This is a genomic window from Streptomyces sp. NPDC056161 (genome assembly GCF_042268025.1).
GTDB lineage: Bacteria > Actinomycetota > Actinomycetes > Streptomycetales > Streptomycetaceae > Streptomyces.
In genome coordinates this window covers 173,015-226,676 of the sequence record NZ_JBHJUV010000008.1, presented here as the reverse complement: position 1 = coordinate 226,676, position 53,662 = coordinate 173,015, and the positions used below count along the sequence as shown (strand labels likewise).

The window sequence follows — 53,662 nt, the reverse complement described above, 5'->3', positions numbered from 1 at the left end:
CGGCAGGCCGCGCAGAAGGCGCGGGACGCCGCGAAGGGCGCCAAGAAGGCGGCGGACGCCGCCGACCAGGCGGGTGTCGCGGCCGACAACGCGGCGAAGGCGGCCGGGGCCGCGGCCAGCGCCGGGGTGAACGCGGCGGCGGCAGCCGCCGCCGCGGCGGACGCCGACCGGTGGGCCGTGGAGGCCGGCGCGCAGGGCACGAAGGCCGCCGCGGCGGCGGCGCGCGCCAAGCGCCTGGCGGACCAGGCGTCCCGGGCCGCGGCCAGCGCCCAGGCCAACGCCAACCAGGCAGCGGTCGCCGCCCGGCAGTCCCGGGACGCGGCCAACGACGCGGCGGCACACGCCGAGGCCGCCGCGACGGCCGCCGACAAGGCCGCCGACGAGGCGGGCCACGCGGTCGACGCCGCGGCGGCGGCCACCGCGGCGGCCAACGCGGCGACGGAGTCGGCGAACAACGCGACGAAGGCGGCCGAGCAGGCGGCGGGCGTGATCGACCTGGCCCGCAAGGCCGACGCGGAGCGGCTGGCCCAGCAGCAGGAGGAGGCCGTCCTCGCCGCCGAAGAGGCCAACGCGATGTACGAGGCGAAGCAGGCCGAGCAGAAGTACGAGATCGGCAAGCTGGCGGAGCTGGACGCGCAGACCAGGACGCTGGTGACGGAGGCGGCGGCGTCCTCGGACCCGGCGGTCACCGCGGCCAAGGGCCGGCAGGCGGCCCTGAACCTGATGGGCGGCGGCACCTGGGTGAGCGACGCCGCGGAGACCGCCCTGTCCGGCGACGACGCCGAGGTCGGCGAGTTCGTACGGACCCGGCTCGCGGTGGCCATGGAGCAGGACGACCGGGCGGGCGTCGCCCACATCGCGGCCACCACCACGATTCCCGCGCAGCAGCAGGCCGCACTCGACGTGCTGGACCAGCCCGTCGAGCAGGTACGGGAGTTCCTGCGCACCCGCGCCTACCCGGGCAAGGAGGACGACGACCGGGTCGCGGCGGCGAAGATCGCCTCCGAGGGCGGTCCCGGGGTGAAGGCTGCCGCGAGCAAGGCTCTCGACGGAACGCCCGCGGACGTCGTCGAGTTCCTGGAGCGGGGGCAGTACGCGGCGCGCGAGGACGACGACCGGGTCTCCGTCGCGCAGGCGCTGGCCACCGGTGGCCCCGAGGTGCAGGCAGCCGCGCAGGCGGCGCTGTCCGGCCCGCCGGACGGTCTGCGCACGTTCCTGGAGATCGGCCTGTACAAGGCGCGGCAGCGGGACGCCAACGCGGCGGCCCACATCGCCGAGGTCAACACGCTCCTCCAGGCGGCGTACAAGTCGGCGTCGCTGGCGCAGAAGGACGCGGCGCTGGCGCAGAAGCTGGCCGCCGAGGCCCGCAAGAACGCCGCGGAGGCCGTCTCCTGGGCGAACAAGGCCCAGCAGTCCGCCGACCAGGCGGCGGGCTACGCGAAGCAGGCCGACGCCTCGGCCGACCAGGCCGCCAAGTCCGCGGCCGACGCGGCCGAGTCGGCCCGCACCGCCCAGGACGCGGCGGCCTCGGCGCAGAACGCCGCGCGGTCCGCGGCGCACTCCGCCGAACGGGCCGAGCACTCCGCCGCCGTCGCCGGTGACTACGCCTACGAGGCGGGCATCTCCGCCTACCAGGCCGGGATCTCCGCGGAGGCCGCGGGCAAGGACGCCACGGCCGCCGCGGCGGCGGCCACGGACGCCATGAAGATCGCGGCGGACAAGCTGGTGGCGGAGCTGAAGGCGCAGATCGAGGAGGAGGCCCAGCAGACCAGCAAGCCGCTGTCGGACGACGAGTTGCGCAGGTCGCTGGAGAAGCGGCTCGTGGAGTACCGCAGCCAGTACGTCATCGGCAACGAGGACTGGAAGTCCGGTGACGTCCTGCTCGTCTGCGGCGGTGACGGCGCCGGCGGCATGGGCTGCATCAGCAGCACCTACCTCGACCGGCTCATCGCCTGGTACGTGGGCGCCGACGAGATCGAGAAGTGCCTCACCGGCAAGTCCCTGACCTGCCTGGACGATCTGGCCCTCAGCGCCCTGAAGTTCAAGTTCCTCAAGCGCTCGCCCTGCGGCAAGAGCAGTTTCGTCCCGGGCACCCGGGTGCTGCTCGCCGGTGGCGGCACCAAGGCCATCGAGGACGTCCAGGTGGGCGACCGGGTGGTGGCCACCGACCCGGGGACCGGGCGTACGCGGGCCGAACCGGTCGTGGACACCATCACCAGCCGCGGGGCGAAGAACCTGGTGACGGTGACGGTTCCCGCGGCCGGCGCGGGCAGGGGCGGGAGCGTCACCGCCACGGACAAGCACCAGTTCTGGGCGGCGGACTCCGGCTCCTGGACCGAGGCGGCGGACCTCACCGCGGGCACCCGGCTGCGGACGCCGCAGGGCGCGCGGGTGCCGGTCGGCGCGGTGAGCGAGCGGGCGGCCCCGGACCAGCGGGTCCACAACCTGACGGTCGCCGAACTCCACTCGTACTACGTGCTGGCGGGCGGCACGCCGGTCCTGGTGCACAACGACAGGTGCCCCAACGGCCGGCTGTCCGACAAGCTGCCGAAGGGCATGAGCAACGAGATCGCCGCGGCCTACGACCTCTACAAGGAGGGCAAGCTCGTCTCGCACGACGTCTACAACGGCAACGAGTGGCCGAAGTGGGAGGGCGCCCTGGAGTACGCGGTTCCCGGCGCCGGGAACAATGAACGGATCCTGGTGAAGACCCTGCCGAACGGGATCGAGATGATCGGCTGGACGTCGACCCACTACCAGAAGATCCAGCGGTTCACGGCCCCGCACTTCCCTGACTGGGGCTGGAAGAAATAGCAGGCAGCAACACGGCTCGGGCGGCGGCGAGTTGAATGCGTGTGGAGTATCGTCTGTGGTTCGGCGATACCGGTACCGGATTCGGCTCGCCCCGCCCGGGGCATCAGCCCGTGGTCGGGTGGCCCGCACATGGATCGGAAACGACGTGGAAGCCAAAGGTTCCGACAAGCCGGGAATCCTTCCCTTCCGGCTGGTCGACAAGCAGTCGAAAACCGTGCTGCTGGCCGCCGAGGACATTCTCGACTACTTCATCGCCCCCGATCAGACCCCTCCTGACCTGGTCACCTTCATCGGGGTGCAGCACCTCGGCGCGGGCCGTAGAACTACGAAGGAAGCCGAATTGCAGGTGGTCGACCGACGTGGTGACTGCATCGGGAAGTACTACCTCGGCCGGGTCAGAGCCACCCTCACCCGAACGCCGGACATGAGCGACGAGCGATATCCGGAAGTGCCGTACGACTTCTTCGGATTCACCGAGGAGTTTCCCGAGGCAGGTCGGATCTGGCAGAGATGGGCGGCGGGCGGGGGCCCGGTGGAGTCCGGCGAATGGGCACGCGTTCCCGCCGCCTGGCAGGAGAGCTGGCTGCACGTCGTACAGACCTCGTGGTTCACCACCGGCCGGCGGGCGACCCGCTACCTGGGCGGCGGGACGGTGGTGCTGGACGGCTCGCTGATCACCGGCAGGGACGCCTTCTACTGCGCCCTGGGCGAGGCGGTCAACGGCCCCCGGGGGTACTTCGGTTCCAACCTGGACGCCCTCTTCGACTGCCTGCGCACGGCGCGGGCCGACGGGACCGCGCCGTTCGACCTGGTGTGGCGGGAGCAGGCGGCGTCCCGTGCCGCGCTGGGGGCCGACTTCACCGGCGCGGTGCTCGCGCTGCTCGCGAAGTGCGGTGTGACGGTGCGCACCGGCTGAACGCCCGAAAACCGCACCCGGGGCCCAGGTCGAAGACCTGGACCCCGTCGTCCGCGAAGGCCGGTCGCCGCATACCCGGATCCGCCCGCCGTGCCGACGGCCGTGGAACGGGACCCGTCCGGGGTACGGGGGTCAGCGGGGCGGGCAGCCGAACCAGTTCACCGTGCCCTTCTCGGACGTGTAGCCCATGCAGCTGAGGGTCTTCTTGCGCAGGGTCTCGGTCCGGCTGACCCCGCCGTTGAAGTAGTCCGACTTGTAGTCGGGCTGTGCGAGGTTGTCGATCTCGACGACGTACCAGCGGCGCTTGTCCTTCGGCAGGTCGCAGCCGTGGGCGGTCAGGTTGCGGCTGGGCCCCTCGCTCCACAGGGGCCGCTCGGCGCGGTCGCAGTGCACGCGGACGCGGCCGGCGGCGTCGGCGGTGCCGACGCCGGTGCCGAGCAGGGCCGTGGCGCCCGTGGCCACCGCCGCGGCAGCGCCGAGCAGGCGCTTCAGGGTGTGGTTCATCGATTGGTCCTCCTGCCAGCTGTGGTGACGGCCCGGAGTCGCCGAATCACCGAGTGCGTTTATCACACTTATCCGGAAAATCCGGTAGCCGACAGCGCAGTCACCCGGCCCGGTGACGCGGGTGCTGCCAATGCAGCAGGCGCACCCGCCCGCACGGCAGGGCGGACCGGGCCCGAGAACCGGCCCGGGGCGGCGCTCAAAGAGTGCCGCTCATGGAGTACCGCTCAGCGAGTACCGCTCAGGGAATGCTGCTCAGGGAATGCTGCTCAGGGAGTGCTGCTCACGGAGTGCTGCTGGGGATCACGCAGTTCTCGGGCTGTGCCCGGCCGGTGGGCCAGCCGAGGCCGACGAACTTCAGCGTGCCGCGGCCCTTCTGACTCGGATCCAGCTCGACCACCGCGACCGGTTTGTCGTACGGGTTCCCGCCGCTGGTCAGGCAGATCAGGCCGCTCGTGCCCTGCACCCGGTGCCGGGACTGGAGCTGCGACCACTCCCGGCCGACGTCCGCCAGGGTGGGCACCGTCCTGGCGGCACCGCTCTGCACCTGGTGCAGTGCCGTGCCGATGGTGACCAGGCCGTCGTACACGAGCATCGTCCGGGAGTCCGTCAGGTCCGGGGCGGACCCGAGGTCCGTGCCCGCGCGGCGGGTGGTCTCGATCAGCTTCTCCAGCCGGTCCAGGGCCGCCTTGGGCTCGGTGAGGTACTGGGGCAGCTCGTCCGCGGTGGGCTCGCGGTGGTGGGCCGCCTCCCACCGGGTCTTCCAGGCGGTCAGTTCGGTGGTCCAGGCGTCCGGGTGCGCGGGGGCGGCGTACTGCACCGTCACCTTCGCCTCACCGTCCGCGCCGCGCAGCTGTGCCCAGTCCTTGTCCGTCATGGCCTGCTGGAGCGAGGCGGCGTCCGAGCCGCTGATGATGGTGTAGTGCCGGTCGTCGCACCCCACCTCGGCGAGCTTGAGCGCGAAGATCCGCAGGTGCAGCGTGCGCCCCGCGAAGTAGACGGTGTCGGCCTGCGAGTCGCAGATGTTGTTGGCTATCTGGGTGAACTGGTTGCCGGTCGAACCCGCCTCGTCGATCGCCGGGGACTCGAACGGCATCGCGGCGGGACCGGGCGGGCCCTTCTCCTCGATCCCGCTGAACGCCTTCGCCAGCGATTCGACGTAGCTGTCCTGACGCGTGTCGTGGACCAGCACCGTCCTGCGGTTCTCCCGGCCCCGTTCCCCGTTGAAGTTGGCCAGCGCCTGGGACGCGTCGTAGTTGGTGGGGATGATCCGGGCCAGGCCGGGGAACCGCGACTTCGCCATGCCGTCCGGCCCGTCCTCGTTCGCTATCCGGTCCCCGCTGATCCGGGAGGCGAGCACCGGAATCCGGTGTTCGGTCAGCCGCCTGACGGCCTGCTCCGTCGAGTCGAGGCTGAGGTTGAAGCCGGTGACGGCACGCAGCCGGTCCTCGGACGAGTCGGCCATGCGCAGCAAGGTGTCCACGACCGCGGACTGGTGGGCGTAGTCCCGTCCCGGGTTGGCCAGCACCAGCCGGATCTTCGGCGGCTCCCCCTCGCCCTCGTTGGCCTCCACCTGGCCGAGGTAGGCGCCCTGGAGGTCGCTGCGCATCTGCCGCCGCAGCGCGACCTGGTCCGACTGGAGCGGCAGCATCACGGCCACCGTCACATGGGGCTGGCCCTCGATCTTCTCGTTCTGCCGGGCGATGGCGCGGGCCACGGCGGAGATCTCCGGGGTGCCGAAGTCGTAGCCCGCGCCGTCGACGCCTATGCACTCACCGTCGATCCGCTCGACCCCCTTGTGGCAGGTGTCCGGCCGTTGCAGGAAGGACCAGCCGAACCAGCCCACGGCCACGGCCACCGCCGCGACCAGCAGCGTGTAGAGGAACTTCTTCCACCTGGGCATCCCCGTCATCTCCTTCGGCCGAGCTGATCGGTGCAGGCGCAGCGCAACAACGGCTGCTCGTTCTCCGCCAGGCCGCTCCAGTCGGTGGCCGTCCTGCCGAGTTGTCCGGCGCCGTCGAACTCCATGATCGAGAGGAGGTCCAGCAGCTTGGCCAGGGTGCGGGCCGTCTCCCGCCCGGTCGGCCTGGTCCGCTCCTCGCACAGCCACACCGCGTGCAGCAGTTGGTCGACCGTGCGGCGCAGCGCCGGTCCCGCCACCGTCACCAGGCCCCGGGCCCGCTCCCGGCGGGTGTCCGCGCCGCCGGGATACGGCGCCTGGGCGATCTCCAGCAGCTCCGCGCACCACTCCTCGGGCCGGCCGGGCAGCGTGGCGGCCAGGTAGCGGACCACGTCGTCCGCCCCGCCGGACACCAGGTGGTGGTTCATCCGGTGGGCGACGACCGAGCGGAACGCCCGGCCGTCCGGCGCTTCCGCGTCCGCCGCGGATCCGGTGTGCGTCGCGGATCCGGCGCCGGCCGTCCGTAACCCGTCCCCCGTCCGTCCCCCGTCTCCCGTACGTCCGCCGTCCGTCGTACGCCCCCCGTCTGCCGTGGGTGGGCCGTCCCCCGTACGGCCCGCGGCCGCCACCCGTGCCGTGTAGTGGTCCCGCAGCAGGTGGTGGTCGGCGTACCAGGCGGCGCCGTCGGGGCGCAGCCCGTACAGCCGGTGCACCAGCAGTTGGCGCAGCCCGAAGTCCCCGATGAAGTGGCGTTCGCAGCTGGGCCATCCGGTGTCGGTGAGCAGCCGCGCGACATGGTGTGCGGTCAGCCGGTGCACGTGGCCGGACTGATGGTGGCGGAGCAGGACGTCCGCGCACTCCTTGTCGTGCGCCACCGACAGGTGGGTGAGCAGGTCCAGCCACTGGTCGTGGTGCTCGGTCGGCAGCCGCACCGGCAGCTGCTCCAGCACCAGCTCCTGGAGCAGGACGTCCGCGACGGGCCGCTCGGGGACGCCGTCACCCGAGAGCCGCAGCGGGGCGTCCAGGATGTCCCGGTCGTTGGCGTCCGCCGGCATCCGGAAGGCGGCGGACGCGGCGGCCAGCCGGATCACCGTGTGCGGCCGTCCGCCGCTCAGCCGGGCCACGGCGGCGTCGATACGGCGGCGGTTCGCGCCGCGCTCCGGCTCCGCGAGCCGCTGGACGCGCTCGGTCTCCCGGCGGAGCTGGTCGCCGGTGAGGAAAGGCATCCGCAGCAGGAGCACCCCGCCGGCCAGCGGCGTCCGGTCCGCCTCCGCGTCGGCGCGCCGCGACCACTCGGGCGGTCCGCCGTCGGCGGGCCGGAACTCGGCCGGGGGCGGCACCTCACCCCGGGGCAGCCCCCCGTACAGGAACGCGCCGCCGTCCGCCCGGCGCGCCGTGCCCACGATGACCACCCGGTCGCGCTGCCCGCCCCTGCGGTCGGTGAGCACCGCGCGCAGCAACTGCTCCCCCAGCGGTGTCTCGGCGTGGTCGAGGAGCAGCGCCGGACGGCCGACCCGGCGCAGCCAGCCGGTCGCCGACGCGTACGCCGCCTCGATGTCCTGGCGCAGCGCCCGGAACAGGAAGCTCTCCGCCAGCTCCCGTTCCTCCCCGCCGGCCTGGAAGTCGGCGGCGAGACCGCGCAGTCCGTGCTCCGGCTGGCCCGCGGCGCCGGGATACGCGCCGTAGATCCGGGCCAGTTCCGCCCTGCCCCGGGGGGCCAGGCCGGCGAAGAGGGCGTCCAGGAGCGCGGTGCTCACCGAGGCCGCGTACGGGTCGAGGGTCTGCCCGGACAGGGTCGTCAGCAGGTTCCGGATCGCTCCGCGCAGCACGCCCCGCCAGAAGTCACCGGCGCCCAGGCCGCGGAAACGCTGCTTCTGCGGCAGTTCCTCGTACCGTTCGACCTCCGCGGCGACCGCGTCCGGGGTGCCCCCCGCGACACCGGTCGCGATCATCGCGAGGCCCGTGAAGAACCGCGGGAAGGCGAACGAACCGCCCGTCCCCTGCCACGTGGACAACCGCCGGGCGACCTCGACCAGTGCCTCCGTGGCGGCCGAACGGGCGCCCGGCTCCGGCTCCGCGTGGTGCGCGTACACCGGCGAGGCGCAGTCCAGGTGGATCACCGGCACCTTGGTGGCGAAGGAGTCCCGGACCGCGCGCAGCAGCCGTCCCTTGCCCATGCCCGGCCCGCCGGTGAGGAGCACCACGGGAAGGTCGGGGCCGTACAACGGCTCCCGGCCGCCGCCCGACGGCGACCTTCCGAGCAGACGCGCGAAGAAGCCTTCCTCACTCAGGAGTCTTTCGAACCCCAGGTCTTCACACACGGATCCCTCGCGAATGCTCTCCCGCCCGGGAGCGGGGTGACCGATGTGGTGGAAGGAGATTAGTGGACCATAAAGCCTTCTGTTCGGAAAACGACGCTTTCAGGAAGGGAAGTTGGCGAGAGTGGCCGAGCTGTTGCGCCACGGGCGATGAGTACGGCCTGGCGTCACTCGGGGTCGGAGCGGGTGCGGGTGCGGGTGCGGGTGCGGGTACGGAGCACGGGCCGGCGGCGTTCGTGGTGCGCGCGGGCCGGACACCGCCTCGGAGGGCAGCTCTCACCCACGGGTTCTCAGCGGGGATGGGCCGTGAACACGTCGTGCAGGACGTCCATGTAGGCGCCGTGGCCGCTGGCGCCGGCCCAGTCCGTGGCCGACTCGGCGGCCGTGCCCTCGCCCCATTCGTTGTAGGTGACGAGGAGTTGGAAGGGGGCGCCGGAGGTGGCGACCGTGGTGGCGTCGCGGCGGAAGCGGTCCAGGTCGCGGGGGACCACCGGTGCGGCGGCGTCGTACTTGTAGAAGCCGGGCGAGACCACGGCCGAGTGGCCCTGCTGCACGTCCAGGCTGGAGGCGTACTGGTGCCAGCCGTCCGGCTGGCGGGCGCAGTCGCGGTAGCCGCCGAACACCTTCAGGACGACGTAGTACCCCGCGGAGCGGCCCGCCTCGGTCCAGCGGTCGACCATGTCGCAGCCGTCGCCGCTCGCCGCGTACACGAAGATCACCGGCTTGCCGTCGAGGTGCAGCCAGGTCTGCCGGCCGGAGTACTTGCGCAGATAGACCAGGTCGTCCTCGATCCGCGTCACGGACGGGTTCCCGTACGCCTCGTCCTCGTAGTACGCCGTCCAGGAGAAGCCCAGTGCGGCGCCCTCGGACATCAGCAGCGGCATCCGCTTGTCCTCGCGGGTGCCGGGACCCCACCAGGAGGCGATACCGGCCTGGAGACCGCCGTACTGCATGTCCTTGATCTGTCGGTCGACGGTGGCGGGGTCGTCCTGGTCGTAGTCCGGCGCCGAGGCGGTGTACTTGCTGCCGCCGTCGGTGTGGGGGTTCTTGTCGTACCAGGGGTAGTAGAAGGCGGCCCGTACCGGCAGTTCGGTGTCGCCGCCCGTCGGTCCGGCCGCGGTGGGCGCGGGTGCCGCGGCGTGCTCCGGCTTCGCGGCGGGCGTGCGGGACGGCGCGGGGGACGACTCGGCGGGCGTGGGGGACGCGGCGGTGGGCGACGCGGGGCGAGTGGCCGACGGCGCGGTCACGGCGGCCGCGGGGGCCGGGTCGTCCGGGCCGACGAGGGCGAAGGCGGCGAAGGTGACACCGGCGACGGCCGCGGCGGCCAGCGAGGCGAGCCCGGCGAGCTTGCCGAGGGAGGCGGCTCCCTTGACCGCGTGAGCGGCGTGCACGGCCTGCGCGGTGCGCACGGCGGTCGTTGTGTGGGTGACGGTCGTGGTGTGGGGGGCGGAGGTCGTGGGCGCGGTGGGCGCGGTGTTCGTGGCGTGCGCGGTGGGCGTGGTGTGCGCGATGGGCGCGGTGGGCGCGGTGGGCGCGTTGGGCGCGGTGTTCGTGGCCGTGCCCTCGTGCGAGCCCGACGGGCCGTACGAGCCCGACGGGCCGTACGAGGCCGACGAGCCGTGCGAGGCCGACGAGCCGTGCGAGCCTGACGATCCGGCCGGGCCGGACGCCAGGGTCGACTGGCCGGCGCCCCCCGCACCGGCGCCGCCGCCGGCCCGGAGCGTGGCCGCCGTCAGGGCGATCAGGGCGGGCGGGACCGGGACCAGGGCCAGGTCCGCGAGCAGTCGCTCGGCCGGCACGACTTCCTCGAACACCCCGCAGCACACCGGGCATTCACGCACGTGCCGGGCCGCCCGCTTGCGCCACAGTCCCGTCGGCCGGCCGTCCCAGCCGTGCAGCACTCGGTCGAGTGCCGGGCAGCGGGGCACCGCGGCGAGCGCACGGACCACCGCGCGCGCGACCTCCAGACGCGCCTTCATCCGCTGCACGCGGACCCCCGCCTGGGCGGGCGGGATCTCCAGTGCGGCGGCCAGTTCGGCCCGGCTCAGCTGCCCGGCGACCTCCATCCACCACACGGCGAGCAGTTCACGGTCGTCCGCGTCCAGCCAGCGCGTCGCCTCGGCGGTCTCGCGCCGCTGGTCCGACAGGTGCAGCACGGCTATGGAGAGGTCGGCGAAATCCGCCCCGGGGTCGGCCAACTGGGCCGTCTCCGCCTCCCATTCGCCGCCGCCGGACGGCGGCGCCGCCCGCCTGATCCGCCAGTACCGGCGCACCTGCCGCATCGCGATGGCCACCAGCCAGGAGCGGAACGCGGCCGGATCGCGCAGTTGCCCCACGTCGCGGACCATCTGGAGCATGACGTCCTGGACGACGTCGTCGGTGTCGGAGGGGGCGTTCAGGGAGCGCCCCACGACGTTGTAGACGAGGGGCAGTTGGTCCGCCACGAGCGTGTCGAGCGCCCGCTGGTCGCCGGCCTGCGCGGCCCGCACGACAGCGGCTTCGGCGTCGTGTCCGCTGGGTGAGAAGTCGCTCATGCAAGGGGAGGGGCGGTCAGTGCCGTCGGCATAACAGAAAACGGCCGGGGAATTGGCGGTCGGGACCGTCGGCCCATCTTCGCATCCGGCGGGCGCCGGTGGGCTGGGCGGGGTGGCCGGACTGGGGTGGCCGAACGGGGGCGCGCCGGGGCGCGGAGGTGGTCCGGGGCGCGGCCCCGCCCGGTCGGGTGCCGAGGCGGGCGGGGCCGGGCCGCTCGGCTACGGGGCGGGCCGGTAGGTGACAGTGGCGCCCGGACAGGCTTCCGCCTGCTGGGCGAGCACGTCGGCCTCGACGGCGTCGACGGTCAGGCCCCAGCGGAGCTTGGTCGCGACCCACTCCGAGGTGTAGCGGCACCTGGCGTCGACGGACGGCGGCAGCCACTCGGACGGGTCCTGGTCGGCCTTGCTGCGGTTCGAGGCCGCCGAGACGGCGACGAGGGAGGTCGGCACGCCGAGGTCGTTGGCGTACGCCTCGCGCCGCTGCGCCGTCCACTGCGAGGCCCCGGAGTCCCATGCCTCGGCGAGCGGCACCATGTGGTCGATGTCGAGTGCGGAGGCCGAGGTGATCCACCTGGCGTCGTAGTACGACCACCACCGTCCGCCCGAGAGCTTGCAGCCGGGGAGCACCTCGGGTGGCTCGACCGCCTCGGCGATGAGCACCTCCGCCCGGGTGTTGCAGCCGTCGGAGGGGTTCGCGCCCGCGTTCCAGTGCTTGAAGCTGGTGCGCTGGTAGCCGTCGCGCGCCTCCGCGGCCAGCGGGAGGATCTGCACTGCGGCCGTCATCGGGAGGGTCTGCGGCTCGGCGGATCGTTCGTGCGCCTGGGCCGTGGCGGGTACCACGAGGGGCAGGAGAAGGAGTGCGGCCAGGAGGGCGGCACGCCTGAGAAGAGTGATCACGCATCGCAGAATTGACCGCACTTAACTCGTTCGAGCGTATCGACTCGAACGAGTGAGCCAGATGGATGCCTGAGTTCACCGTACGGGTGTGCCGGTTGCCGCCTTCCGGGGCCATGACTGCCTTCGGGGGCCATGGCTGCCGTCCGAGGCCATGACCGCCGTCCGAGGCCATGACCGCCGTCCGAGGCCATGACCGCCGTCCGAGGCCATGGCTGGTGTCCGAGGCCATGACCGCCGTCCGAGGCCATGACCGCCGTCCGAGGCCGTGGCTGGCGTCCGAGGCCATGACCGCCGTCCGAGGCCGTGGCTGGCGTCCGAGGTCATGACGGCCGTCCGCGGCCGGGGTCCGGCCGACGGCGGGTCAGCGGAGGCGGGTCAGCGGAGGCGGGTCAGCGGAGGGCGACGACGACGCAGCTGTCGCCGTACTGCCACACGGCGCCCGCCCGCCGGAAGCCCGCGCGGCGCAGCAGGCGGACGTGGTCGGACAGGGAGAGGCGGGCCGCGCTGTCGGTGCCGCCGGCCGGCTGCCGGCCGTGGCGTTCGGCGAGCAGGCCGGCGAGTTCGGGCTCCTCGGCGGCGGCCGTCCACCAGGCGCCCCAGTCCTCGTGGGCGAAGGCCCGCTGCCGCTCGGCCCGGCGCCGCCCCACGGAGGCCGCCAGCTCGGCGAGCAGGGAGTCGTCCTGCGGGAGGTGGTCGCCGTTGACGAGGACGCCGCCGGGCCGCAGCAGCGCGGCGAGGTCCCGGTAGACGCGGTGCAGGGCGGCCGGGCCCAGATAGTGCAGGGCGGTCGTGGAGACGGCCGCGTCCAGCGGGCCGTCGAGGGCCAGCGCCCGCGTCCAGCCGTCCTCGCCGATCACCGTGTCGACGTAGCGGGCCGCGTCGGGGTGGTGGGTGCGGGCCAGTTCGAGCAGCAGGGGGTCGCGGTCCACGGCCACGATCTGCGCGTACGGCAGCCGGTCCGCCAGCCGGGCCGCCAGCGAGCCGGGGCCGCACCCGAGGTCGACGACCACGGGCCGGTCCGTGCGGCCCACGGTGACGTGCTCGACGACGTCGGCGATCACCGTGAAGCGGTCCTCACGGTCGACGGCGTACCGCCGCTGCTGGAGTTCCCAGCGTTCCACCCATTTCCCGGCCGTCGCCAGGCTCAGTCCCATCGGGTCGTGCCACCTTGCCGTCTCGCGCCCGCAGCCCTGTCCTTCTCCAGCACCCTACAGGTGGAAACGGTTTCCATTACATCCGGCCGTCCGCGTCGCTGACGTCCTGTCACCCGAGAGCGGCAAGGACCGACAGCAGCCGGTCGATCTCCTCGACGGTGTTGTGGACGTGCAGACTCACCCGCACCGACTCGCTCCGCTCCCCCGCGCCGCCCTGGCAGTGCTGGTCGCAGCGGACCATGAAGCCGTGGCTGAAGAGGATGAACCCCAGGTCGCCGGAGCCGATCCCGCGGTGCCGGAAGGTGACGATGCCCCGGCGCCGCTGGACCGGTGAGTCGGCGGCCAGGCTGGTCCGGCAGCCGACGACCTCGTAGGCGTCGAGACGGCTCAGCCCGTCCGTGAGCCGGGCCGCCAGGGCGACCGTCCACCGTTCGATCCGGTCCGCGCCCGCGGCCCGCAGCCAGTCCAGCGCGGCGGCCAGCGAGACGATGCCGACGGTGTTGGGCGTCCCGGACCAGCCGCCCGGGGTGAACGCCGGGCCGCGCGCCTGCCGGGCCCAGACCGCTCCCGTACCGGGCAGGGCCAGCGCCTTGTGCCCGGAGAAGGCGACGAAGTCGACGTCCAGGTCCGCCACGGACACCGGCACGTGCCCGACGCTCTGGGCGGCGTCCAGACAGATCACCGCGTCCGGGCCGACCGCCTCCCGGACGCGGTGCACGTTCATGTCGCCGCCGTAGACGTGATGGACGTGGGTGACGGCGACGAACCGGGTCCGCGGCCCGGCGAGCCGGGCGAGGGCGGTGTGGTCGTAGTCGCCGGACGCCTGCTGGTAGGGCATCTCGACCACCCGGACGCGCACGCCCTGCCGGGCCAGCAGCCGCTGGGTCTCCGTCCAGGGGTCGATGTTGGCCCGGTGGTCGGCGACCGGTACGACGATCTCGTCGCCGTCCGCCAGGAAGTCGGGCAGCCAGTCGCGGGCGATGGTCCGCAGCCCCTCGGTGGTGCCGCTGGTGAAGTGCACGGCCGATCGTCCGGGCGCCGGATCGGCCAGGAACTCCCGGACGCGGTCCCGGGTCTGCTCGACCAGGGCCGTGGTGCGGTTGGCCCACGGATAGGTGCCGCGGCCCGCGTTGGCGTTGGTGGTGGTGAGGTAGGTCTGCACGGCGTCGAGGACCGGCTGGGGCTTCTGGGCGGTGGCCGCGCTGTCCAGGTACGCCAGGTCCGGGTGGGCGGCGACGATCGGGAACTGGGCGCGCAGCGAGCGCTGCCATTCCGCCAACTCCCCGACCGCTGACGTGACTTCATGGTTGGTGGTCATCGTTCGGTCAGTCCCTCACCAGGGGCGCGCCCGCGTCCCGCCAGGCGATGATGCCGCCGGCCAGGCTGCGCACGTCCGGGTGGCCCATCCGGGTCAGCAGCGCGGCGTAGCGGGCTGACTGTTCGCCGACCGGGCAGGCCAGCAGCACCGGACGGCTGCGGCTGAAGGGCAGGCCGCCGCGCACGAGTTCCGCGAAGACCTCGTCGACGATGTTGACCGAGCCGTCGATGTGCAGGGCGGCGAAGGCGTAGGGGCTGCGCAGGTCGACCACGAGGGGGGCGCCGCCGGCGATCCACGCCTGGGCGTCGGCGACGCCGACGGCGGGCGCCGCCTGGATCTCGGCCTCGGTGAGATCGGCCGCGGAGTTGGCCCGGCGGGGCCGCCCGAACAGGTCGGGGCGCCGTTGCCGTACGTAGCTCAGATAGCTCTCGACGCGGTCGCAGACGATGAAGACGGCGGTCCGCCGCTCGGCCGACTCGGTGTCGACGGCCCTCAGCCGGCGGACCGCACCGAAGTAGGCGGCGCCGGAGGTGGGTCCGGCCAGGATGCCGCAGCGGCGGTTCAGGGTGAGCATCCCCTCGATCGCCTCGTCCGAGTTCACCGGCTCGATCGAGTCGTAGGTGCCGGGGTCGAACAGGCCGACCTGGTGCGCCTCGTCGATGGTGCGGATGCCGGGGATGAAGTCGGACTTGGCCGCGACGAGGCCGACCACCCGCACGGCGGGATCGTGTTCGCGCAGGGCGCGGGCGACGCCGGTGGAGGAACCGGCGGTGCCGACGCAGGCGATGAACCAGTCCGGGGCGCGGCCGTCCAGGTCCTTGACGATCTCCGGTCCGGTGCCGGTGAGGTGGGCCTCGACGTTGCGCGGGTTGAAGTACTGGTCGGTGTGCAGATAGGTGTTGCCGGGCTCGGTCAGGGTCCGGTGGAAGAGGGTCAGCGGGTCGTCGGTGGCGGTGGGGTCCAGGCACTCGCTCTGGCCGGGCAGTTCCTCGATCTCGGCGCCGAGCAGCAGGAGCAGGTCCTTGATCTCCGGGACCCGCATCCGGTTGGTGACGCTCTTGAAGGTCAGGCCGTGCATCCCGGCGAGGACGGCCAGCGCCTTGGCGGTGTTGCCGCTGGACAGTTCGACGACCTGGCTGCCGTGTGCCGCCGCCTCGGCCAGCCGCGGACCCGCCATGTTCCAGGCGGCCCGGTCCTTGACCGACCCGAACGGGTTGAACAGCTCCAGTTTGGCGTACAGGTCGATGTGGTGCAGGCCGTGCACGGCCGGGTCGACGCGCACCAGCGGTGTGTTGCCGATGGCCTCGGTGATGCTGTCGTACCTCACTGCGCTCCCCCCATGTCGTACCCGATCGCGGCCGGGGACGTCGTCGGCCAGTACTGGTCGTCCAGGCACCAGCGCCATCCGCCGTCCTCCTGCCAGGCGGCGGCCTTGCGCGCTACCGGCTGCCGCTGGGCGTGCGTGGCGTGGAAGTCCATGCAGTACCCGGCGGTGTTGGCGAAGGCCAGCAGGTCGCCCGGCGCGGGCCGGACCGGCAGGAAGACCGTCCGGCGGGTGATCAGGTCGGTTTCCAGGCACAGCGTGCCGAAGAGATGGACGGCGACGGGTTCCGCGACCGGGACCCCAGGGGCGCCGGCCGGGACCCCAGGGGCGCCGGCTGGGCCCATGGCCGCCGCTGGCCTGCCCCGGTCCCGATCCCGATCCCGACTCCGGTGCCGGGGGACGACGACGGGGTCCATCAGCACCCCGTGCTCCTCAAGGCCCACGTCGTCGGCCTTCGCCGCGAGCCGTACGAGGAGTTCGCCGCCGGCGCTCTCCGGCTCGCGCACCTCCAGCACCCGGGCCAGGGTCAGCCCGCACTGGTCCAGCAGGGCGCGGCCCGGCTCGATGTGCAGGTCGTAGAGGTGGTCGAGGAGCAGCGCGGCCAGGGGCCGGCCGCCGAAGGACTCGGCCGGGTGCGTGAGCAGTTCGTCGAGGTAGCGGGGCCCGGCGACCGGGCGGTGGGCGGGGTAGAGGCCGAGCGACCCGCGGATCGTGCCGGCCTCGTTGCGCAGCCCGTAGCCGTGCCCGCCCCAGGTCAGCGGCGGGCGGGTGCCCAGGACGGCGGCGGTGAGCGCGGTCGTGTACCGCGCCCACTGCTCGCCGTCGGCCAGGTAGTCGACACCGAAGCCGCCGCCGATGTCCACGACCGACGGCCGCATGCCTCTGTCGCGGCACTCCTCCAGCACGCGAAGACAGCCTTCGAGGGCCGTCGCCTTCTCCGCGAGGCTCGTGGTGTCCAGGTGGTAGGCGACGCCCGTCAACTCCACGGCGTCGGCGTGCCGTTCGACGGCCGCCAGCAGCGCCTCCCGCTCCCGCACGGGCGTTCCGAACCGGCTGCGCCGGCTCAGCGTCCGCACGCCGGACGACTCGAACCCGGACAGCCGCAGCAGGATCCGCGTCCGCGGCAGCGCGTGCTCGCGCACCAGCGCGGTCAGGTGCTCCAGTTCGCCGCGGCCGTCGAGCGCGACGGTCACCGAGGTGCGCGCGGCCAGCCACAGGAACTCGGGGTTCTTCGGGCCGGTGGCCGTGATCCGGTCCGGGGTGAAACCGGCGCCGAGCGCGTGCTGCAACTCCCCGAGCGAGGCGACGTCCACTCCGGCGTCGGTGGCCGCGAGCCGCCGCAGCAGGGCGCTGGACCGATTGGCCTTGTGCGCGAACAGCACCTGGCCGGACAGATGATGCCGACCGTAGACCGACCGGAACTGCTCCAGATTGGCGGAGAGTTGATCGGGCACGACCACGTTCAGCGGAGAGCCGAGGGCGTCGACGAGGGTGTGCAGGAGTCCGGGCGAGTCCAGCAACGAGGACAGCCGTTCGCCCAACCGCGGTACGAGATACAAGGGCTGCCCGCCCATACCCGGCCCTCCCCCAGCATGTCGGGCCCGGCATCCCGGGCACGGCCGCTCACTCCCCGCGGTTCGCCGTGTAGCCCCCTTCCCGCCGCCCGGTCGAATTACTCCGGGAATCCCCGAAAGCGGGCGGAAAGCGAACGGTTCTTGTCAGATCTGGGCGGGGTGGGGTGCGATGGGACGCGTCGCCGTCGTCCGCGTATCGGCGTCATCCGGATGGCGTACCACCCGTGGTGCGGCGCGGTGCCGGGCCGGATCGTCGGAGACACGGGACGTGAGGGTACGGGACGGTACGAGACGGTACGAGACGTGACGTGCCGTCCGTGACGTGACGGCACGTACGGCCGGACAGCCGGACGGCCCGGCAGGACACCCGGCAGCTCGGTCAGGCAGGACACCCGGCAGCGGTCAGCCCGGCAGGACACCCCGGCGGCGCCCGGCGGCGGTCGGGCCCGGCAGGACACCCGGCGGCGCCCGGACCGGGCGGTCCGGCGCGGCCCGCGGGATCACCCACGGAGGCACGGCATGGCACAGCAGGCGCACTCGACCCCGCCGCCGAACAGCGGCTGGGTCACCGGCGGAGTCGTCTTCGGGGGCGTCCTGATGCTGGTGAACGGCATCCTCGCCATCCTCCAGGGCATCTCGGCGATCTCCGCCGACGACGTGTGGGCCCGCATCGGCGACTACGTCTACAAGATCAGCCTCACCGGCTGGGGCTGGATCCTGGTCGTCCTGGGCGTCCTGGCCGCCGTCACCGGTGTGGGGATCCTGCGGGGCGCCGAGTGGGCGCGGGCCATCGGTATCGCCCTCGCGGTGCTGAGCGTGATCATCCAGTTCCTGTTCCTGCCGTACTCGCCGATCTGGTCGATCATCCTGATCGGCATCGGCGTCTTCGTGATCTGGGCGCTGGCTGTGTATCAGCCCGGTCCCAGAACACCCTGACCGGGCGGTTTTCCCTGGCGCCGGGCGCGAGCCGTCGGCCAGGATGCCGCTGTGACCGATGACATGACTCAGCCTCGCGCTCCGCGCCCCGCCCAGTTCGCGGCTCGCTTCGCGATGGCGACTCTTCTCCTCGCCGGTGCCGCCTGGTTGGTCCGGACGGTCTGGGAGATCAGACTCGCGATGGCCGGCGAGCCCGCCTCGGGTCCGCTGGACCAGGGCGACGGCGTCCACCGGTTGCCGACCTCGCTGGAGGACTCGTACCACGTCGTCACCAACGCGACCGGTGCCGTCGTACTGCTCTGCGCGCTCGCCTTCATCGTGTGGCTCGACCGGGTGCGGGACAACGCGCTGGCGTTGTCGGGGCAGCCGGCGAAGTACCTCGGGATCTGGGTCTGGCTGAGCTGGATCATGCCGGTCGTGAACCTGTGGTTCCCGCGCGGGCTGGTCGCCGACGTCCACCGCAGGAGCGCGCCGGACAGGCGGCTGCCGGCCGTGGTGAACGTGTGGTGGGCACTGTGGCTGATCGGCCTGCTGAGCAGCGTCGGCCTGCTGACCGAGAAATCCACCGACGAAATGATCGAACTCGCCTACACGAATGTCTGGCAGCTGATGGTGGCCGACGTGGCCATGGTGGGCGCGGCCGTGGCAGCGGTCTTCATGGTCCGTGCCATCACCGCGGCACCGACGGTGGCCACAGGCGGTGCGGAGGCCACCGGCGGAATGTGACCGTCCGTCGTGCCGAGTACGGTCGCACCATGACCACGATCGCCATCATCGGGGCGGGCCCCGGCCTGGGGTCCGCCGTCGCGCGCCGGTTCGGCCGCGAGGGCTTCGACGTCGCGCTCGTCGCCCGGGACGCGGCCCGGCTGGACGCGCTGGCCGACGCCCTCGGCACCGAAGGAGTGAACGCGCGGGGCTTCGCCGCCGACGTGCACGATCCGGAGCAGTTGCGGGCCGCCCTGGACCGGGCCGCGACGAGCCTCGGCCCCGTCGAGGTGCTCCAGTACAGCCCGCTGCCGCGGTGGGACTTCATGCGGCCGGTGCTGGAGACGACGTACCAGGACCTGATCGCCCCCGTCGAGTTCTCCGTGTACGGGCCCGTCGCCGCGGTCCGGCAGGTACTGCCCGGCATGCGGGAACTGGGCCGCGGCACGATCCTGTTCGTGAACGGGGGCACCGCGGTGGTCCCGCACCCGGACCGCGCGGGCACCTCGATCGCCTTCGCCGCCGAGAGCGCGTACGCGCGTCTGCTGCACGACACGCTCGTGGCCGAGGGCATCCACGTCGCCCAGCTCGTCATCCCCGGCGCGATCGTCCCGGGGCACGAGCGCAAGGACCCGGACGTCCTCGCGGGCACCCTGTGGGAGCTGCACCGGGACCGGCACGGTTTCCGGCACTTCGCCGACGACCTCGACGGCTGACCGTCACCCCCGTACCCCCTCCGTTCCCCGTGCCGCTGTGGACGGCGCGGGGAACGGGCGTCTCCGGGGAGGGCCCGGGAGGCCGGGGAAGTCCGGGAGGCCGGGGAAGTCCGGGAGGCCGGGGAAGTCCGGGGAGGCCGGGGAAGTCCGGGGGAGGCGTGGCGTCGCGGGGTCGCCGTGCGTGCGGGTGTGATTTCTCTCCGTGGCGGAGTGGCATGTGGTGGATCGTGAATTGTGCGCGATCAGGTCGTTACTCATAGTGGTAAAGACCGAAATGTCCCGCGAGGAGGCCGCATGGCTGTGGAAATCGCTCCCCTGCTCAAACCCTCCGTACTCAGGCGGCGCGGCGGCCTTCTCGGGGAGTGCATGGCGGAGTTCCTCGGGACGCTCGTCCTCGTCGCCTTCGGCTGCGGTTCGGTCGCGGTGGCGGTCGCGGGTCTGCCGGGTACGGGCCGCACGCAGGGCCCCACGATCTTCTTCATCAGCGCCGGGGACTGGCTGCTGATCACCTGGGGCTGGGCCATGGCCGTCGTCTTCGGCGTCTACGTGGCCGGCGGTGTCAGCGGCGCGCACCTCAATCCGGCGTTGACGCTGGCCTTCGCGCTGCGCCGCAGGTTCCCCTGGGCCAAGATCCCGGCGTACTGGCTGTCCCAGGTGATCGGCGCCTTCGCCGGGGCGGCGCTGGTGTACGGGGTCTACCACGACGCGATCAACACCTTCGACAACCTGCTGAAGGCGCCGAAGGTGAACGGGCACACGCTCACCACGTTCTCGATCTTCGGCACGTTCCCGGGCCCGTACTTCCACGGCGCGGTCTGGGGACCCCTGTTCGACCAGATCGTCGGCACCGCGTTCCTGGCCATGTTCGTCGTCGCCCTCATCGACCTGCGCAACACGGCGGTCAAGGCGAACCTCGGACCGCTGCTGATCGGCTTCGCCGTCGCGGCCATCGGCATGTCCTACGGGGCGAACGCGGGGTACGCCGTCAACCCGGCCCGCGACTTCGGGCCGCGCCTGCTCGCCTGGGCGGCCGGCTGGAACGAGCTGGCGTTGCCGGGCTCGCTGGCCGGTTCGTTCAGCGACTACTGGTGGATCCCGATCGTCGGACCGCTGGTCGGCGGGGTCATCGGCGTACTGGTCTACGACCTGTTCGTCGGTGACGTGCTGCACATCCGCTCCCAGGCGGAGGTACCCCCCGAGCCGGGCCGCACCCGGGCATGACCCTCGGCCGAGCACGAGGAGGAGGCCGAGCAGGGGAGCGGCGGCGGGCCGGTGGGCGGTGGTGGGCCGGTGGGCGGTGGTGGGCCGGTGGGCGGTGGTGGGCCGCTCCGGCGGCGGGTGGCCGCCGGAGCGGTGGCACAGGGGCGCCACGCCCGTCGGGTCAGTCGCGTGAGTTGCCGAACAGGATGCGGTAGCCCACGAGCAGGACCAGCGAACCGGCGATGGCCGCGCCCCAGGTGTAGAGGTCGAAGAACTCCTTCTGGACCGGACGGTCGAGGAAGCGCGAGGAGAGCCAGCCGCCGAGGAAGGCGCCGACGATGCCGATCAGGGTGGTGCCGATCAGACCTCCGGGGTCGCGGCCGGGCAGCAGGATCTTGGCGATGCCTCCGGCGAACAGTCCGAGGATGATCCAGCCGATGATGCCCACGTCGTTGTCCTCCAACCGAGGGAATGAGTTGCTTGCTTGCGCAAGCCTAGGGGTGATCAAGGGGGCGTTCGCGAGGGGTCGTGGACCCTTGGCAAAGAGTTGTGGGGATTTCGTCACGTGTTCAGGACATCGCGCCTCCACTTACACTGGGCGGCGCGTGGACGATGGCCGTGACCTGGGTGGACAGGAGAGAGAGCCGTGGGGCGATTCGTCGGTGGCTTCCAGGACCCCTCCGCCGAGGTGCTCGCGGAGGCGGCTGCCGCGTTCGGCCTGCTCGCCTCGACGGCCCGGCTGCACATCATGTGGGCGCTGTCCGAGGGTGAGAGCGACGTCACCCACCTCGCCGACCGGGTGGGCGGGGCGCTGCCCGCGGTCAGCCAGCACCTGTCCAAGCTGAAACTGGCCGGTCTGGTCCGCTCCCGCCGTGAGGGCCGCCGGCAGGTCTACTACGTCGACGATCCCGACGTCGTCACGGTCGTCCGGCTCATGGTCGGACAACTGGCCGCGCGCGCCGAATTCCCGACCACGGCGGCCCGCCGGGCGTCTGGATCCGGTGTCTAAGCGCTTCCCCGCATTGCCCGTGCTGCGTCGTCGTCCCTCCTCGGCGCAGCCGCAGCCGGTCGCGCGGTTTCCCACCCCCCTCTGGGGCGCCGTCGAACCGCGGTCCGGGCTGCCCGAGGTCGCCCTGGCCGCCGGGCAGGGCGGGGCCGGGGCGCCGGTCGCGACCGGCGGAGCGGACATCGCCGTCGGCGCCGGACCGGTGCCCGTGCCGTCCGGCCCGGCCACGACCCTCCAGCTCCTGCGGCGGCTGGACACCGGGCCGCGCGGTCTGACGGACGACGAGGCGGCCGCCCGGCTGGCCCGTGCCGGGGAGAACACCCTGCCGGCCCGGCAGGACGCCTCCTGGCTCCGGCTCGCCGTACGCGGCGTCCGCGACCCGTTCACCGCGGTGCTGCTCTGCCTCGGCGTGGTCTCCGCCGCCGTCTTCGCCTGGGGCACCGCCTGCGTCATCCTGCTGCTGGTCGTGGTCAGCTGCGTGCTGCGCGCCAGTGGGGAGCACCGGGCCGACCGGTCCATGGCCGGGCTGCGCGAACTGGTCGCCACCACCTCCACCGTGCTGCGCCGCGCCGACGCCGCGACGGCGCCCGCCGCCCGGGAGATCCCGGTGGCGGAACTGGTCCCCGGGGACATCCTGAGACTCGGCGCGGGAGACCTGGTCCCGGCGGACGTACGGCTGCTGCGCGCGACCGGGCTCACCGTGCACCAGGCCGCGCTGACCGGGGAGTCGGCCCCCGTCGCCAAGACCGCCGCGGACGGCCCGTTCCCCGGGACCACCGCGGTGTTCGACCAGCCGCAACTGTGCCACCAGGGCAGCAGCGTCGTCTCCGGCAGCGCCACCGCCGTGGTCGTCGCCACCGGGGCGCACACCCGGCTCGCCGCCGCCGAGGGGCGGACGGCCCGGCCGCGGGAGCCGAGCGCCTTCGAACAGTCCGTGAACGGCATCTCGTGGATACTGATCCGCTTCATGCTGCTCACCCCGCCGCTGGTGCTGATGGCGGGCGCCGCCCTGCGCGGGCGCGGCCTGGAGACCCTGCCGTTCGCCGTCGCCGTGGCGGTCGGGCTGACCCCGGAGATGCTGCCGGTCGTCGTCACCACCTGTCTGACCCGGGGCGCGGCGCTGCTCGCCCGCAGCCACGGCGTGATCGTCAAACGGCTCCCGGCGCTGCACGACCTGGGCGCCGTCGACACGCTGTGCCTGGACAAGACCGGCACCCTCACCCAGGACCGGCCGGTCGTCGAACGGGGCCTCGACGCGGCCGGCCGGACCGACCCGGGCGTCGGGCGCTGGGCGGCCGTCAACGCCTGGTGGACGCTGCAACTCGCCGACCTGCCCGCACCGGACGCCCTCGACGAGGCGCTGCTGGACGCGGCGGACGAGGCCGACCTCATGGCGTACGAGGGGGTGGCCGCCCTGCCGTTCGATCCCGTGCGCCGGCTGTCCACCGCCGTCGTCCGCACCCCGCACCGCCTCGGTACCCACACGCTCGTCGTCAAGGGCGCCGTGGAGGCCGTACTGGAGCGCTGTGTTCTGGCGGCGGACGAACGCGACCGGCTCGCGGACCTCGCCGCCCGGACCGCGCGCGAGGGGCTGCGGGTGCTGGCCGTCGCCACCGCGGAGCGTCCCGCCCGCGCCCGTGACTACACCCCGGCCGACGAACGCGGGCTGACCTTCCAGGGCCTCGTCACCTTCCGCGACGCCCTCGCGCCCACCGCCGCCGAGGCGCTGGCGGCGTTCGCCGGACAGGGGGTCGCCGTCAAGATCCTGACCGGTGACCATCCCGGCACCGCGGCCCGCGCCTGCCGCGACCTCGGCATTCCGCTCGGCCCGGACGCCGTGGTGACCGCCGACCGGACGGACTCCCTCACCCACGCCGAACTCACCGCACTCGCCCGCCGTACCACCGTCTTCGCCCGCTGCACCCCCGAGCACAAGGCGCGCGTCGCCGCCGCGCTGCGGGCCGGCGGGCACACCGTGGGCTTCCTCGGCGACGGCGTCAACGACCTGCCCGCGCTGCGCGCCGCGGACGTCGGCATCGCCCCGCGCGACGCGGCGGACGTGACCCGGGAGATCGCCGATGTCGTCCTCGCCGAGAAGGACCTCACCGCGATCGGGCACGCCATCGGCGCAGGCCGGCACAGCGGCGGCAATGTCGCCGGCTATCTGCGCATCACCCTGTCGTCGAACCTCGGCAATGTCATCGCGATGCTCGCGGCGGGGCTGCTGATGCCGTTCCTGCCGATGCTCCCGGCGCAGGTGCTGGTGCAGAACCTGTGCTTCGACACCGTTCAGCTGGCCTTCGCCTACGACCGTCCCCACCCGTCGGTGCTGCGCCGCCCCACGGTGCTCAGCGCCCGCCAGGTGCTGCGCTTCATCACCGGTTTCGGCGTCCTCAACGCCTTCGCCGACCTGGCCACGTTCGCCGTCCTCGCGCTGTCCCTGCACGGGCCGGGCACCGGGGACGACGAGGCGGTCTTCCACTCCGGCTGGTTCACCGAGAACCTGCTCACCCAGGGCCTGGTGATGGTGCTGCTGCGCACCGGGCGGCGGCTCGTCGCGGAGCGTTCGCTCGGCCCGGTCGGCTGGGCCGCGACCGGGCTGGCCGTCATCGGGGTCGCGCTGCCGCTGTCCCCGCTGGGCCCGATGCTCGGCCTGACCACCTTGCCGATGGCGTACTACCTGCTTCTCGCGGTCGTCCTCGCGCTGTACGCGGGGGCGCTGGTCCTCTTCCGGGGTCGTTACGAACGACGCGCGCTGACCGATCCCATGCCGTAGCTCCACTACCCCGTGGTCCGTCCGCGACGGCTCACGGAGCGAGGCGCCCCCGCACGACGGATGGCCCGCCCTGAATGCCTTCCGCGGGGCGGGCCGTCGTCGAGCGTGTGGTTCTTATGCGTCGAACTTCCCGAGCGCCGCCGAGAACGAAGACAGAGCGGCGCGGGTGAACAGCAGCGCGGGTCCGTGCGGGTCCTTGCTGTCCCGTACGGCCACCGTCCCGGCGCCGACGATGCCGTACTCGATGCACTGCGCCGCGCTGTCGCTGTAGGTGGACTTCCACCAGGTCACGGGCAGGGTCAAGGCGTCATCAACATGGCTCATGCGATCTTCCTCATCTCGGTGATCAGTTGCATCGATGCTTCAACAGGCAGTGCGGCGGAGGTCAGCCGCTGCCAGGCATCCCCGGACCGGTCGGCGACCTTTACGGCCGGCGGCGTGCCCGAGCGTGGCATTACCGCACTTCACAAGCAGACGAAACGGCCCCCGTCCAGGTGGGACGGGGGCCGATCTCAGTTCCCGGGCACAGGGCCAGGGGTACGGTTCTGGTGTCGACGCAGAACGGAGACCAGTATGCCCCCGCACACTGACGAGCACACGGGCGCACGCATCGCGCACACGCGCAAGGTCCGCCGGTTGACTCAACGCGAGTTGGCCGACCTCTCGCACGTCTCTTACAGCACCCTGACCAAGGTGGAGCAGGGCGCCCTGCCCGCAAGCCCCTCGGTGATCGGCGCACTCGCCCGCACCTTGTCCGTACCGGTCACCGAGCTGACCGGTCAGCCCTATCTCGAAGAGTTGAGGCAAGACCAACTCGACGGACTGATCAACCCGATCCGTGAAGCCCTGAACGTCTACGATCTCGGCCCGGACCCGGACGTGACCCCGCGCCCCGTCGAGGAACTGGAGGCACACGCAGAGAAGCTGTGTGCCATGGTCCGCGCGACGAACATCAAGCAGGTTGCCGCCGACCTTCCCGCTCTGATTCGCGAGGCCACGACGACGGCGCACACGGACCCGACAGGCCGTAGTTGGCGGCTGCTCGCGAGCACGTACCGGACCGCGTACGACGTGACAACGAAACTCGGGTTTCCCGACCTGTGCACGGTGGCGCTCGACCGTATGGGCTGGGCAGCACAGCGTGCCTCTGACCCCGTGCTGGGCGGGATGCGTCAGTACCTGAGAGCACTCGCCTACCTCCGGGCAAGCGACTACCGGACGGGGAAACGGTTGGTCCGGTTGGGCATGGCCGCCCTGGAACAGGCGGAGCCAGGGCGCGTGACTGATGCTGTCACCGGACAGCTCCACCTCGGCGCCGCCGTGCTGGCGGCCCGGGACAAGGACAAGAGCGTCGCGGAGGGACACCTCAGCGAAGCTGAACGCATCGCAGAGCGGACCGGTCCGGCCGAGAAGGTGCATTGGCTGTCCTTCGGTCCGACCAACGTCGGCGTACACCGGGTCGGCGTGCTGACTGAACTGGACCTTTACCCTGAAGCCGTGCACTGCGCGCAGGAGATCACGATCCCGGACGGATGGCCGCCGTCCCGACTCGCACACCATCACGCCGAGGTGGCGCGAGCACAGATGTGGACAGGGCGCACGGACGCAGCATTCAAAAGCCTGTTGGCGGCACGCAAGCTGGCACCGCAGCAGACGCGGTATCACCCCATGGTGCGCGAGACATTCGCCGGGCTGGAGGCAGCCAAGCGCAGGATGCCGGATACCTTCAGCAACTACGGTTCATGGCTGCGGTTCTGACGCAGTGTCACGCAATGGCCGGAGCTATCAGCGACGTCTGATAGTTCCGGCCTTCGCATGTCGGCACGATGCCAGGGTCAGAAGACCCCCGCGACCGTGCGACCGGTCCGGGGGCGTGGCCACCAACCGATATGGGGTTGATGACGTGACCCATACAACCAGAATGCTTCCGCTGCGCCGACGAGCGGGGGCCAGCCGATGACCAAGGCGGACACCGATGCCGGGCAGTGGGAGTACACGACGTACGCGCCGAAGGACGAAACGTGCCCCTCGTGCCTGAAGCCGATTACGAGTCTTGAGGTTTGCCGCCGGGGAATGCTCGCCCGCCGGGACTCCTCCCCGGTCGCGGCCTATTGGCACGCGGACTGCGCCCAGAAGGGGATGACGCGGTGACCCGGCCGCAGCAGCACAAGGGCGGGCTCCCGCAACTGCCGCAGGGCTGGGCCTCCTTCCCCTCGACGCCGGATGGCAAGCACACGGCCCACTGGTACGCGACCTCCCCGTACCCCGTGGATGCCCTCAAGGCGGAATACGGCCAGACCGCGCAGCCGCTGTGCCGCACGGTCACCGCTGCCACGTGGTCCGAACTGCACACGGAAGTAGCCGCCCAGGCCGAGTTGTACGAGCGGCTTACCGGCGCATAGCCGAACAACCCTCGTGCGTCAGGGCGCAGCCGAAGTTCCTGTCGCCCTACGCGGCTCCCACACCGCCTGACGTGCGGAAACCCCATGACAGTCGCATCGGGTCAGGGCTGTGCACGAAAGCGGCCACCCTTCGGCGCAGGCACGGAGGGCGGCTGCCTTGTGTGAGCCGAGGAACCCCATCCGACCAGATCGACTTGTGCGCCTGTGCTGGGAGCGGGGCGCAGCCAGTTGGGGGACGACGTACCACGTCTGACCGACGTCCGCACCGGCAGCAGCCGCGCTCCCCGTCGGTGTCTGCCCGGAACGTGACGTGACACAGCGACAGAATTCTGGAGGTAGCACGGTGTGCCGCCGCCCGACTCCGGCCGAGAGGGCCGCCGCGAGGAAAACCGCTCGTGCGGACAGGGAGACGATCACCGCGCGGTACCTGGCGCGGGAACCGGTGAGCAGGATCGCTGACGCATACGGCGTGACCCCCCGCTGGCTGACCCTGCGGCTCGACGAATGGGGCGTCCCGCGTCGTCAGCGCCATGAGGCGCATCTGCATCGGCGCTCTGCGCAGCGGGTGTTCCGGGGACGTATGGTCCGCCGGTCGAAGGACGACGTACGCGCCGCGCAGGCCGAGTTCGTCGACCAACGGACGGATGTGATCGCGCGGTATCGGGACGGTGAGTCCGTCGCGTCCCTCGCCCGGTCCTTCAACCTCAGCCACTCCTGGATCGCGGAACGCCTGACGGAATGGGGCGTACGGCGCCAGGACCCGTAGGCCGCCCGGTTGTCACCGTCGAACGGGCCCTGAAGTGATGACGGAACAAACCGAAGGAACGCCCCAATCCATCTGAGATAGGGGCGTTCCTTTTCTGTGGGGCCAGCAGGCGGTCACTCGTCCTTGGGCGGGATGGTGAATCCCCGCGTCGGACCTGAACCCGGTGTCCCGGGGAACCGGGCGGCCACGAACGCCAGCACGTCGGCGGTCACGTCCCGGCGTGTGACCGGGTCGGCGGTGTCGTACACACGCCACTTTCCGGCCGTGCTCTCCGGGTCATCAGGCGCGACTACACCGGGGATTCCCAACTGCCTCAGTAAGGCGTCCACTTGTCGTGCCTGCTCAGCGTCCATGTTTCCGCCTTCCGTCCACTTGCGGCCAGCCTAGCCACCGCCACCGCCACCGCCACCGCCGTCGCCGTCGCCGTCGCCCGAGCAGTGCGAAGCGCAGTTACCCGGATTGATGGGACCGCAGCCGCCGGGTTTGGGCGTGTGCGAGCAGTTGGCTGCCACCGGGACCAGCGCCTTGGCCGGACCGGTCCACAGTTCACCGTCCACGGTGTGACCGGCCTGTTCGAGAAGGGCGATCGTGCGGGTGAGTGCGTGCTCGTCGTGACGACCGGCGTCCGGGCGTTCGGGCCAGTGGTGCACGAACCGCCCGAGGCGGCTGCACAGCTTCTCGTACAGGTTCGTGTGCAGGATCAGGGCGTGCCATCCCTCGTCCACAACATTGGAGGGCGTGATCCTGACGGTCGGGAACTGCACGGCGGCGGTTACGAACTTGAGAGCTTCCTCCACGATCCGCTGCGCCATGGCCTCGTCCGTACCGGGGTTGTTGTCGATGACGGTTGCGACGACACCCCCGAACGCGGCAGGGGTCAGTAATGCGCGTACATCGTGCATGTGCTTTCCTCCCTGTTGTGGAGTTTTCCTGCCTGTCCCGGTCACGACTGTCTACGCTTTTCGCCACCGGGATCGTGGTTCTACTCGGCACGAATGACCATGCTCGAATGAGGTCCCGGATACGCCGGAATCCTGCGTGACCGGACCCGCCCGTGTGGCTCATGCATTCCACGTCGACGGATGCCGAGTCAGTGGAAGGTGTTGCCGTCCACCCGTAGTGTGGATATTCGGCCTCAAAAGTGACGCCTGTGTCGGGATGCTCAGTAATCCTGTGCAGCACGTACCGCATCGCCGTTCTGATGCTTCACAGCCCGTCCCCCAGTCTCGATCTTGCATGACCGAGACTAGATGATCAGCCGCCTCAGTCTCGTGTGCCCTGCTGTCGCTCACCATGCGTCTATTTTCGCGCTGTACCACATGCCTGTGGAGCGCTAGTTACGTTGACGCATAAACCCATCTGCGACTTCTTCGAGATAGGCGGAAGCGTCATCGCCAGTGCGGGCATAAGACCAAAAGAGATCGAACAAATTGATGTGCTGCGTTACATCCCTGGGATCACGCAACACCACTTCTCCGGAGAACAGCTCGATGGTGACAAGACGGTCATCGTAGACAACAAAGATATTCATAGGAGTGCCGGGAATCTGTGCATCCTGTTTGACTATCCCGATCTCGACATTGGGTTTCCTGTTGACCTCGGCCATGTGTGCGCACTGCGCTGCCATGGCCCCGGTGCTGGCTCGCTGCCACCTGACGGCCTGTTCAGTCATCAGGAACCGGAATGATCGCGACCCGTCATCCAAGATGGCCTGACGTTCCAAACGGGCCTGGACCGCCCGCGCAACATCCCGGGCCGGGTCGCTGGCCACCGTAGGAGAAAGCGTCTCGACTGCGTACTCACGAACGTGTAGAAGACCAGTGGGGACAGCAGGCAGAAAGTGTCGCATCAGCCGCGACGACGATTCAAGCGCCCGCAGCTCGGCCTGCTTGTGATAGAGCCCAACGCGCGCGTAGGCACGCCAAGATGCGTAGTCGACGTTAGCCCTTCGGGTCAAACTGAGAAGCTCGTCGGCGACCTCATCAGGAACTGCAAGCGCCTTGAGGATACGCTCGACATCAATAACGGTCGGCAGTGCCCTCCCGGTTTCAATGCGGCTGATCTTCGTTTGACTCATGTTGCAGCGAATTGCCAGTCGTTCGCCGCTGAGACCGGCGGCCCTGCGGAGACCCCGAAGGGCCTCCGCCAGGTCCTTTCGATCTCGTGCTTGTGTTTCAGGTTCGATAGACACTGAATGGTACGGAACTTTCTAGCGCGAGATCCCGCAACGCAAGATACTTACCGATGTCCGGATCCTGGATCAGCTCCCGATTGATCTGGGTTCCGTCGGATCGGTAGTTGAGATGTACGACGGTCGTCTCATCGAACAACCAAAAATCCTGTTCAGGCAATCCAGGATCGGGGAGGTCGGTCAAATCAACGATCCGGTAGTTCTCCCCTGCCGTGGAGTTTCCGGGGATGCACCATTCGAAGAGATAGCGGCTGTACGGCGTGAGCGGCCTACGGACGATCTTCGCACGAGTCATTGTCCGTCCCGCCGCTGCGTGATCCCTGATGCTCTGGTGCCACGACGCGTTGAACCCTTCCGGCATGGGCCTCCCGGCCAAGAAGGCACCGACTGCCTCCGCCTCAGCGGGCATCGTGTAGGTCTGGTGCACTTCGAGCCGGAACGCCGAGCGCTTGAAGTTGCGGAAGTACGCCTGCCAGTCCTCGCCGTCCAGATACACGGCGTCAGAGCCATCCTCGGGCACGCGCCGCCTCCCTCAGGATGTCTTCCGGGATGAGTACGACAGACTCACCATGCGGCGTCGGGTGGACCACGTCGTAGCCCTGGACGGCCAGCATGCCGGGTTCCTGCGTCGTGTACACGGTCGGACAGTCGCCATTCCCGCACTCGTCGTCCTCGCCGCTCTCGCACGGTCCACCAGCGATGATCCGTAGTTCGTCCACTGAGACCCCCTCCGACGCGTAGTGAGCAAGTTACGGACCGTCCTACCGCAGTCACAAGGCCGGACCACCGTCAAGTCACGAAGTCGCATAGAACGGTGGGCCCGAGTCACAGGTATGTGCGCTCTGAGCAGTGCCGACAGGTAGGTGGTCAGGTGGGCGGCCCGCCCCGAAAGCAGCCGTCCGCCCGGTCAGCCGCCCGCGCCGTAGGTGAGGTTGGAGCACAGGTTGTCGTCCGCCGAGCGGGCGCTGTCGGCGACCGAGCTGGGGACCGCGGACGGGGTCGGTGAGGACGCGGCGGAGCCGGCGGGGGCGTAGTCGGTGCCCACGACCACGTTGAGGGCCGAGCCGCCGATGGCCTGGAGCTGGGCGCCGGGGAAGAGTTTGGCGACCGTCTGGGCGTGGCCCTGGAGGCCGGAGCCGTACTGGATGACCGTGGTGGTGTGGTCCTGGCTGTTCGCGTCGCCGGTGCCGGTGACGGTGAAACCGTGCTGGGTCAGCTCCCGCGCCGCGTCACCGGCCAGGCCGGTGGTGAGGGTGCCGTTGTAGACGGTGACGGATATGCCCGCCCCGGAGACGTTCTGGGCGGGGCTGGGCGAGGCGGACGCGGAGGCCGTCGTCTTCTTCTTGCCGCCGGCATCCTTGCCGTCCAGGGTGCGGTCGTCCTTGAGCGCGGCCCACAGAGCGGACGCGTCCGGTTCGACGATCGCGACGCGCGAGCCCTCGTAGCGCCAGGGGATGGTCACGAACTTGGTGTTGCGCAGGTCGATGTCCTTGAGCGACATCGCGAACGAGATGAGCTTGTCGGCCGAGCCCAGGCCCGGGTCGACGGTCATGGACTTGGTGGCGGCGGTCGCCAGCGGCAGCAGCTTGGTCGGGGTCAGGCCGTCGCTCTTGATCTTCTTGAGGAGGCTGGAGACGAATGCCTGCTGGCGCTTGATCCGGCCGATGTCGGAGCCGTCGCCGATGCCGTGCCGCAGCCGGACGTAGTCCAGGGCCTTCTGCCCGGAGACGGTCTGCACGCCCTTCTTGAAGATCAGGTCGCCGCGGGTGGTGCGGCTCGGGCTGAGATCGTTCTGGTAGATGTCGTTGGGCAGGCAGACCTCCACGCCGCCGACCACGTCGGTGAGCGCGGCGAAGCCCTTGAAGTCGACGACCACGGTGTGGTCGACGCGCAACCCGCTGAGCTGTTCCACCGTGTTCTGGGTGCAGGCCGGGTTGCCCTTGTCGGTCTCCCCGACCGAGAACGCCGCGTTGAACATGACGTTGGTCTGGGTCTGGGTCCAACTGCCGTCCGGCAGCCTGCACGGCGGGATGGTGACCAGGGTGTCGCGGGGTATGGAGACGGCTATCGCGTTCTTGTGGTCGGCGTAGACGTGCAGCAGGAACGCGGTGTCGGAGCGGCCTATGTCGTCCTTGCTGCCGCCGCCGAGCGCGTTGTTGCCGTCGGTGCGCGAGTCGGAGCCGATGACGAGCACGTTCACGCCCTTGGACGCGGCGTCGTCGGGGCGGTTCTTGGACAGTCCGCCCGCGTCGAAGGTGCTGATGCTGCCGTTCAGCTTGAAGTAGATCCAGCCGAGGCCCGCCGCGCCGAGCACCACGAGCGCGAGGGTGACCAGGAGCGCGGTCCGCCACGGGCTGCGTCTGCGGCCCCGGGCGGCGCGCCGGCCGTGGGAGGCGGGCGGCCCGTCGGGCGCGCCGCGCCGGGGCGGGGCGTCCCGCCGCCGGTGACGCGAGGGGTGCTCCGAGGGGTGCTCCGAGGGGTGGTCCGAGGGGTGGTCAAGGTCCCTGGTGCTCGTCATGCGTCGCGCCCTCATCCGGTCCGGCTCGTACACAGAGGGGACGCCTCGCCCCGTCCTATGGTTGTACAGTTGCGCAATGTGGCAATGATGGCAGATGGTACGCCGGGCCCCGGTCCGTGCCGCTGTCCGGCTGGGAAAGGAAGTGGCCAGATGCTCCGCAACGGACTTGAGCCGTGGCACCTGCTCATCGTGGCGATCGTGATCATCGTGTTGTTCGGTGCGAAGAAGCTGCCCGACACCGCCCGTGCGCTGGGCAAGTCGATGCGCATCCTCAAGAGCGAGGCCAAGGCCATGAAGGACGACGGCGGCGCGTCCGCGGCCGCGTCCGCGCAGCCCGGGGACGTGCCCGCCGCGCCGCGGGTCATCAAGTCCGCTCCCGGCGACCCGACGGCCGCCCATCCCGCCGCCGAGGAACCCGCGGCGCGCTGAACCGGGCGCTCCCGGCGCCGCTCAGGGGCTGGCGATGTCGAAGCCATAGCGCAGCGGCTCGTTCTTGACCCGGAAGTCACGGCGGTAGACGAACACCGCCTCGGCGCGCACCCCGGGCCGGGGCGGCGCGGCGTCCACCTCGCAGGGGAACGTCACCTGGATCACCCGCGGCCGGCCGGTGACCGTCATCCGCAGCCCGTCCGCGGGGCCCCCGTCGAGTACCGCACTCTCGATCCCCGTCTCGTCGCTCGAATCCACGGCGACAGATTATGGGTTGCGCAAGTGTCCGTGGGATGTGATGCCTGTCACGCCCGGGTTTACGAGTGTGACAATCGGTGAATACGGTGCCGGTCGGGGATCTTGGCCGTTCCCGCTCGCAATCGGTGTAAAGGCATAGGCGTAAAGACGTAAAGGGGTGTGCCGCTCTGTCCGGGTTCCGTCGGGAAGGGATCGTCGAAGGGATCATCACCGACTCGCCGCCCTCGGGCGGCCCCCGTCCACAACCGGCCGCGCCGCCGGACCCGGGCGGCCCACGGGACGCGTTCTTCGACAACGCGAAGTACGCGGCGATCGTGCTCGTCGCCGTGGCACACGCCTGGGAGCCGCTGCGCGCCGGCAGCCGTGCCGTCACCGCCCTCTACACGGTCGTCTACGCCTTCCACATGCCGGCCTTCATCGTGATCTCCGGCTACTTCTCGCGGAACTTCGACGCGAGCCCGGCCCGGCTCAAACGGCTGGTCACCGGGCTGGTCGTGCCCTACGTGGTGTTCGAGGTGGCGTACACCCTCTTCACCCGGTGGTCGGACCACGAACCGGACCGGGCGATCAGCCTGCTGGACCCGCTGTACCTCACCTGGTTCCTGGTGGCCCTGTTCATCTGGCGGCTGACCACGCCCCTGTGGAAGCTCCTACGGTGGCCGCTGCCCCTGGCGCTCGCCGTCGCGATGCTCGCCACCCTGACACCGTCCATCGGCAAGGACCTCGACCTCCAGCGCGTCCTTCAGTTCCTGCCGTACTTCGTGCTCGGCCTGTCGCTGCGGCCGGAGCACTTCCGGCTGGTGCGGCGCCGCGCCGTGCGGATCGCGGCCGTACCGGTGTTCGCCGCCGCGGTGGCCGTGGCGTACTGGGCGGTGCCGCGCTACAAGTACGCCTGGTTCTTCCACCGGGACAGCGCCGAGCAACTGGGCGCTCCCGGCTGGTACGGGCCGGTGCTGACGCTGGTCGTCCTCGGCATCTCGCTGACCCTGGTGGCCTGCTTCCTGTCCTGGATCCCGGGGCGCCGCCTGTGGTGCACCGCGCTGGGGGCGGGCACCCTGTACGGCTACCTCCTGCACGGATTCTTCCTCCAGGGGGCCAAGCCCGGGGGCTGGTACCGACCCGACTGGATCCACCGGCCGGCCGGCGCGGTCGTGGTGACCCTCGTCGCCGCGGCGGGGATCACCCTGCTGTGCACACCGCCGGTGCGGCGGGTCTTCCGGTTCGTCGTGGAGCCGAGGATGGACTGGGCGTTCCGGCGCGCCACCTCCCGGGACCGGGATCCGGACCGGGAGCGGAATCCGGACCGGGGCCGGGCCCGCACCGCGGGCGTGGGCTGAGACCCGCGCGTCGCGCACGTCACTCGGCGGACGTCACTCGGTGCACGTCACTCGGCGCACGTCACCCGGCGGGCATCACCCGGCAGGACGTCACTTGGTCACCGCCCCCGGCGCGTTCACCAGGTCCACGTCGCTCGCCCGGACGTAGGCGAGCCGGTGGCCGAACTGGATCTCGTAGTACTGCTCACTGCCCTTCACCACCGGACTCGGCGAGTAGGCGAAGGTGGAGCGGTCGGTGTACGAGCCGGTGAGCCGGTCCTGGGAGACATAGCGCTGGCCCGCCCCGATGGAGTAGGGCAGCGGCTCCTCGGTCGCCTCGTCGATGTTCGCCGGGTAGGCGCCGCTCTCCGGCAGGGCCCGCCCGTACACCGGGATCTCGGTCAGCCCCTGCTTCGGCGTCACCATCTGCCCCGTCGCCCCGACCGCCGTCGGGTGGTTCCGGGCGTTCTTGAACCAGGCCCTGCGGCCCAGGTACCAGATCGCCGTCCAGTCGCCCTGCCGCCCGGCGACCGCGTACGACTGGCCGGCGGAGACCCGCGAGCCCAGGTCGTTGACGTCCGTGGTGGAGCCCTCGCCGTCCGGGCGCCGCCCCTGGTCCTGGATCAGCGGCGCGTCCTCGCGCGGCTGGGTGTGCAGCCGCACGGCGCTGGAACCGTGCGGCGCGCACGGCACGCCGGCCCCGGTGCAGCCCGTGAACGTCGGCATGTAGGTGGTGTAGTCCGGGAGGATCGTCACCAGGGCGCTGTCCTCCCCGGCCGTGGCCTTCAGCGGGGCGCCGAGCAGGTCGAAGTAGTGCCGCCAGTCCCAGAACGGGCCCGGGTCGTCGTGCATGTCGGGGATCGTGTCGCTGGTGGGCGCGGGCACGTTGTCGTGGCCGAAGATGTGCTGCCGGTCCAGCGGGACGTGGTACTTCTTCGCCAGGTACTGCACGAGCCGCGCCGAGGACCGGTACATCTGCTCCGTGTACCAGGCGTCGGGCTGGGTGAGGAAACCTTCATGCTCGATGCCGATCGAACGGGCGTTCACGAACTGGCTGCCCGAGTGCCATGCCTCGTCCTTGGTCCTGATGTGCTGGGTGATGTGGCCGTCGCTGGAGCGCACCGAGTAGTGCCAGGACGCCTCCGTCGGATCCTGGATGGTCTTGAGCATGGAGTCCAGGGTCGCCTCGGTGTCGTGGATGACGATGTACTCGATCTTCTCGTCCCGGGGCCGGTCGGCCAGGTCGTGGTTGCCGTACTCGTCCTCGAACTGGACGTACGGCGCGCTGAGCCAGGAGCAGGTCAGCTCCACCGGGCACTCGACCTGCTTCGGCCGGTCCGGGTCCTTGGCCGACTGGGGACGCGGGCGGACGCTCGGATCGGGGACCAGGACGATGTGCTGCCCCTCGGCGGTGGTGCGGTCCGCGCCCTTGCGGATCAGCGCGAAGACGTCGTTCGCGTAGGTCGTCGCGGTCGCGGCGTCGGTGGTGCCCGGGAACCGGGCGACCGCCTCCCACCAGTCGGCCGGGCGGGCGCTGAGCGGCTTGCCGAGCTGCCGCTGGGTCGCCGCCAGCACGGCCGCGCCGCCGCGCACGTTGGCGCCGGGGTCCGTGCGCAGCCGCTCCACCGGGACGCCGGTCAGCCGGGCGGCGCGGCGCAGCTCGGCCGGCTGGAGGGACGGCCGGCTCGCGGGCCGCGGCGCCTGCTGCGGACCGGCCAGGGCGCGGTCCTCCTGCGGCGGCGCGGCCGAGGCCGGCGGCGGCGTCCGGGAACCGTCCACCAGGTGCATCGGCCCGTACCCGCCGCTGACACTCGCGGCGCCCACGTGCGCGTCCCAGCGCGACTGCAGGTAGGAGACGCCCAGGAGCACGCTCTGCGGTACGCGGTACTCCTCCGCGGCGGTCCGGAAGTCGCGCTGGAGGCTCCGGTCGTCCGGTCCGTCGCCGCCACCGGAGGGTACGGCCAGCAGCGGCAGCGCGAGGACGGACGAGGCGGCCACACAGACCGTCAGACGGTGTCCGCGCAGGGCGATGAGGACTCGGGAGGCGGCACGTTTTCTCATTGCGGGTGACTCCTACGGGCTCGTCGCAGCACGGACAAGCGCAACCAGGACAAAGGAGTTGCCCTGCACGCCACCTCTCGTACGTTTCCGTGCCCGGCGCGCAGGCGCGCGCCGAGCGTCACCGGCGTGGACCAGCCACCCGGCACAGGCCACCCGGTCGGCGGCAGCGCGCCGCCTGCGCCGGCGGGCCCGCTCAGCCGCCCGCGCCCCCGGTGTTCTCGCCGTCCCCGGCGCCCCCGGCGACCCCGGTGTTCCCGGCGCCCCCGGCGACCCCGGTGTTCCCGGCGTCCCCGGCATCCCCGGCATCCCCGGCGGGCTCGCCGTCCTCGACCGGGTTCACCCGCCAGTCGGGGTGTCCGGGCATGGGCGGGGTGTGCGCCCCGTACAGCCACGGTGTCAGAAACGGTGTCAGGTCCCGGCCCGCGACCCGGGAGGCGAGCGCGATGAAGTCCCGGGTGCCCGCCGTCCGGCCCTGGTAGCGCGTCACCCACTCGCGTTCGATCCGCTCGAAGGTCTCCTCGCCGACCTCCTCCCGCAGGGCGTAGAGGACCAGTGCCGAGCCGTCGTAGCGGATCTGACGGAACAGCGTGGACGAGGCGGGCTCGGCGGGCGCGCCGTCGTCGTGCCGCCACTGGTCGTGCTGCTCGTACGTCCACCGCATGGCCTCCTCCAGATCGGGGCCGCCGTGCGTGTCCGTGTAGAGCCGCTCGTAGAAGCGGGCGTGACCCTCGCTCAGCCACAGATCGGACCAGCGCCGCAGACCGACGCTGTCCCCCGTCCAGTGGTGGGCCAGCTCGTGCACGAGATCCCGTTCGGCGCCGACCCGGTCGCCCAGCAGGGTGGCGCTCGGTACGACGGACAGCGACTGCGTCTCCAGCGCCACCGGCAGGTCGGTGTCGCCCACCAGCACGCCGTACCGGCGGAAGGGGTACGGGCCGAGCCGCTGCTCCAGCCATTCCAGGTGCTGCGGGGTGAGCGCGCGGTACGCCGCGGTGCCGTCGACGAGGTCCCGCGGGACCACGTCCCGCACGGGCAGCCCGCGCGGCCCGCGGCCCTCGACGAAGGTGAACCTGCCGATCGCCAGCTGCACCAGCTGCGCGGCGACCGGCTGCTCGGAGTCGTACGTCCAGCGGATCCGCCCGTCGGGCCTGCGGACCCGCTCGACGAGCCGTCCGCCCGCCACCGCGCTCAGGTCCGCCGGGGTGGTGATGCGGAAGGTGACGGGGGCGCGCAGGCTCGGGTGGTCGCTGACCGGGAAGACCAGCTTGGCGCCGTCGGGCTGCGGACACAGCACGGTGCCGTCGGCGGTCGGCACCCAGCCGTACGCCCCGATCGCGTCGTCGCGGTGGCGCTGCTGCGTCGGGTCGGCGGTGTAGGCGACGCGCACGGTGAAGGCGGCGCCGTCGGGGATCGGCCGGGCCGGGGTGACGACGAGTTCGTCGCCGTCGCGCACGGCCCGCGCCGGTACGCCGTCCACGGTGACCGTGTGCAGGGTGTTGCCCGCGAAGTCGAGGTCGAAGCGGGACAGCGCCTGGGTGGCGGTGGCGCTGATGGTGGCCGCGGCGGGGAACGGCGTCCGCGGGGCCCGCCAGTCGAGGTCGAGGGTGTAACGGCGCACCGTGTAGCCCCCGTTGCCGTCGAGCGGCGCGAGCGGGTCACCGATGCCGGGGGCGCCGGGCGAGGGCACGGCACGGGGGGCGAGCGCGCCGGGGCGGGCGACGGGACGGCCACCGTCGTGGCGGAGCGCGCCGAGGAGGAGCGCGGCTCCGGTGATCCCGGCGGCTCCGGTGACGACGAGGGACGACACCTTCGTGATCTTCATGGGCGCACTATGGCAGCAAGGGGTATGTATAGCTACTTATGTTCCTTTTGCTGGGTCCTTCTTAGTTATGCGGGATTATGAATGGTTATTGGCCTCAGGGTTGTCCACGCCAGGGTTGTGTGCGCCGTCGAAGCCCTCGCCCGGGTCGGAACGCGCGAAAGCGGCTCCGCCCGCCCAGTGACCCCACTGGGCGGGCGGAGCCGCTTTCACCGATGTACGAGACCGATGTACCAACCGATGTAAGAGCCGACGTAAGAAATGGCGTACGAAACGGCGTACGAAACGGCGTACGTACGGGCTGACGCAGGTACTGCCTCGGATGTCTCAGCCCAGGCAGAGCACCAGCAGGCACAGCCGCGTCGGGTCGCTCGACGGTGGTGTCGAGGGGGCCGGGGTGCCGGTCTGCGGGTCGCTCGGGGCGGGGGTGCCGGTGGACGGGGCCGGCGTGGGCGTGCCGCTCGGCTGCTGGCTTCCCGTGCTCGTGTGCGCCGGGGCCGGTGCCGCGGTGCTCGGCCGGTGCGCGGTGGGCGTGGTGGCCGGGTGGGGCGCGACGGCGGCGTCCGGACGGGTGATCGAGGCGACCGTGCGCGGCGCGGCCTCGTTCCGCTGCCGCGAGGCGCCGGTGTCCCGGTCCTCGGTCCGGGACGACGAGGCCGACGTGGCGTCGTCGGTCGGCGCCGCGGGGACGGTCGCCGTCTGCTCCGGCAGCTCCCCGGTGAGGGTGATGCGGTGGTTGTCCGGCGCCGTCGCGGCCTGCGGCCGGACGGCCTGGTTGCGGTCCATCGCCGCGACGGTCAGGCCGCCTCCGACGAGCGCGACCGCCGTCGCCACCACGGCCCGGCGCTGGTTCTTCTTCCACCGGGCCCGCTGCCGGCGCCGCGCCGCGCGTCCCTCGCCCGAGGGCGCCGGGCTCGCGACGTCGTCCGCCGGGGGCGGCACGGCCGCGGTGTCGGGCACGTACTCGGGCTCGTCGGCCGGAGGCACGTCGTACCGGCGCAGCCACGCCGCGGGCGGCCGGCCGGCCGGGACGGCGAGTGCGGTGTCCGGGCGCTCCGGAGCCGCGGCGGTGATGCCGGACGCGGAGACGTCGGGGGCGATGTCCGGGGCGTACGCGCCGCACCCGGGACACACCAGGGCACCGTTGAGATGCCGACGGCACGAGGTGCAGTAGTCCATCCGCGGTCTTCCTGGGTCGCTGGCGCCGTGGGCCCGTCCGGGCACGGCCTGGTCGTGCTCGCACAACAGAGCGAGCGGCCAGCAACGGTAACGATCCTTTCGAGTGTCTGTGTGCAGCCCGTGTGACTCTCCTGCGCAGATTCCCCGCATCCGCCGTCCCTCCGCCGTCCAGCCACGGGATCAGCCCGTCCGGCCGCCCCAGCGGGTGTCGACGCGCTCCCACTCCTCGGCCCACTGGTTCAGGCGCCGCCGCTCCAGCCGGCCGCGGGCCAGCTGCGCACAGCCGGCCACGGCACCGGCGGTGGCCACCGCCACCAGCGCGCCGGTCCAGACCGACTGGAAGGCCGCGTCGCCGCCGGCCATCGGCCGCGTCGTCAGCCGGCCCTGCCCGTCCGTCCAGATCGCGACCTGGGTGCCCTTCGACGAGGCGGGCGGCACCTCGGTGCGGGCGAGGTGCGTGGAGCCGTCCGGGGCCGTCCAGCGGACGGTGGCCCAGACGTGCCCGCCGTCCGGGGTCTGCACGGACGGGCCGTGCGGCGCGTTCTCGGTGACGACCGCCGACACCGTGTGCCGCTCCGCCCGCTGCTGCGCCAGATTGCGGTCCACCGTGGACGCCGCCACCAGTCCCGCGAAGATGCTGCCCACGACGGCGATCACCCAGGCCGCGAGCAGGATCCAGGCTTCGACGACGTCGCTGCGGCGCCGCAGCGGACTGCGGCGCCAGCGCCACGTCCGCGCCCGGTCGAGCCGTATCCCTGCCATGGTCGACACCCCCTTTGCGGCACCGACAGGCCCACCTCTCGCCTTTCAGTGTCCTCCATCAGGGGCGTGATGGCAGGTTCTGTCCCGTATGCGGGATGTTCAAGGGTTGCGTGTGGGTTCGCGGGGCTGTGCGGGAGGCCGGCGGGCCGCTGTGGGCGAGGTTCTGTGCGCAGTGCGCGAGCCGGGTGGCGGCGGGGCTTCCGTGAACGCTCACCGGACCGTCTGCCGGACCGTCGCCATGGCCGGGTCGCACCGACTCGGACGGCCGCCCGGGTGCCGACTGAACCCCCGGAGCCGTCGGTCCGTTGTCAACTCTCGACCACGCACCTGCGCCAAGGAAGGAAGAAGAGATGCCGCGAGGATCACAGCCGGAAACAGATCCACAGCCGAAAACAGGAGATCTCCGGGCGATGCGGGCGGAGAGGGATCGGCGGCTGAGTGATCGGCCGGCGGGTTGGGCCGCGGTGGATCACCTACTCAAAAAGTACTACCTGGAACTGCAAGCGGGAGGATTGCAGTCTTCGTCCGAAAGGCTGCGCGCGGATCTCTCAAACGGGCTTTCGGCCGCTAAGGGCGCCAAGGGGGAAGTGGATTCCTTGGTCAAAAAAACCTTGGGACGTCAGGGTGACCTTGACCGCCAAGCCGCCTCCCTGGGTACGTCGAAGGAGGCACCGGAGATGACGTCGCACGAAGCGATTCACGCACGTGCGGCCGATAGAGCTTTCAAGCCGTTCGTCAGCTCACTATCGCGATACGAGCGATCGAATTCCAAAGAAGACGGTGAGCAGATGATCAATCACGGCCTGGTGTGGGCGAGCCTCAAGGAAGTCCAGCAGAACCTGATGGAGAAGAGGCTGGAGGATCTGAGCGAGCAAAACCGGGCGGCCCTGTACGCTCCCATGCACCAGGCGGTCGAGGTAATGCAGGGCGTCGCCGCATGGTTCTCTGGACAAGCGCGAAACCCCGTCGGTGGGGCCGCCCGCGCAACCCAACCGCCGGTCCCCTCCGCGGCGGCCACGCGCGGAAGGCCGCAACTCGCCGGCAGCAGCACCGTCAGCCTGCCTTACCGGCCGGCCGACAAACCCAAAGGTCCTACAAGGTAGACAGAGTCCGCCGGCAAGGGATCGCGGGCGGCCGTCATCAAGCACAGGAACGCCCCGTCAAGCACAGGAACGCCCCGTCAAGCACAGGAACGCCCCGTCGCGCGCCCTTCGCCGGTTCTGGGCGGAGCGTGGCGCGTCAGCCGCCGGAGGGGGGCGGGGTCGGGGGTGCGGGCCAGGACTCCGACTGAACCACCGACGCCGTCTGTCCGTTGGTGACTCTCAGGGAAGCATGCATGCCTGCGCGGAAGGAATGTGGAAGCGATGCCAGAGTCGGGAGATATCGCGACGTTGCGAGCCCAGCAAGCGGCTTCGAGAGAGCGGCGGGGGCAAGGGGCGCAAGTGGTCACGGATCTCTACCGAAATCTCGCAAATGTTCCGGTCACTGGTGATCAATTGACCGAAGGGCTCGCATGGGCCAGCAGGCGCGAGATCGACCTTGCCCGTCGGGCCCAAAACCTGGGCGTGGGGGAGCTGAGTGAACTGGAAAAGATTTACCACCATGCTTCCGAAATGCTCTTGACGAACTACACTACCTCACGCGATACCTACGCGGCCACGCAAACTCCTGCGGACTATCAGCGGATGCTGAAGGACGGCCAGGCATATGTCAACGCCAAAAGGGAAGGCCAAGACGCGCTGGAGCAAAGGCTGAACAGCGTGAGCGAGCAGCGCCGCGGGTATGACCCGGTCCGGGAGGCAAGTAACACTGCCAGCAATTCACAAGCCTCCTCCAGTAGCAGTCAGCAGCAACAGGTCAGCGCTTATCAGGGGCAGCAAACGGGTGCGCATCCGGCTAAAAAGGCCAGACGGTAATAGCCGGTGACGGTGGACTGCGGCCACCGGTCATCGAGTACGAGAACGCCCCGCCGTCGGCCTGTGCCCGCACCGGACGGGGCGTTCCGCGTGCCGCCGCCACCGCCCCGCCCGGTGTGTCCCTCCCACTCCGCCGCTCGCTGTCGCTGCCCGCTGTAACAGTTTAGTTATTGCGCAAACATCGGAACCATGGGCGCGGGTGCCGCGTTGGAACGAGTGACGGTACCGACGCAACGAACGCAACGAACGCAACGAACAACGGGAGGACGAGCCGTGGGAATCTCGCTCGCCAAGGGCGGCAACGTATCGCTGAGCAAGGAGGCGCCGGGCCTGAGCGCCGTCGTGGTCGGCCTCGGCTGGGACGTCCGCACCACCACCGGCGCGGACTACGACCTGGACGCCTCCGCGCTGCTGCTGAACACGTCCGGCAAGGTCGCCTCCGACGCGCACTTCGTCTTCTACAACAACCTCAGGAGCCCGGACGGCTCGGTGGAGCACACCGGTGACAACCTGACCGGTGAGGGCGAGGGCGACGACGAGAGCATCAACGTGAACCTCGCGGCCGTGCCCGTGGACATCGACAAGGTCGTCTTCCCGGTCTCCATCCACGAGGCGGAGCTGCGCGGACAGAACTTCGGCCAGGTCAGCAACGCGTTCATCCGGGTCGTGAACCAGGCGAACGGCCAGGAGATCGCCCGCTACGACCTGTCCGAGGACGCCTCGACGGAGACGGCGATGGTCTTCGGGGAGCTGTACCGACACGGCGCCGAGTGGAAGTTCCGCGCGGTCGGCCAGGGTTACGCGTCCGGCCTGCGCGGCATCGCCGCCGACTTCGGCGTGAATGTCTGAGACGGCAGCGGCGGAGACGACAGCGGCTGGGGCGGCACGGCTGACGGGGCACGGCTGATACGGCACGGCCGGGCCGACGGCGCCGTGACGGACGGCGACGGCTGACGCGGCGGCCGGCCCGTCTCGCCTCGTCCCGCCCTGTCTCGCCCCGTCCTGCCCCGTCCTGCCCTGTCTCGCCCCGTCCATCACAGCGGTCCCGTCCGGTCCCGTTTCCGGGTACCGGACGGGACCTTGCCCATCGGTCGGCTTCCTGCGTTCAGCCCGTCACAGGGCCGCGCACTGGCCCGCCTTGGGGCCGAGGACCGTGACCGGCCTGCCCGCGTTCTCCGGGACCGGCTGGTTGCCGGAGCAGGTCAGGGGCCCGGTGACGGTGGTGCCGGAGACGGTGACGCCACCGCTGTTGCCGGTGAGCACGACCGGACCGGTGACGGCGTCGACGGTGCAGCCCGTGCCACCGAGGACGACCGGCCCGCTCGTGCCGGTGACCGACACCGGCCCGGTGACGGTGGTGCCGCACCACTGCACCGTACGGGCCCGGTCCGCGGTCACCGGACCCGTCACCGTGCTGCCGCGGGAGACCAGGGAGGCCCCCGCGCGGACGGTCACGGGGCCGGTCAGCTGCGCCCGGTCGAGACAGGTGACGCCGGTGGCGACGGTCACCGGGCCGCGGTGGGTGCCGGTGAGCGTGGTGGTGCAGGACGGGGCCGGGGTGAGGCCGGACTTGAAGTCGAGGGCGTAGGCGAGCTTGCCGGGCTTGGCGTCCGTGATCGGCTTGCTCACCTTGGCGAACTCACCGCCGGTCTCCTTCTTGCCGTCGTTCCACTGGGCCATCTTGCCCAGCTCGGCGGCCGTCCGGCCGCCCGCCACCGGATCGTCACCGCCGAGCGCGGCCATGGCCTGGGACGCCTGCTTGACCAGGCTCAAGTAGGCCGCCGGGTCACTCGGTCCGGCCGCCGGCACGGGCAGTCGGTCGCGCAGCCACTCGCCCCAGTAGAACTCCAGGAACTCGCTCGCGTCGTCGGGCACCGCGTAGCCGATGTCCCGGGTGAAGTAGACGAGGCCGCGGTACAGGTCGTCGTGGAAGTGGGCCAGACCGAGGCGGTCGGGCAACTGGTCCACGGTGATCGGCCGGTCGTTCTCGTCGCGCAGCCAGACCTTCCGCTCGTCCGTCATCCGCTGCCAGAAGGCCGCGGTCGACAGGGAGCTGAAGTTGTCGGTGACGCGCACCCGGATGTGGAGCGCGTCGCCGCCGTCGGGGAGTTCGTCGAACACGGTGAGGGTGTGGTGCCCGTCCGTGAGGTACAGCTTGCCGCCGGGGCCGACCACCGCCGTCTTCATCCCGGCGACGCTGTCGGCCGTCTCCTGCCCGAGCGGCACGGTGCAGGAGAAGCTGGCCGGGTCGTCGAGGCGGGCACCGGGCCGCACGGACGCGGCCTCGCCCTGCCCGTTGGTCTCGCACCAGTCGTCGAACCGCTTGTTGAAGTCGCCCGCCGCCTCGTCCTTGTCCGAACCGTAACGGCCGAGCTTGTAGTAGACCTCGTCATAGCCGAGCACCGACTGGGTCGGATGCAGCTCGCCCAGGGTGACGTCCAGCAACTCGCCCGGCTGGGCGCACACTTGGGACGCCCGTCCGGCACCGCAGCCCTGCGCCTGCGCCTGCGCCGCGCCCGCTCCGGTGACGACCGCCCCGGCCGCCAGCGCGACGGCGGTCAGGGCCGCCGCCGTACGGCGCCTCGGTCTCGGGCCGGCGTCCGACCGGTTTCCGGCACTCTTTGCCCGCATGGAGTCCCTTCCGCTTGAACGGGCGCTGCCCCGCGCCCGGTTTGCCGGGAGAACGCTCGCAGGCGTGCCGGATCACCGGGTGGAATCGGCGTGAACTCCCGGTGCGCCCACAGCCGAGACCGGCCAACGGTCCCTGAGGTCCGCGGGATCCCCTCCCGCAGTCCGTGAGAGCGAGGGGATCCATGTGGTCTCGGTCACTGCGGGGGCCACCGGGGTGATGCTTGGCGCATCCTGTGCGCTAGTGATAGCAGTGCACCTGTGTGTCAGGTGTGACTCCTGAACTTTCTGCCGCTGTCCTTCACGGACCTCAGCGGCCTTCTCTGGGGTGGGATACATAGTGAGTCCTCGTACGTCGCATGCGTACAGACCGTTGACCATGAAACGGCGGGTGTGGCTGACGCTCGGGGCGGTCGTCCTGGGCGGTGGCGGCGTGGTGTCCTATGCCGTCGCCAGCCCCGCCGACGGTCACGGGACCAGGGCCGAACGGCCGGCGAAGGTCTACGCCCTCGGGCTGAAGACCGCCACGAGCAACAAGCGGGAGCTGGGCCGCACGGACACCCAGCAGTTCTCATTGCTGGGCGTCTCCTGGACGGGCGCCGCCCACCGGCTGGACGGGACGGCGCAGGTGCGCACCCACAGCCTGGACACCGGCGAGTGGAGCGCCTGGCACGACCTGGAGCTGAACACCGACCCGCCGGAGGATCCCGAGGCCGGTGCGCGCGGCGCGTCCGAGCCGCTGTGGGTCGGCCCCTCCGACGGCGTCGAGGCCCAGGTCGTCCGCAAGGACGGCTCGACCCGCGCGCTGCCCCCGGGGCTTCAGGTGAACCTGGTCGACCCGGGCGTGGTCACCGCTGCCGAGCAGAAACGCGCGGACGCCGATCCCGCCGCCTTCGTCGCGGCGGACAGTTCGGGCGCCACCCCGGCCGACTCCGCCTCCCCCTCGGGCTCCTCGACCCCCTCCACGAGCCCGTCGCCCACCAAGCCCTCGGCGCCGCCGTCCACCGTGCCGGAACCGCCGATCGTCTCCCGGGCCGGCTGGGGCGCCGACGAGTCGATCAGCCCCGACCCGTCGGAGTACAACCCGGACGTGAAGGCCGTGTTCGTGCACCACACGGACGGCGCCAACGACTACTCCTGCGCCGACTCGGCGGCCGTGGTCCGATCGATCATGCTCTACCACGTGAAGATCGAGGGCTGGAACGACATCGGCTACAACTTCCTCGTCGACAAGTGCGGCACCATCTTCGAGGGCCGCAAGGGAGGTGTCGACCTGCCGGTGCTCGGCGCACACACCTACGGCTGGAACCGGGAGTCCACGGGCATCGCGGTGCTCGGCACCTACACCAGCGCCGGCGCCTCCAGCGCCACGCTGACCTCGGTCGCCCGGATCGCGGCCTGGAAGCTCGGGCAGTACGGTGCCGACCCGGCCGGAACCGTCGACCTGAACGCGGGCGCCACGCAGACGAACTACTTCCACAAGGACTTCACCGCGGGCACCAAGTACACCTTCCCGCGGATCTCCGCACACCGTGACGGCTTCAACACCGAGTGCCCCGGCGACGGGCTCTACAACCAGTTGCCGACCATCCGCACCCTGGCGGCCGGTCCGGTGCAGGGCCTGAAGGTCGCCTCGGTCACCGGCGCCACCCTGAACGGCTCGACGTACTACACCAAGGGCGCCGTCACCGTGAAGTGGTCGGCCACCACGCCGTCGTCGCTCATCTCCAAGTACGAGCTGGTGGTCGACGGCAAGACCGTCGCCACCCTGGCCGGTACCGCCACCTCCGGCGCGACCACGCTGGCCGTGGGCAGTCACACGGTCGCCGTGCGGGCCGTGCACCAGTCCGGCAGGACGGCCACCAGCGCCTCGGTGAAGGTCGTGGCGGACACCACCGCGCCCACCTTCAGCACCAACCCGAACATCGCCCTGCGCACCGGCACCGTCAGCACCACCTCCGTCCCGGTCACGCTGGGCTGGAAGGCCGCCGACACGACGGCCCTGCGCCAGGTGAACCTGCTGGCCCCGGCGGCCGTCACCTTCGGCCCGACCACCACCAGCTCCAGCCGCACCGTCAAGCCCGGCGTCGCCACCACCTGGTCGATGCGCGCGTACGACTGGGCGGGCAACTACCGCACGGTCTCGCCCGCCTACACCCCGGTGATCCTCCAGGAGACCTCCGCCACCAGGACGGGCACCTGGAGCACCCGCTCCAGCTCCAGCTACCTCGGCGGCAAGTCGTACTCAAGCTCGGCCAAGAACGCGAGCCTCACCTGGACCTTCACCGGCCGCTCGGCCGCCCTGGTGGTCTCCCGCGCCGCCACCTCCGGGCAGGTGTACGTGTACGTCGACGGGACGAAGGTCTCGACCGTCGACCTGAAGTCGTCCACCACGCAGTACCGCAACGCCATCTGGACCAAGTCCTGGTCCAGCAGCGCCAAGCACACCGTCAAGCTCGTCGTGGTCGGCACCAGCGGCCGTCCGACCGTCACCACCGACGGGCTCGTCTACGTGAAGTGACGGCCCCGTAGCGGTACATCGGCGGCCCGGCCGCGGTAGACCGGGCCGCCGCACACCGCACACCGGATCGCGATACGCAGGTCCCGTGGAGCAGAGGAAACTCGCTCCGCGGGACCTGCGCGCGTTCACGGCCGACTTCCCGGTCGCTGCCCGGTCGGCTGCCCGGCCGACTGCCCGGCCGACTGTGCGATCGGCCGTGCGGTCAGCGCTCCAGCAGGTCGCGCAGTGCTGCGGCGATCGAGGCAGGGTCCTCCTCGGCCATGAAGTGCCCCGCTCGGGTCAGCCGGTGGTCCAGGTCCGGCGCCCACGCCCGCCACACCCCGGTGGCGTCGTAGCCGAGCTGCGCGCCCCAGTCCTGCTGGACGACCGTCACGGGCATGGCGAACCGCGTCCCGGCGTCCAGGTCCGCCTGGTCGTGCCTGACGTCGATGCCCGCCGAGGCCCGGTAGTCCGCGACGATCGACGGCACCGCCGCGGCGCTCGCCCGCAGGTACTCGGCCCGTACCTGCGCGGGCATGGCGGTCGGGTCATCGGCCCAGGCGTCGAGGAACGAGCCGAAGAACGCGTCCGCGCTGCCCGCGATCATCGCTTCCGGCAGGCCCGGCGGCTGCGCCATCAGGAAGAGGTGGTAGCCGACCGCCGCCGAGACGCCGTGCAGGACGTTCCACATGTCGAGCGTCGGCACGATGTCGAGGATGCCCAGGTGCGTGATGGTCTTTGGGTGGTCCAACCCGGCCCGGAAGGCGACCAGGGCACCGCGGTCGTGCCCGGCCAGGGCGAACCGCTCATGGCCGAGCGCACGGGCGAGCGCGACGATGTCGGCGGCCATGGTCCGCTTGGCGTACGCCGTTCCGTCGGGGTTCTCGGCGGGTTTGTCGCTGGCGCCGTAACCTCGCAGGTCGGGGCAGATCACGGTGTGGTCGGCCGCGAGGTCGGCGGCCACGTGCCGCCACATGAGGTGGGTCTGCGGGAAGCCGTGCAGCAGCACGACGGGGCTGCCGCTGCCGCCGACGGCCGTGTGCAGGGCGACGCCGTCCGCGACGGGTACGCGCTGCGATACGAAACCGGGGATGGCGGAGGGGACACCGGAGGGGACGCTGGAGTCATGGGAGAACATGCTCCGAGGCTGCCGCCCGCGGATCAGCACCCGGTCAGCAAAGCCGGTCGGCCCACGGGCACGGAGCACGGGCAGGGAGGTCGCATGGAACCGGTGGTGTTCCGGGTGCTCGGGCCGGTCGGTGCCGAGCGCGACGGTGCCGCCCTGGCCCTGAAGGGCCCGCGCCACCGTGCCGTCCTGGCCCGGCTGATCGTGGCCCGCCGCCGGGTCGTGCCGGTCGGCCGGCTCGTCGACGACCTGTGGCAGGAGCCGCCGCCGAACGCCGTAGGCGCCCTGCGGACCTTCGTCGGCGACCTGCGCCGCGCCCTGGAACCGGAGCGCCCACCGCGGACACCGGCCCGGCTGCTGGTCACCGAGGGACCCGGGTACGCCCTGCGCGCCGACCCCGGCACCGTCGACGCCCGGCGGTTCGAGGACGCCGTGGCCGAGGCCGCCGCGGCGGCGCCCGAGCGCGCCCTGGCACGGCTCGAAGCGGCGCTCGCGCTGTGGCACGGCCCCGCCTACGCGGACTTCGCGGGCCAGGAGTGGTGCCGGGGCGAGCGGGCCCGGCTGAGCGAACTGCGGCTGCACGCGGTGGAACGGCGGGCCGGGGCCCTGCTCGCGCTCGGCCGGCCCGCCGAGGCGGTGCCCGACCTCGACGCGCACGCCACCGCCCACCCCTGGCGCGAGGAGGGCTGGCGGCTGCTGGCGCTGGCGCTGTACCGCACGGGCCGGCAGGCGGACGCGCTCGCCGTGCTGCGCCGCGCCCGCGCGGACCTGGCCGACCGGCTCGGCCTCGACCCCGGCGTGGCGCTGCGCCGCCTGGAGGCGCGGATCCTTGCCCAGGACCCCGGCCTGGACGGCCCGGCGGAACCGTCCCAGGCGGCGGCCCGGCTGTGGACGCGGGCGGCCGAGGCGTACGACCGTACGGTGGCCGCCGGCGCCAGGGCCCGCCTGGAGTCCACCGTGGGCCTGCTCCGGAACCTCGCGGTGACCGGCGGCGACGGTCTCGCCGAGTCCCGCGGGCACCGGCTCGCGGCGGTGACCGCGGCCGAGGAGACCGGCGACGCGGAGCTGACCGCCCGGGTCATCGGCGCCTTCGACGTGCCCGCGCTGTGGCCGCGCGCCGACGACCCGCAGGCGGCGGAGCGTATCGTCGCCGCGGCCGAACGCACCCTCGCGGCGCTCCCGCCGGACGCGCCGCACGAGGCGGCCCGCTGCCGTCTCCTCGCCACCGTCGCCGTGGAGATGCGCGGCACCCGCTCGCCGCGCGGCCCGGCCGCCGCCCGCGCGGCCGAGGAGAGCGCCCGCCGCCTCGACGACCCCGCGCTGCTCGCCTTCGCCCTCAACGGCGTCTTCATGCAGTCCTGCACCCGCGCCGGTCTGGCGCCCGTCCGGGACGCGACCGGCGCGGAACTCGTCGCGCTCGCGGCCCGGCACGGCCTGGTCACCTACGAGGTGCTCGGCCACCTCGTCCGCGTCCAGGCCCGCGCCGCCCTGGCCGACTTCGCGACCGCCGACGCGCACGCCGCCGCCGCGGACCGGCTGTCCCGACGGCACGAACTACCGCTCGTCGGCGTGTTCACCGCCGGCTACGCGGCCCTGCGCGCCGCCGCGACCGGCACCGCGGCGCAGGCCGAGCACGCCTACCGGTCGGCGTACGCGGCGCTCGACGCCTGCGGCATGCCCGGTCTGACGGCGGGGCTGATCCCGCTGACCCGGCTGTCCCTGACCCTGCGGCCGGACCGCCCGGCCGCCGCCGCTGCCGTCGATCTCGCCGAGGACTGGGGTCCCTACCGGCCGTGGGCGCGACCGCTCGCCCTGCTCGGGGCGGGCCGCACCGGGCAGGCCCACGCGGCCGTGCGCGGGCTGCCCGAACCGCCGGCCGACCTCATGTACGAGGCGCTGTGCTGCCTGACGGCCGCCGCCGCCCTGGAACTCGACGACCCCGGACTGCGGTCCGTCCTCGCCGCCCGGCTGCGTCCCGCCACCGGCCAGCTGGCGGGCGCCGCGAGCGGATTCCTCACCTTCGGACCGGTCGCCGACTGGACCGAGGCCCTGCGGGCCTGACGGCGGCCCCGGCCCCGGCCTCGGCCGGATCCCGCCCGTGCACGGCAGTGGACATGACCGGTTGGGGCTCCCGACACTCTGTCATCTGAGAGACTTCACGCACGCCACAGGCGGCTGACGGATTCCGTACGGTTTCGGGGGACCCATGGACATCGAACTGTCCGATCTGCTCACGTCACTTCGCGCGGAGATCGACCGCGCCCGGCTGGCCGCGGCCGGCCAGGACGTGCGGTTCCGCATCAACTCCATCGACCTGGAACTCCAGGTCGCGGTGGAGAAGACCGCCGAGGCCAACGCCGGGGTGAAGTTCTGGGTGGTGTCGCTGGGCGGCAAGGGCGGCGGCAAGACCGCGCACACCCACACCGTGAAGCTCAGCCTGGCCGCCGAGACCGACGACGGCGAGCCCGTCCTCACGGACGACGACGTCTCGAACCTCTTCCCCGCGGGCTGAGGGCTGAATGGCCCCGATCGACAAACGCAGGGTCGCGCAGGTACTCGTCGCACGGGACGGCGGGCACAAGTACGGCTCGGGCTATCGGATCAGCACCCGGCTGATCCTCACGGTGAAGCACCTGCTCGGCCAGGACGCCGACCCGGCCTGCACGGTGCTGCTCGGCCGGGACAAGGACCCCCTGCCCGTCACCGTCGCGTGGCGGAGCAAACGGCAGGACCTGGCCCTGCTGCGCCTCGACGAGGTGCCCGCGGGCCTTCCCTCCGTACCGCGCGTCGACTTCGGCAGCCTGCCGGACGCCGTCGGCAGCGTGCCGTTCACCGGCGTCGGCTTCCCGGCGTTCGCGCAGCACGCCGCCTCGGACCGGTTCGAGGGTCTCGACCGGCGCGAGAGCTGCGACTTCGAGGGGAACATCCGGCTCGGCTCCAACCTGAAGTCGGGGCTGCTCGGTCTCACCATCACCACGCACCTGCCGCGCGAGCGGGGACCCGACGGCCAGGACGCCTGGCAGGGTGTCTCCGGCACGGCCCTGTTCGCCCACGACCGTTATCTGGTCGGCGTGCAGGCCCACCGGCTGCCCGCCGCCGGGACGGGCAGCGCGGAGGCCGAACCCGTGGCCCAGGCGCTGCGCGACCCGGAGTTCGCCGCCGTGCTCGCCGAGGACTTCGTACCGGCCCGTGCCGTGCCGCTGGACCCGCCCGCCCGCGAACCCGTGCGCCCGCGGCTGCGGGCCGTCATATCCCAGGCCGAACTCGTCGAGGGCTTCAGCGACTTCGAGAAGAACCTCACCCCCGAACGGCTGCCGTTCGTCTCACCGGGCAGCGACGACGCCGCCGCCCCGCGGAAACTGCTCACCAGGCTGGTGATGTCCGAGGACCGCGGTGTGCTGCTGCTGGGCGCGGCGGGCACCGGAAAGAGCCGCACCGGCCTGGAGGTGGGCCGGCTCGCGCTGGAACAGGGCTGGCGGGTGCTGCACGTCCTGCCCCACAACCAGAGCGAGACGATCACCGAGCAGATAGCCGACCAGGTCTTCGCGGACGTCGGCGACGTCCTGGTGGTGATCGACCTCAACGCGACCAGCCTCGATCTGCTGGCGCTGCGCCACCACCTGCTCCCCGAGGCCCGCCGCCGGGGCATCACCCTGGCCCTGCTCGCCTCCGCGCGGCCCGGCTGGCTGATGAAGGCGGATCGCGCCCTGGTGTACGAACTGTTCGACGAGGTGCAACTGCGGCAGGACGAGGCGTTCCAGCGGCAGGTCACCGACAACGTCCTCCAGGTGCTGGCCCCCACGGCCGTACGGGAACTGGGCCGGGACCGGATGCTGGCGGTCAGCGGCCACCGCCCCATCGTGGCCCTGCTGATCGCCCGCGAGATCGAACGCCGGGTCAAGGCGGGCCTCAGGTCCATGCCCGAGACGGCTGGCCTGCGGAACGGCGGTGAACTGCCCGTCTGGCTGCGGGGACGGCTGCGCGAGGACGGGCTCACCGTGGCCCGCCGCCCCCGCATGTACACGCCCGCCCGCGCGTCGCACGACCTGGTCGCCGCTGCCGCCGCCGCGGCGGCCTGCCCGCAGGAACACGCCGAGGTGGTGGCCGCCGCCCGAGCGGCGACGGCCGGGGCCCCGGCCGGGGCGCCCGCGGCCGACGACATCGTGGCGACCCTGGTGTCGCTGGGCTGGCTGGAGACCCGCGACGGGGTGCTGTCGGTCGCCCACGACATCGTCGCCGACCAGCTCGTCGAGTCGGTCATGATCCCGGAATCCGCTGCCAACCCGGACGTCACCGGCACCCACGCGTTGCTCGCCGGCTGCCTCACCAGCGCCCGTACCGTCGGCCGGTACGCCGCCACCGTCGGCCGGATCGTGGGCGACCTGGGCCTTGACGGCCGGGCCGCCAAGAGCACCGCGGTGCTCGACGGCTGGTTCACCGAGCACGCCGCGGCCATCGGCCGGCTCATGCGGCACGACTCGGACATCGGCGGGTACGCGCTCGGCGCGATCTGCTCAGGACCGCCCTGGTCCGCCTCCGCCGTGCACAACTGGGAACACGTCGTCAGCCCCTGGCTCCAGGACCACGGCGCCGGCCGCGACGCCCGGCACGTGCTCCACCGCGGGCTGCGCCACCTGCCCGGCGACGGAGCCCTGCTGCTCGTGCCCACCGCGCTCGACTGGCTCGAAACCCACGGGCTGACCAGCGAGGCCGGTTATGTCACCGGCCCGCTGCTGTCCCGCACGGACGTGCCCGCCGAGGCCGTACGGCAGGTCGTCACCAGCACCCTGGCCTGGCTCGACCAGCACACCACGCACCCCGGCGCCGGCTATGTCATCAGGCCACTGCTCGCCCGCACCGACCTGCCCGTCGACGACGCCCGGCGGGTGCTGGCCGCTGCGCTCGTCTGGCTCGACCGCTACGCCGCCACGCACAGCGCCGGATACGTCCTCAGCACCCTGCTGCCGCGCTCCGGCCTGACCGCCGAGGACGCCGCACGGGTGGTGTCCGTCGCCGTCGGCTGGCTCGACCACCATGCGACGGCCCCCGACGCCGGCTACGTCCTCCGGCCCCTGCTGTCCCGCCCCGACCTGGGCCCCGCCGCGGCCGGCCGCGCGGTCCGCGGCGCGCTCGCCTACCTCGACCTGCACGGAATCACCGACAAGGCCCCGTTCGTCCTCGGCCCGTTGCTCGCCCGCACCG

44 protein-coding genes (1 of these 44 only partly in view) are annotated in these 53,662 nt (G+C 71.8%); 20 read left to right on the top strand and 24 right to left on the bottom strand.

From position 1 onward, the window contains the following. Together ACFC09_RS10515 and ACFC09_RS10510 are read left to right on the top strand one after the other, a co-directional pair. On the top strand, positions 1–2,814 hold a 2,814-nt coding region (locus ACFC09_RS10515; protein WP_376525627.1), incomplete at its 5' end, for a polymorphic toxin-type HINT domain-containing protein. Between the two features lie 145 nt (positions 2,815–2,959). Further along, complete coding sequence (locus ACFC09_RS10510; protein WP_376525625.1) at positions 2,960–3,730, top strand: barstar family protein; 771 nt, start codon at positions 2,960–2,962, stop codon at positions 3,728–3,730. Positions 3,731–3,862: 132 nt separating this feature from the next. On the opposite strand, the gene ACFC09_RS10505 is transcribed toward ACFC09_RS10510, so the two are convergent. The 9 genes from ACFC09_RS10505 to ACFC09_RS10465 form a co-directional block, all read right to left on the bottom strand. After that, complete coding sequence (locus ACFC09_RS10505; RefSeq protein WP_376525623.1) at positions 3,863–4,234, bottom strand: hypothetical protein; 372 nt, start codon at positions 4,232–4,234, stop codon at positions 3,863–3,865. Positions 4,235–4,514: 280 nt separating this feature from the next. Then, positions 4,515–6,134, bottom strand: coding sequence for an ABC transporter substrate-binding protein (locus tag ACFC09_RS10500; RefSeq protein WP_376525621.1), 1,620 nt, complete (start codon positions 6,132–6,134; stop codon positions 4,515–4,517). A 5-nt stretch (positions 6,135–6,139) separates the two neighbouring features. Beyond that, positions 6,140–8,452: a hypothetical protein gene (locus ACFC09_RS10495; protein WP_376525619.1), complete on the bottom strand. Its 2,313-nt coding sequence runs from the start codon at positions 8,450–8,452 to the stop codon at positions 6,140–6,142. 287 nt (positions 8,453–8,739) lie between these two features. Beyond that, positions 8,740–10,983 (bottom strand): sigma-70 family RNA polymerase sigma factor, encoded by a 2,244-nt coding sequence (locus ACFC09_RS10490; protein ID WP_376525616.1) that lies wholly within the window; start codon positions 10,981–10,983, stop codon positions 8,740–8,742. A gap of 219 nt (positions 10,984–11,202) precedes the next feature. After that, the gene (locus tag ACFC09_RS10485; protein WP_376525614.1) at positions 11,203–11,880 is read right to left on the bottom strand and encodes an HNH endonuclease family protein; all 678 of its coding nucleotides are present in this window, start codon (positions 11,878–11,880) and stop codon (positions 11,203–11,205) included. Positions 11,881–12,269: 389 nt separating this feature from the next. Next, on the bottom strand, positions 12,270–13,034 hold the full coding sequence (locus ACFC09_RS10480; RefSeq protein WP_376525612.1) for a class I SAM-dependent methyltransferase: 765 nt from the start codon (positions 13,032–13,034) through the stop codon (positions 12,270–12,272). A gap of 109 nt (positions 13,035–13,143) precedes the next feature. Next, the gene (locus ACFC09_RS10475; protein ID WP_376525611.1) at positions 13,144–14,352 is read right to left on the bottom strand and encodes an aminotransferase class V-fold PLP-dependent enzyme; all 1,209 of its coding nucleotides are present in this window, start codon (positions 14,350–14,352) and stop codon (positions 13,144–13,146) included. 7 nt (positions 14,353–14,359) lie between these two features. After that, positions 14,360–15,679, bottom strand: a complete 1,320-nt coding sequence (locus ACFC09_RS10470) for a pyridoxal-phosphate dependent enzyme (protein ID WP_376525609.1) — start codon at positions 15,677–15,679, stop codon at positions 14,360–14,362. Next, complete coding sequence (locus tag ACFC09_RS10465; protein WP_376525607.1) at positions 15,676–17,250, bottom strand: Y4yA family PLP-dependent enzyme; 1,575 nt, start codon at positions 17,248–17,250, stop codon at positions 15,676–15,678. Before ACFC09_RS10465 ends, ACFC09_RS10470 begins: the two co-directional genes overlap by 4 nt. A gap of 519 nt (positions 17,251–17,769) precedes the next feature. Between ACFC09_RS10465 and ACFC09_RS10460 the strand changes: the two genes are divergently transcribed. The 4 genes from ACFC09_RS10460 (at position 17,770) to ACFC09_RS10445 (ending at position 20,828) form a co-directional block, all read left to right on the top strand. Continuing rightward, positions 17,770–18,186 (top strand): hypothetical protein, encoded by a 417-nt coding sequence (locus tag ACFC09_RS10460; protein WP_376525606.1) that lies wholly within the window; start codon positions 17,770–17,772, stop codon positions 18,184–18,186. Positions 18,187–18,249: 63 nt separating this feature from the next. Further along, the gene (locus ACFC09_RS10455) at positions 18,250–18,912 is read left to right on the top strand and encodes a DUF4328 domain-containing protein (RefSeq protein ID WP_376525605.1); all 663 of its coding nucleotides are present in this window, start codon (positions 18,250–18,252) and stop codon (positions 18,910–18,912) included. A gap of 29 nt (positions 18,913–18,941) precedes the next feature. Then, the gene (locus ACFC09_RS10450) at positions 18,942–19,607 is read left to right on the top strand and encodes an SDR family NAD(P)-dependent oxidoreductase (protein WP_376525603.1); all 666 of its coding nucleotides are present in this window, start codon (positions 18,942–18,944) and stop codon (positions 19,605–19,607) included. A 294-nt stretch (positions 19,608–19,901) separates the two neighbouring features. Further along, positions 19,902–20,828: an MIP/aquaporin family protein gene (locus tag ACFC09_RS10445; protein WP_376525602.1), complete on the top strand. Its 927-nt coding sequence runs from the start codon at positions 19,902–19,904 to the stop codon at positions 20,826–20,828. A gap of 160 nt (positions 20,829–20,988) precedes the next feature. Here the strand turns inward: ACFC09_RS10445 and ACFC09_RS10440 are convergent, their stop codons facing one another. Beyond that, positions 20,989–21,255 carry a GlsB/YeaQ/YmgE family stress response membrane protein gene (locus ACFC09_RS10440; protein WP_376525648.1) on the bottom strand — a complete coding sequence of 89 codons (267 nt, stop codon included), beginning with the start codon at positions 21,253–21,255 and terminating at the stop codon, positions 20,989–20,991. A gap of 198 nt (positions 21,256–21,453) precedes the next feature. On the opposite strand from ACFC09_RS10440, the gene ACFC09_RS10435 reads away from it, so the two are divergent. Then, positions 21,454–21,816: an ArsR/SmtB family transcription factor gene (locus ACFC09_RS10435; RefSeq protein ID WP_376525600.1), complete on the top strand. Its 363-nt coding sequence runs from the start codon at positions 21,454–21,456 to the stop codon at positions 21,814–21,816. A 109-nt stretch (positions 21,817–21,925) separates the two neighbouring features. Beyond that, a complete protein-coding gene (gene mgtA, locus ACFC09_RS10430; protein ID WP_376525646.1) occupies positions 21,926–24,589 on the top strand; it encodes a magnesium-translocating P-type ATPase in 2,664 nt (887 codons plus the stop codon). 114 nt (positions 24,590–24,703) lie between these two features. On the opposite strand, the gene ACFC09_RS10425 is transcribed toward mgtA, so the two are convergent. After that, the gene (locus ACFC09_RS10425; protein ID WP_376525598.1) at positions 24,704–24,913 is read right to left on the bottom strand and encodes a DUF397 domain-containing protein; all 210 of its coding nucleotides are present in this window, start codon (positions 24,911–24,913) and stop codon (positions 24,704–24,706) included. Between the two features lie 249 nt (positions 24,914–25,162). Between ACFC09_RS10425 and ACFC09_RS10420 the strand changes: the two genes are divergently transcribed. The 3 genes from ACFC09_RS10420 to ACFC09_RS10410 all read left to right on the top strand — a co-directional run bounded on the left by ACFC09_RS10420 (position 25,163) and on the right by ACFC09_RS10410 (position 27,757). Beyond that, the gene (locus tag ACFC09_RS10420; protein ID WP_376525596.1) at positions 25,163–26,347 is read left to right on the top strand and encodes a helix-turn-helix domain-containing protein; all 1,185 of its coding nucleotides are present in this window, start codon (positions 25,163–25,165) and stop codon (positions 26,345–26,347) included. Positions 26,348–26,736: 389 nt separating this feature from the next. Continuing rightward, entirely contained in the window at positions 26,737–26,991 is a 255-nt protein-coding gene (locus ACFC09_RS10415) for a hypothetical protein (protein WP_376525595.1), read from the top strand. Positions 26,992–27,433: 442 nt separating this feature from the next. After that, positions 27,434–27,757: a hypothetical protein gene (locus tag ACFC09_RS10410; RefSeq protein ID WP_376525593.1), complete on the top strand. Its 324-nt coding sequence runs from the start codon at positions 27,434–27,436 to the stop codon at positions 27,755–27,757. 113 nt (positions 27,758–27,870) lie between these two features. Here the strand turns inward: ACFC09_RS10410 and ACFC09_RS10405 are convergent, their stop codons facing one another. The 6 genes from ACFC09_RS10405 to ACFC09_RS10380 all read right to left on the bottom strand — a co-directional run bounded on the left by ACFC09_RS10405 (position 27,871) and on the right by ACFC09_RS10380 (position 32,466). Then, positions 27,871–28,005, bottom strand: a complete 135-nt coding sequence (locus ACFC09_RS10405) for a hypothetical protein (protein ID WP_376525592.1) — start codon at positions 28,003–28,005, stop codon at positions 27,871–27,873. A 135-nt stretch (positions 28,006–28,140) separates the two neighbouring features. Beyond that, on the bottom strand, positions 28,141–28,659 hold the full coding sequence (locus ACFC09_RS10400; protein WP_376525590.1) for a glycine-rich domain-containing protein: 519 nt from the start codon (positions 28,657–28,659) through the stop codon (positions 28,141–28,143). Positions 28,660–29,090: 431 nt separating this feature from the next. Further along, positions 29,091–29,948, bottom strand: coding sequence for a helix-turn-helix domain-containing protein (locus ACFC09_RS10395; protein WP_376525588.1), 858 nt, complete (start codon positions 29,946–29,948; stop codon positions 29,091–29,093). Beyond that, positions 29,932–30,468: a DUF6879 family protein gene (locus tag ACFC09_RS10390; protein WP_376525586.1), complete on the bottom strand. Its 537-nt coding sequence runs from the start codon at positions 30,466–30,468 to the stop codon at positions 29,932–29,934. The genes ACFC09_RS10395 and ACFC09_RS10390 overlap by 17 nt, the downstream gene beginning before the upstream one ends. Beyond that, positions 30,449–30,586 carry a hypothetical protein gene (locus ACFC09_RS10385; RefSeq protein WP_376525584.1) on the bottom strand — a complete coding sequence of 46 codons (138 nt, stop codon included), beginning with the start codon at positions 30,584–30,586 and terminating at the stop codon, positions 30,449–30,451. Before ACFC09_RS10385 ends, ACFC09_RS10390 begins: the two co-directional genes overlap by 20 nt. 269 nt (positions 30,587–30,855) lie before the next feature. Further along, a complete protein-coding gene (locus tag ACFC09_RS10380; RefSeq protein ID WP_376525582.1) occupies positions 30,856–32,466 on the bottom strand; it encodes an LCP family protein in 1,611 nt (536 codons plus the stop codon). Between the two features lie 150 nt (positions 32,467–32,616). On the opposite strand from ACFC09_RS10380, the gene tatA reads away from it, so the two are divergent. Then, positions 32,617–32,895 carry a Sec-independent protein translocase subunit TatA gene (gene tatA / locus ACFC09_RS10375; protein WP_376525580.1) on the top strand — a complete coding sequence of 93 codons (279 nt, stop codon included), beginning with the start codon at positions 32,617–32,619 and terminating at the stop codon, positions 32,893–32,895. Between the two features lie 21 nt (positions 32,896–32,916). Here tatA and ACFC09_RS10370 read toward each other — a convergent pair whose 3' ends face one another. After that, positions 32,917–33,153, bottom strand: coding sequence for a hypothetical protein (locus ACFC09_RS10370; protein ID WP_376525578.1), 237 nt, complete (start codon positions 33,151–33,153; stop codon positions 32,917–32,919). A 206-nt stretch (positions 33,154–33,359) separates the two neighbouring features. Between ACFC09_RS10370 and ACFC09_RS10365 the strand changes: the two genes are divergently transcribed. Beyond that, complete coding sequence (locus ACFC09_RS10365) at positions 33,360–34,490, top strand: acyltransferase family protein (protein ID WP_376525644.1); 1,131 nt, start codon at positions 33,360–33,362, stop codon at positions 34,488–34,490. A gap of 90 nt (positions 34,491–34,580) precedes the next feature. Here the strand turns inward: ACFC09_RS10365 and ACFC09_RS10360 are convergent, their stop codons facing one another. The 4 genes from ACFC09_RS10360 to ACFC09_RS10345 form a co-directional block, all read right to left on the bottom strand. Beyond that, a complete protein-coding gene (locus tag ACFC09_RS10360; RefSeq protein ID WP_376525576.1) occupies positions 34,581–36,530 on the bottom strand; it encodes an N-acetylmuramoyl-L-alanine amidase in 1,950 nt (649 codons plus the stop codon). Between the two features lie 193 nt (positions 36,531–36,723). Beyond that, complete coding sequence (locus ACFC09_RS10355) at positions 36,724–38,352, bottom strand: M1 family metallopeptidase (protein WP_376525574.1); 1,629 nt, start codon at positions 38,350–38,352, stop codon at positions 36,724–36,726. Between the two features lie 324 nt (positions 38,353–38,676). Beyond that, entirely contained in the window at positions 38,677–39,528 is an 852-nt protein-coding gene (locus ACFC09_RS10350) for a hypothetical protein (RefSeq protein ID WP_376525573.1), read from the bottom strand. 180 nt (positions 39,529–39,708) lie between these two features. Beyond that, on the bottom strand, positions 39,709–40,290 hold the full coding sequence (locus ACFC09_RS10345) for a hypothetical protein (protein ID WP_376525571.1): 582 nt from the start codon (positions 40,288–40,290) through the stop codon (positions 39,709–39,711). A 464-nt stretch (positions 40,291–40,754) separates the two neighbouring features. Between ACFC09_RS10345 and ACFC09_RS10340 the strand changes: the two genes are divergently transcribed. The 3 genes from ACFC09_RS10340 (at position 40,755) to ACFC09_RS10330 (ending at position 43,055) form a co-directional block, all read left to right on the top strand. Then, on the top strand, positions 40,755–41,393 hold the full coding sequence (locus ACFC09_RS10340) for a hypothetical protein (protein WP_376525569.1): 639 nt from the start codon (positions 40,755–40,757) through the stop codon (positions 41,391–41,393). A 339-nt stretch (positions 41,394–41,732) separates the two neighbouring features. After that, positions 41,733–42,206, top strand: a complete 474-nt coding sequence (locus ACFC09_RS10335; protein ID WP_376525567.1) for a hypothetical protein — start codon at positions 41,733–41,735, stop codon at positions 42,204–42,206. Positions 42,207–42,479: 273 nt separating this feature from the next. Then, positions 42,480–43,055: a TerD family protein gene (locus ACFC09_RS10330; protein ID WP_376525565.1), complete on the top strand. Its 576-nt coding sequence runs from the start codon at positions 42,480–42,482 to the stop codon at positions 43,053–43,055. A gap of 264 nt (positions 43,056–43,319) precedes the next feature. Here ACFC09_RS10330 and ACFC09_RS10325 read toward each other — a convergent pair whose 3' ends face one another. Beyond that, on the bottom strand, positions 43,320–44,837 hold the full coding sequence (locus tag ACFC09_RS10325; RefSeq protein WP_376525563.1) for a ParB/Srx family N-terminal domain-containing protein: 1,518 nt from the start codon (positions 44,835–44,837) through the stop codon (positions 43,320–43,322). Between the two features lie 376 nt (positions 44,838–45,213). Between ACFC09_RS10325 and ACFC09_RS10320 the strand changes: the two genes are divergently transcribed. After that, complete coding sequence (locus tag ACFC09_RS10320; RefSeq protein ID WP_376525561.1) at positions 45,214–47,355, top strand: peptidoglycan recognition protein; 2,142 nt, start codon at positions 45,214–45,216, stop codon at positions 47,353–47,355. Between the two features lie 202 nt (positions 47,356–47,557). On the opposite strand, the gene ACFC09_RS10315 is transcribed toward ACFC09_RS10320, so the two are convergent. Next, positions 47,558–48,472, bottom strand: a complete 915-nt coding sequence (locus tag ACFC09_RS10315) for an alpha/beta fold hydrolase (protein WP_376525560.1) — start codon at positions 48,470–48,472, stop codon at positions 47,558–47,560. A gap of 84 nt (positions 48,473–48,556) precedes the next feature. Between ACFC09_RS10315 and ACFC09_RS10310 the strand changes: the two genes are divergently transcribed. The 3 genes from ACFC09_RS10310 to ACFC09_RS10300 all read left to right on the top strand — a co-directional run. After that, positions 48,557–50,521, top strand: coding sequence for a BTAD domain-containing putative transcriptional regulator (locus tag ACFC09_RS10310; protein ID WP_376525558.1), 1,965 nt, complete (start codon positions 48,557–48,559; stop codon positions 50,519–50,521). A 145-nt stretch (positions 50,522–50,666) separates the two neighbouring features. Further along, the gene (locus tag ACFC09_RS10305; protein ID WP_376525557.1) at positions 50,667–50,972 is read left to right on the top strand and encodes a trypco2 family protein; all 306 of its coding nucleotides are present in this window, start codon (positions 50,667–50,669) and stop codon (positions 50,970–50,972) included. Between the two features lie 7 nt (positions 50,973–50,979). Beyond that, positions 50,980–53,662, top strand: partial view of a hypothetical protein gene (locus ACFC09_RS10300; protein WP_376525555.1) — the beginning only. The gene runs 3,056 nt beyond the window's last position; the window shows 2,683 of its 5,739 coding nt (coding positions 1–2,683); its start codon is at positions 50,980–50,982; its stop codon lies off the right edge, out of view.

What these genes read in the sequence shown, in the direction of transcription:
- ACFC09_RS10505 (WP_376525623.1), bottom strand. Translation starts at nt 4,234, where the DNA reads ATGAACCACACCCTGAAGCGCCTGCTCGGCGCTGCCGCGGCGGTGGCC.
- ACFC09_RS10500 (WP_376525621.1), bottom strand. Translation starts at nt 6,134, where the DNA reads ATGCCCAGGTGGAAGAAGTTCCTCTACACGCTGCTGGTCGCGGCGGTG.
- ACFC09_RS10490 (WP_376525616.1), bottom strand. Translation starts at nt 10,983, where the DNA reads ATGAGCGACTTCTCACCCAGCGGACACGACGCCGAAGCCGCTGTCGTG.
- ACFC09_RS10480 (WP_376525612.1), bottom strand. Translation starts at nt 13,034, where the DNA reads ATGGGACTGAGCCTGGCGACGGCCGGGAAATGGGTGGAACGCTGGGAA.
- ACFC09_RS10475 (WP_376525611.1), bottom strand. Translation starts at nt 14,352, where the DNA reads ATGACCACCAACCATGAAGTCACGTCAGCGGTCGGGGAGTTGGCGGAA.
- ACFC09_RS10465 (WP_376525607.1), bottom strand. Translation starts at nt 17,250, where the DNA reads ATGGGCGGGCAGCCCTTGTATCTCGTACCGCGGTTGGGCGAACGGCTG.
- ACFC09_RS10460 (WP_376525606.1), top strand. Translation starts at nt 17,770, where the DNA reads ATGGCACAGCAGGCGCACTCGACCCCGCCGCCGAACAGCGGCTGGGTC.
- ACFC09_RS10455 (WP_376525605.1), top strand. Translation starts at nt 18,250, where the DNA reads ATGACTCAGCCTCGCGCTCCGCGCCCCGCCCAGTTCGCGGCTCGCTTC.
- ACFC09_RS10450 (WP_376525603.1), top strand. Translation starts at nt 18,942, where the DNA reads ATGACCACGATCGCCATCATCGGGGCGGGCCCCGGCCTGGGGTCCGCC.
- ACFC09_RS10445 (WP_376525602.1), top strand. Translation starts at nt 19,902, where the DNA reads ATGGCTGTGGAAATCGCTCCCCTGCTCAAACCCTCCGTACTCAGGCGG.
- ACFC09_RS10425 (WP_376525598.1), bottom strand. Translation starts at nt 24,913, where the DNA reads ATGAGCCATGTTGATGACGCCTTGACCCTGCCCGTGACCTGGTGGAAG.
- ACFC09_RS10420 (WP_376525596.1), top strand. Translation starts at nt 25,163, where the DNA reads ATGCCCCCGCACACTGACGAGCACACGGGCGCACGCATCGCGCACACG.
- ACFC09_RS10400 (WP_376525590.1), bottom strand. Translation starts at nt 28,659, where the DNA reads ATGCACGATGTACGCGCATTACTGACCCCTGCCGCGTTCGGGGGTGTC.
- ACFC09_RS10380 (WP_376525582.1), bottom strand. Translation starts at nt 32,466, where the DNA reads ATGACGAGCACCAGGGACCTTGACCACCCCTCGGACCACCCCTCGGAG.
- tatA (WP_376525580.1), top strand. Translation starts at nt 32,617, where the DNA reads ATGCTCCGCAACGGACTTGAGCCGTGGCACCTGCTCATCGTGGCGATC.
- ACFC09_RS10360 (WP_376525576.1), bottom strand. Translation starts at nt 36,530, where the DNA reads ATGAGAAAACGTGCCGCCTCCCGAGTCCTCATCGCCCTGCGCGGACAC.
- ACFC09_RS10355 (WP_376525574.1), bottom strand. Translation starts at nt 38,352, where the DNA reads ATGAAGATCACGAAGGTGTCGTCCCTCGTCGTCACCGGAGCCGCCGGG.
- ACFC09_RS10350 (WP_376525573.1), bottom strand. Translation starts at nt 39,528, where the DNA reads ATGGACTACTGCACCTCGTGCCGTCGGCATCTCAACGGTGCCCTGGTG.
- ACFC09_RS10345 (WP_376525571.1), bottom strand. Translation starts at nt 40,290, where the DNA reads ATGGCAGGGATACGGCTCGACCGGGCGCGGACGTGGCGCTGGCGCCGC.
- ACFC09_RS10325 (WP_376525563.1), bottom strand. Translation starts at nt 44,837, where the DNA reads ATGCGGGCAAAGAGTGCCGGAAACCGGTCGGACGCCGGCCCGAGACCG.
- ACFC09_RS10320 (WP_376525561.1), top strand. Translation starts at nt 45,214, where the DNA reads ATGAAACGGCGGGTGTGGCTGACGCTCGGGGCGGTCGTCCTGGGCGGT.
- ACFC09_RS10315 (WP_376525560.1), bottom strand. Translation starts at nt 48,472, where the DNA reads ATGTTCTCCCATGACTCCAGCGTCCCCTCCGGTGTCCCCTCCGCCATC.
- ACFC09_RS10310 (WP_376525558.1), top strand. Translation starts at nt 48,557, where the DNA reads ATGGAACCGGTGGTGTTCCGGGTGCTCGGGCCGGTCGGTGCCGAGCGC.
- ACFC09_RS10305 (WP_376525557.1), top strand. Translation starts at nt 50,667, where the DNA reads ATGGACATCGAACTGTCCGATCTGCTCACGTCACTTCGCGCGGAGATC.